Raw genomic sequence first — 54,800 nt, 5'->3', positions numbered from 1 at the left:
CCTAGAAGCGTCGGAAGTAGTCGTCGTAGCCGCTGGCGGTCGACCCGTCACCGGTCCCGGTGTGTGGGCGGAGGCGTTCGACGGGTTCGATCAGCTCGACGCCGTCGAGGGTGAGGTCGTCGAGGCTGGCGTCCTGGGCGGGTGCGGGACGCCACCGGCGCGGCTCTCGGACGCGCTCGTCATCGGGCTCGTCCAGCTCGACCGGCAGCCGCAGCCACCAGAGCGCGGCCGACGCCAGCAGCATCAGGCAGACGACGGGCATCGCCGCGCCGCCGACCAGCTGCTCGCTGGGGCTGGGGCCCGGGTTGAAGGTGGCGGCGTCCGCGGAGGGCACGGTGGGGTCACCCCGGACCAGCCCCACCACCGTGGTTGCCAGGAAGGCCAGGTTGAGCAGGGCGGCGGCGACCCAGATGGCGAACATCTCCCAGCGCAACAGGGCGGCGTGGCTGACGGGCCGCCCGAAGTGCAGGATCGCCGGGAGGGCCAGCAGCAGCAGGGACGCCGTCAGGGTCACGACCTGCGACGAGCTGAACCCGTAGCCGTAGACGGCGAACAGGAAGACCCGGTCGAGGAATGGCGTCCCGCCCAGGACCGGCTGCCCGGTGCTCCCGAAGCTCTGGCTCGTCGACTCGAAGACCAGCCAGGACTGGTATGCCGCCGACGCCACGGCGACCGCTGCCGCCACCTCGAGCAGTCGAGCCGTCACGAACCAGGTCCGTGGCAAGGTCCAGTCCACCCGAACCGACGTCAGCCGCATGGTGGTCCCCTTCCTCCCGGCGTCCAATGTAATCGAGGCGAACGCCGCCACAATGGCCCGATGCGCATCTTTGCGGCCGTCGTGCCGACCGAGACCGCCCTGGAGGACCTCGCCGAGTTCCTCGACCCGCGTCGGGACGCCGGCCCGGACCTGCGCTGGACCGACTCGAGCCTCTGGCACGTCACCACGGCCTTCATGGCCGATGTCAGCAGTGGTCTGGTGGACGACCTGGTGGACGGGATCGCGGAGGCAGTGGCCGACCGACGGCCCATGCAGCTGCGCCTCAAGGGGGGCGGCGCGTTCCCCAACCCGTACGAGGCGAGGGTCACGTGGATGGGCGTGGACGGCGATCCGCAGTCGCTGGACTCGCTCGCCGGGCTGGCCCGCGCGGTGCGCCGCGCCTGTAGCCATGTCGGCGCCAACCCCGAGGGTGGACCGTTCACGCCACACCTCACCGTGGCGCGCTCGCGCCACCCCTTCGAGGCCACCCGCTGGCTGCGGGTGCTCGACGCGTATGCCGGTCCGACCTGGACCGCGGACGAGGTCACCCTCTTCGCGTCCCACCGCGGCGAGGGACGTGGTCGACCCCACTACGAGCCGATCGCCGTCGTCGGCCTGACCGGCTGGGCGCCCCCGGCAGGACTCGAACCTGCGACCTAGAGATTAGAAGGCTCTTGCTCTATCCAGCTGAGCTACGGGGGCAATGGCGCAGAGTCTAGGACGACTGCGCACGGGGCCGAGCGCCACGCGGATGGAGACAGGCCGGGTCGAGGCAGGCCGGGAACGCTGGGACGTGTCGACACCGGCCCGGCACGCTAGTACGCCCCGAGGAGGTCCCTGCGACTCTCGGTGATGGTCTGGAGCAGCTCCCGCTCGGTCTCCAGGGCTCGCGCGTCCGCGGCGCTGTGGTGCATCCGGGCCCGCAGCAGGGCCAGCTCGCTGGCCGAGTCCTGGAACCGGCGCATCGAGCGCAACGTGGCGCGACCACCTGACGTCCTCGCCCAGACCCGGGCGGCCCTGCGCCCGCTCATGGTCGACAGCATGTGGACCTCGCTCGGCGCCAGCCACCCGGCGTCGGCGTAGGCACTGAGGTGTCGGCCGATGAGCCGCCCCTCACGGCGACGGGCCCAGACCACCAACGTGGCGAAGGCGATGAAGATCGGCACCTCGACCAGGAGGTAGACCGACAGCATCCCCGCCCCTCCGGTGATGGCGGCCAGGTTCCACACGGCGTGGGACAGCGCCGCCAGGAGGTAGCCCCCGACCGGGGCCAGGACCTTCAGACCGCCGTGGCGGGTCGTCGCTGCGATCCCGATCCCGATGCCGGTGAGCACGGTGAACATGGGGTGGGCGAAGGGAGTGAGGAGGCAGCGGGCCAGGAAGGTGCCGGTCAGGGACGACCCGCCACCGTGGGCGTAGGCCATGCCGAGGTACTGGATGTTCTCGGTGAACGCGAAGCCGGCCGCCACCACCCCGGCGTACACCATCCCGTCGATGATGCCGTCGAACTCGCGGCGCCGGAACCACCACACGAGCAGGACGAGCAGCCCCTTGCAGGCCTCCTCCACCAGCGGTGCCGAGAACACGGCAGTCGCCAGCATCGCGTCGTCCTGGCGACCGGTCGCCGCCTGGAACGCGACGTTCGCGCCGGTGTTGAAGATGCCTGCGGCGAGCGCCGCGACGAGCGCACCCCACAGGAACGCCGTCACGAGGTAGCGCCAGGGCTCGGCCTCGAACCGGTCGAGCCACAGGAAGGTCGGGATCACGATGCCGAGCGGGATGGCCGCGAGCACCACGGCCAGCAGGGTCGTCACCAGGCCCAGGGTCGCGCCGTAGTAGACAGACAGCACGATCGCGCCGAGCCCGAACCCCACCAGGATGACGCCCGAGAGCAACCAACCTCGCAACCGGCCACGACCGGTCGCGCCGGTGGCGGCAGGACCCGGGGGCACGGAGGCGGGGCCGCCCGCGGGCGCTGCGCCCGCGGCATACCCCTGGCCTGGTCCCCACGTCATGACGGGCAGGGTAGTCCAGGGCATCAAGGCGCCGCCCTGTCCCTGGGGGGCAATATGGTGGTCCGGTGACTGCCACCCCCACCGAACGCTCTGTCAACGACCGCATCGTCTGGATCGACTGCGAGATGACCGGGCTGTCCCTGGAGGCCGACGCCCTCATCGAGGTCGCGGCGCTCGTGACCGACTTCGAGCTCAACCAGCTCGGTGACGGCGTCGACGTCGTCATCACGCCACCCGATGAGGCCCTCGCGCAGATGGACGACTTCGTGCGCACCATGCACACCACCTCAGGCCTGCTCGAGGAGCTGGCCGGCGGCACGACGATGCAGGACGCGCAGGAGCACGTGCTCGCCTACATCCGCGAGTGGGTGCCCGAGCCCCGCAAGGCGCCGCTCGGCGGCAACACCGTGGGCACCGACCGCAACTTCCTCGCCCGCGACATGGCCGAGCTCGAAGCCCACCTGCACTACCGCATCATCGACGTGTCCTCCATCAAGGAGCTGTCGCGCCGCTGGTACCCCCGCGCCTACTTCGGTTCGCCCAAGAAGTCCGGCGGCCACCGCGCTCTCGCCGACATCCGCGAGTCGATCGCCGAGCTGCGCTACTACCGCGAGGCCGTCTTCGTCCCGCCGCCCGGGCCTGACAGCGACACGGCCAAGGGCATCGCCGCGCGCCACATCGTCAACCACGGCTGAGGTTCGAGCGTCACCCTGCGGTATGCCGCGGCTCACGGGTGGGCGCGCCCGTGGCCTTCTCGGGGTGGTCACGAGCACCGGTCCCGAGCAGGTACTATTGGCGTCGCTTCCGCGACCGGCACCGCCCGGTCGCGACGCATGGTGGGCGTAGCTCAGCTGGTAGAGCACCGCGTTGTGGTCGCGGGGGTCGCGGGTTCAAGCCCCGTCGCTCACCCCACACCGAAGGCCCCTGACCGAGACGGTCAGGGGCCTTCGTCACTCGCTGAGCAGGCGCCAGGGTGCGAGGGGTCGTGCGCGGAGCTCCGGACGGGGAGACTGTTGCCATGCCTGGCTGCTGCGACCCGCAGGGGTACGACGAGATCTTCGGGCCTCGCTTCGCCCGTCGGCAGGCTCGGCGCTACCGCAAGCGAGGGCTGGGGGCCACCGAGCGCGACATGGTCGCGTTCCTCGCAGCGCGTGGTGTGGCCGGTGCGAGCGTGCTGGAGATCGGTGGAGGTGTCGGCGAGCTGCAGCTCGAGCTGCTGCGGCGAGGGGCCGAGCGCGCCACGAACCTCGAGCTGGTGGCCGCCTACGACGGCCCCGCACGCGAGCTTGCCCGGGAAGCCGGCGTCGACGACCGGATCGAGCGCCGCCTGCACGACATCGTGGCGGCACCCGACGACGTCGACCGGGCCGACATCGTGGTGTTGCACCGGGTCGTCTGTTGCCATCCTGACTACGAGCGGCTCCTGGGGGTGGCCGCCGACCACGCGACGCGCCTGCTGGTCTTCAGCCACCCTCCTCGCAACCTCACCAGCCGCGCCTTCAACGCGACGCAGAACGCCGTCCTGCGGCTGACCGGTCACCGTTTCCAGACCTTCACCCACCCCCCTGACGGCATGCTGGCCGTGCTGCGCGACCACGGACTCACGCCGGTGCACACGAGGCGCGGCCTCGTCTGGCACGTCGTGGGCCTGGTGCGGGAGCCGGTGCGGATCTAGGGCCGCGGGCCACCCTCGGGGCCGGGTCGGGCAAGATGGCCGGGTGTTCATGGACTCGGGTGGCAAGCGCAGGACGATCCGGATCGGCGTCTGGGTGACGATCCTCGGACTGCTCCTCGGCGTGCTGAGCTCGATCATCATGGCGACCGAGGCCGACGCCCACACGGCGCTGAGATCCATCTCTCCGCAGGATGGTTCCTCGCTGGCCACCGCGCCGACGCAGGTCGTCCTGACCTTCGACGAGGCCGTCAGCACCAGCTTTGCGACGGTGACGGTCACGGGCGCCCAGGGTGTGGTGTCCGCGGGCAAGGCAGTCGTCGCCGGCGCCACCGTCACCCAGGCCCTGCTGCCGAACCTTCCCAATGGTCGTTACGCCGTGGCCTACCGCGTCGTGAGCGACGACGGGCACCCGGTCTCGGACAAGTCGACGTTCACGATCGCGGTGGCCACGTCACCGTCGCAGACTGCTGGCCCGTCGGCGACGCCGCTTCCGGCGACCCCGGGGTCGGCAGCCAGCACCGCGCCGACGCTCGCCAGCGGTTCCGATGGCACGAACGGCGGGCTCGGCCTGCGGGTCGGGCTGGCCGTCGGCGTCGCGGCCCTCGCCCTGGTCGGTGGCACTGCCCTGGTCGCCTCGAGCCGACGTCGATCCGGCGAATGAGTCGTGGCGTCAGCCGATTTCACGCCGCCCGCTTCGCCCTGCTAAGGTCTCTCCTCGCGCGCCATTAGCTCAATTGGCAGAGCAGCTGACTCTTAATCAGCGGGTTCGGGGTTCGAGTCCCTGATGGCGCACCATCGTCGCAGGTCAGGCAGATGCACCATCTGCCTGACCTCGACTTTTTTCCGGGAAACCCTCCGTCTTTGACACGGCTGGCCGTCATCGCGCGCGGCTTAGCCGGAGAGTTCGCCGAGGAGGTTTGCGGCGTTGCCCGGCACGCACGTCGATGAGGCCTCGATGCTGTACAGACCGGGCGATGTGCTGAAGGAGGCGCCCTTGAGTGGGCCGCCGGTTGCGTATGCGGTGGGATTCTGCGTCACGACGCGTACCGACATGCCGAGTGTCTTCCAGTAGTCCGCGATCCGGTTGGCGTCGCCGATATGGTCAGCGGTCGGTTCGGCCGATTCGGCGTCGGCGTAGGAGACGCCAGTCGAGCCGTCTGAAAGCGTGCACTCCTCCGGGTACGCGCCCAAGTCCACTCGCCACGGCCCGGCGGACAGCAGTTTTTGTGTCTCGTGCACAACCCGGATCGTCTGATCGCGGGATTCGTGTGGGGTCATGGTGGGCTCTTTCGGCGAGCATGCCGACAGCGCGGCGACTGCTGCCGCTGCGAGTATCACGATCGTCTTCGCGCGCGCGTCGCCGGCACGGGTGCGGCTCTGGTCAGCCATATGTCCCCCTGTTGGTTCGCTGTGGTGACCAAGAGCGCAGGGAGGCCGCCACCGCGCCCGAGGCACGGCCCCTTGTGGATCATCACCGGTTACGACGCTTATGGGCACGATCCGTGACGCGGCACCGGCGCACTGGCGCTGTTGCGGGCTAGTGCTGCGACGCGACGCGACGGATCTCGTCGGAGGTGAGATACAGGAAGGTGCCAGGCGACGTGGACTTGATCCCGAGGTTGGTCGTGACGTCATGGAGGTTGACTTCTGCGCTGATTTCGGGGTTGTTCTCGGAGAAGTCCGACGGCTTGCCCTGCACCACGTCCATCATCACCGGGTAGCCGTTGAGCGCGCTCTTGGACAGCTCCGACAGCGCCGAGCGGACGGCTGCCGTGACGGCGTCGGTCGAGCTATCGGCGACGTAGATGGTGATGCCAGTCTGGGAGTTCCACGGGGCACCGGGGTGTTCGACCTTCACGCGCGCGCCCTGGATGCCCGGGGCCGACGCGATCGCAGACTGCACGGCGGCTGGGTCCGGCGATCCACACCCTGCCAGAGCCACCACGGTCGCGAGCACCCCGACGATGGCGATGCCCTTGCCCCTGATCGCGCGCATATCTGGCCGTCGTGGCTGGCCTCTGTATGCGGTCACGGTGATGGGCTCGAGGATCGGGAGGCCCTCTTCGCGGGTTTCTTCACGGTGCCGTTCTGTGCGCCGAGCTTCTGGGCGACCGGACGGTTGGGCCATGAGCGCTCGTACGGCGTGCCGCGGTAGGCGGCGGGCATGATGGTGGGGTAGTTGCGGCGGTTGCGCCACACGAAGTACGCCAACACCGCGAACAGCAGGACGCTGACCGCGGTGCACACGACGGACGCTGCGCCCTGCGCGGGCCACAGCATCCAGCCCACGGTGAACACGTAGAAGATGCCCCACCAGAACCCGAGGACCCACAGCCTGACGTTGACCACCTGACCCTGTGCCGCGATGAGGGTGGCGATCTTCGTCCAGCGGGTAAGGCGCACGGGGATCAGCGAGAACGCCGTCCGGAACCCGAACATTGAGGCCGGCCCGGTTGCTTCCGCCCCCTGGCTGAAGGTGGTGAACGACAGCTTCTCGCGACGATAGGCGGGCAGCAGGCTCCGTCCCAGGTAGGTCGCGCTGCTGAGCGCTGAGCCGATCGACACGCACAGGAACGTCGCTGACACAGCACCGATGACCGGTCCGATGATCAGCCCGACCACGACGCCCCGCAAGGGGCTCCCCGCGAAGCCGGGCGAGGTGCCCATCGGCCCTGCTCCGTCCCCGGTGAGCCGCCACGGCAGAACGAGGACCGCGAGGGCCAGGCTGGCCACCGCCAGGACGACCCACACGACCGTGAGCGTCAGGTACCCCAGGGGGCGCCACACGACCGCCTTCCCGGATGTCCCGCGCGCCTCCGGGGCGAGCAGGTACACCGGCTCGCGGAGGTCGGCGAACTGGGCATCCTTCGCCGCACGACTCTTCCCTTGGGCCCTGGACGGCATCACGAGTCGCCTTCGGGGGACGCGGGCTCGGTCACGGGCAGGCGGATACTGCTGGCCTGGCCGTCGGTTGGCCTTGGACTAAGCGGCGCGGCACAGATCGCCTGGTGCAGCTCAAGCGTCAGCTTTTGGATCTGCCTGGTCAACTCAGTGTTGGTCTTCAGCTCCAGCTCTTGGTTGATGAAGTCGTGGTCGGCCTTGGCCTGCGAGAACGCAGCCTGACGGTTCTGGGCGATCATCACGAACGTCGACAGGAAGATCGCCTCCAACGACACCACCAACGTCAACGTCGGCCACGGATTCGGCTCCACGAACGCCATCCAGACGGCGAACAGGGCGATGTGGGCATACACGAACCACATGGAGCCAGCGAAGGCGGTGATGGCGTCGGCGGCTCTGTTCTGGATGGAGGCGGCGCGCGCTTCGGCTTCCTTGACGATTGCCGGGTGCTTGGCGGCGACGCTGGTCCTACTGATGGTCATGGCTGCTCCTCGCAGTCAGGGTCGGGAGGCGTTCTTCGCCGCCATCTTCACGGTGCGCTTCTTGGCGGCGGCCTTCTGTGCGATCGGACGGTTGGGCCAGGAGCGCTCATACGCCGTCCCCTCCAGCTGCGCGGGCATCACGCCCGGGTAGCGGTGCCGTCGCCTCCAGATCTCGAACAGCATCCAAGCGCCGAGCAGGCCTGTGACGACCTGGCAGATCGGCGCGGCCGTACCGGTAGCGGGCCACAGCGTCCAGGTGATCGTGAAGAAGTACACGAGGCCCCAGATGAATCCGATCGCGAACGTCGAGCCGTTCACGATCCAGCCGTTGAACTGGATGATCGTTGCGACCTTCGACAGCCGGGTCAGGCGCACCGGCACCAGGGACAGCCCGACCCCCGTCACCGCCGTGAGCGCTGGCCCGACGGCCTCCCCGTCGGACGACCGGATCGTCATCGACAGCTGCTCATGCCGATACGCCGGGTTCAGGCTTCGCAGGAAGAGCATCGCCGACGTGAGCACCATCCCGAACGTCGCCTGCACCAGGAAGACCGCCACGAAGCCGAAGAGCGGCACGAGCAGGGGAATGAAGATGATCGCGAGCCAGGAATCCGAGCGATGAAAGGCGTGAGATGCGGCGAGCCCGCCGTCGGAGGTCGCGCTGCCCGCTGCGCCCGGCAGGGCCGCGACCGTCGCGAACAGCGCGATCGCAAGAAGGACCAGCCACAGCACCGTCAGGCCTAGATAGGCGAAGACCCGTCCGACGAGCCGCGCACGACTCGGCGGGACCGCCGGCACGAGGAACACCGGCTCGCGGAGAGGGTCGACCGCCACGTCCGACACCGTCGGGCCCTTCGCCTTCGTGGGCCGAGATGACCGGGCTGTGCTCATCGTGACGCCTCCTCCCCGGGGATCGTCCAGCGCATGACTAGCGGAGAGTCCGCCACCGGGAGAGACGCATCACTGGGCTGATGGTGACGCCCGATCGAGATACGTGACGACCACCTCTTGGTCGTCATCGTCCGCGCGGCCCACCGCCGCGAGATCTACCGCTTGCCCCTCGGGCTGGGGTTAGGCGTCGCGGGCGCAGATCGTTTCGTGGAGCGCGACCGTCAGTTCGTGGATCTGCCTGGTCAACTCAGTGTTGGTCTTCAGCTCCTGCTCTTGGTTGATGAAGTCGTGGTCGGCCTTGGCCTGCGAGAACGCAGCCTGACGGTTCTGGGCGATCATCACGAATGTCGACAGGAAGATCGCCTCCAATGACACCACCAACGTCAACGTGGGCCACGGATTCGACTCGACGAACAACATCCAGACGGCGAACAGGGCGATGTGGGCATAGACGAACCACATGGAGCCAGCGAAGGCGGTGATGGAGTCGGCCGCTCTGTTCTGGATGGAGGCGGCCCGCGCTTCGGCTTCCTTGAGGAGTGCCGGGTGCTTGGCGGGGACAGTGGTCCTACTGATGGTCATGGCTACTCCTAGCAGTCAGAGGCGGTCGGTCGGGGTGCGCGCCCGCGGGCTGCGGGCGCGCACCCCTGACATGACGATCCAGGCCAGGCCGGCGCCCAGCAGCGCGCCAGTGGTGTTGGCGATCGTGTCGGTTGACGTGCAGTCGTGGGCGCCCCCGAAGGCCTGCGTGATCTCGATGCAAGCGGACAGGGCCACGGCACCCAGGACAACGATGATGGGTCGACGCCAAACGAGTGTGGCGAACAGCCCTAGTGGAGCAAAGAGGGCGATGTTGAGCAGCCCGCCAGGACTACGCAGTTCGGTCGGCAGAGACGCCCACTCGACCAGCAGGCGGCACTGGGACAGCGGATCCGGTCCAGGCCCCACACCCCCAGGCCCGCGCCAGGAGAAGAGCGTGACACCCAGGGTGAGGCTCAACGAGGCGACGAGGCAGGCTGGGGCAATCCACGACCGGCCAGATCGGGCGCGAAGGAGCCCAACCACGGCGGCCAGCACCAGTCCGACGGCGACACTGAACCGGACTTGAGGCTGGGTCCAAAGGATCCGAATGATGATGTCCACGTACGCCTCCATGTCTGACCCGCCGGGCCACGGCCAGATTAGGGGCGACGGATCCCGAGGTCGGTGAGGGACGTGGCGTGTTTGAGACGGCCCGGAGCGAAAAGGGCGCCACCTGGCGATCCGGACCCAACCGTCGGTTCTTCTACGACCCTGATCCACGGCCCGGATCTGGCGCTACCTGCGCCAGACGCGTCACTGGGCTAAAGGTGACGCCCGATCGAGTTCGTCTCCGGACGTCCCTGAGGGGCAGCTAGGTCCGCTCCCTCGAGAGCCGGTTGCGGCGGTCCTCCTCGCGCTTGGAGTACGCGGCCGCGGTGATGGCTTCGTCCGACTCCAGTCCGCTGCCCAGGGCGCCCCCCACGGTGGCCGCGGACGCGACGAACCAGGTCAGCACGAACAGGTCGGCGTAGCCCAACGACTTGCGGCTCTCGCTGCCCATCACGGCGGGATCGAGGACGAACAACGCCCACGCCAGATTGAGCACATAGAGGGCGGTGTAACAGATCAGGACCCCCGCGGTCAGGGTCAGCAGGGTGGAGGTGTTGTAGAGGTTGGACCTTTCCCGGGCCCGGGACGAGTCCTCCTCGGCGCGGTCCCACAGCTCCCCGTCGATCACCAGCCAGCCCACGACGAGCGCGATCGAGGCGACCATCGCCACCAGCAGGCGCCACCAGGACAACGACCCGGCCAGCACCCACACGGTGGAGTTGATGGTGGCGATGGCACCGGTCGTGAGTGCGGCGACCAGGGCCGACTTGAGCCCGGGAACCAGCCGCCAGGGCCGGTTGGCGGCCACCATCCCCCGGAGCAGCCGCCACCGGCCGCCGCGGCGTGGCAACAACACCCGGCAGTCCTTCTCCCCGGTGGGATCGGTCATCGAGCTGAGGAGCTGGCGCACTGCATGCCGGCTGCGGTGGTGCAGGCGAACGCCTCCCAGCGCAGGCAGGGAGAGCACGGCCGTGCGCTGCTGCGCGTCGGTCTCGATGAGGAGGTACCGACCTTCGGCGTCGCGAAGGGGGAGCTCGGTGATGCCGACGACCAGGTCCCAGCGGTGCTCTGCAGCTTGGTCCCTCAGTCGTTCCAGGGCGGTGTCCACGTCCTCCGACGCGGCCGTGAAGGGCGTGCTGACGACGTCGATCTCCCAGGCGAGCCCATCGTGGTGATCCGGCGCGTGGGCGTCGCGGATCCGGTGCGCGATCTCACTCGGCTTGGCCGGGTCGGCTACCAGGCCGACGCGAAGTCGTTCCATCACGACAACGTAGTCGCCCGGGGTGCCGGTCGCGGCCGACGTCGCATCAGGTCCCGGTCCGGTGCGATGCCAGTCGGGCGGCCAGGAACGGCGCAGTGGCGCTGTCGTCGACCCGGGCGACCTGGTCGGGCGTGCCCGTGGCCACCACCCGACCGCCTTCGTCCCCGCCGCGCGGCCCCAGGTCGATCACCCAGTCGGCGCTGATGACCGTGTCGAGATCGTGCTCGACCAGCACCACGGTGTTGCCGGCGTCCACCAACCGGTGCAGCTGGCGCAGCAGCAGGGCGATGTCGGCGGGGTGCAGCCCTGCCGTGGGCTCGTCGAGCAGGTACAGGGCGTGGCCGCGACGCGCGCGTTGCAGCTCGGTGGCCAGCTTGATCCGCTGGGCCTCCCCGCCGCTGAGCTCGGTGGCAGGCTGGCCCAGCCGGAGGTAACCCAGGCCGACCTCCCTCAGCGTGGTCAGGCTGCGCGCGGCGGCCGGAACGTCGGCCAGGAAGTCGGCGGCCTCGTCGACCGACAGGGCCAGCACCTCGGCGACGTTCTTCCCCCGGTACTCGATCTCGAGCGTCGTCTCGTTGTAGCGCGCCCCGTGGCAGGTCGGGCAGGGGGCGTAGGTGCCCGGCAGGAAGAGCAGCTCGACGGTCACGAAGCTCTCCCCCTGGCACGTCTCGCACCGTCCCTCCGCCACGTTGAACGAGAAGCGGCCTGGGCCGTAACCGCGCTCGCGTGCTGCCGGCGTCGCGGCATACACCTTGCGCACGGCGTCGAACAGGCTCGTGTAGGTGGCCAGGTTGGAGCGCGGGGTGCGCCCGATCGGGCGCTGGTCCACGCGCACCAGCCGATCGAAGGACTCCAGCCCTGTGACGCCGTCGACGTCGATCTCGAGCTCGTCGACCTCGGCGTCCTCGGCGTCCTCCGGCGCCTGTCCGAGGTGACGCCGGACCAGCTCGGCAAGCACCTGCGTGACCAGGGTCGACTTGCCCGACCCGGAGACGCCCGTCACCGCCGTCATCACGCAGAGCGGCACGTCGACCGTGAGGTCGACGAGGTTGTGCCGGCTGATCCCGCGCAGGTGGAGCCACCCCTGGGGAACCCGCTGGTGGCGTTCGGGGGCCGCCACCCGGCCGAACAGGTGCGCCCCCGTCACGGAAGCCGGCACCTGTTCGAGCCCGGCCACCGGACCGGAGTACAGGACCTGCCCGCCGTTCTCGCCGGCGCCCGGTCCCAGGTCGACGACCCAGTCGGCCCGACGGACGATGTCGAGGTCGTGCTCGACCACGAACAGCGAGTTGCCCGAACCCTTGAGCCGGTCCAGGACGTCGAGCAGCGGCGCCGCGTCGGCCGGGTGCAGCCCCGCCGACGGCTCGTCGAGCACGTAGACCACGCCGAACAGCCCCGAGCGCAGCTGCGTCGCGACGCGCAGGCGCTGCGCCTCCCCCGGTGACAGCGTCGTGGAGCTGCGCCCGAGCGAGAGGTAGCCCAGCCCGAGGTCGAGCAGGACCCGGACCCGGGCGACGAGGTCGGTGCACAGCCGCACCGCCACCTCGGTCGCCTCGCCCGAGTCGGCCGTCGCCGTCGCAGCGGCAGCCTCGGACAGGTCTGCCACCGGCCGGAGGAACTCGACGAGCTCGGTGAGCGACAGCGCGTTCACCGCGGCGATGGTGAGCCCGCGGAACGTCACCTTCAAGGCGTCCGGACGCAGCCCGGTCCCGCCGCACTCCGGGCACGGGACGCTGCGGATGAAGCGCATCGCCTTCTCGCGCATCGACGCGCTCTTGGAGGTGGCCAAGACGTGGTGGACGTGCGCGCGGGCGCTCCAGAACGTGCCGTGGTAGCCGTAGTCGACGCGGTCACGTTCCGGCTTGACCAACACCTTCGGCTGCTCGTCGGTGAACAGCAGCCACCGTCGGTCCTTGGCCTTGAGGGACCGCCAGGGCGCGTCGACGTCGATGCCGAGACCGGAGACGATGCTGCGCAGGTTGGCGCCTTGCCAGGCACCGGGCCACGCGGCGATCGCGCCCTCCCGGATGCTCAGGGAGGTGTCCGGGACCATCAGCTCCTCGCTGACGTCGTGCTCCACCCCGAGGCCGTGGCACCGCGGACAAGCGCCCGCAACGGTGTTGGGCGAGAACGCCTCCGCCGCCAGGCGGGGTGCGCCCCGAGGGTAGGTGCCGGCCCGGGAGTACAACATCCGCAGGAGGTTCGACAAGGTCGTGAGAGTGCCCACGGTGGACCGTGCGCTGGGCGCGCCACGGCGCTGCTGCAACGCCACCGCGGGGGGCAGCCCGGTGATCTCCTGGACGTGCGGGACACCCATCTGCTGCACCAACCGCCGGGCGTATGGCGCCACCGACTCGAAGTAGCGCCGCTGCGCCTCGGCGTAGAGGGTGCCGAACGCCAGCGATGACTTGCCGGAGCCGGACACCCCGGTGAAGGCCACCATCGCGTCACGCGGCACGTCGACATCGACGTTGCGGAGGTTGTGCTCAGTGGCGCCCCGGACGTGGACGAAGTGGTCGCTCGAGTCGTGGGGCACAACCCCCTGTCTAGACCCTCCAGGGACGTGAGGCACCTCGGTGTTCAGCTGCGCGGGAGCACCGTGAGCACCCGTTCGGTGTGGATGCGGAACTCCTGCATGAAGGCGGTCAGGAAGTCGCGGGTCGCCTCGTCAGTCACCTCACCGGACCCTGGGAAGACCTCCGGAGTGAACTGCACGTAGCACTCGGGCGCGGTCATCTGGCGCGCGTTGCAGAAGCTCAGCACACCCCGCAGGCTCTGTTGCGCGACCGCAGTCCCGATCTGACCGATCGAGGCTCCACAGACTGCGGCAGGCATGTGGTCGAAGGAGTTCTGACCCCAAGGGCGAGAAGCCCAGTCGATGGCGTTCTTGAGGGCGCCGGGAATGGAGCGGTTGTACTCGGGGGTCACGAACAGCACCGCCTCGGAGGCCGCGATGGCTTCCTTCAGCGCGACCGCCTCGGGTGGGTAGCTGCCGTCGTAGTCCGGGCTGTACAGGGGGAGGTCCCCGATGGGGATCTCGGTGAACTCCAGGCCCGAAGGCGCCAGGTTGATCAATGCCCTGCTGAGGGTCCGGTTGATGGAGGTGGACGAGAGGCTTCCGACGAAGTAGCCGACCCGGTAGGAGCTCATGACGTGTCCTTTCTTTTCATCGTCGACCACCCCTCACGAGGTGCTCGTAGACCAGGCGCACGGCAACCGCGCCCTCCCCCACGGCGGACGCCACCCGCTTCACCGAGCCGCTGCGCACGTCGCCGACCGCGAAGACGCCCGCGCTCGCCGTCGCGAACATGGCTGCCCCTTGCGCGCCAGCACCGGTGAGCACGAACCCCGAGTCGTCGAGCGTGACCACGTCATCGAGCCAGCGCGTGTTCGGCTCGGATCCGATCAGCACGAAGAGCGCCGTCGCACGGAGAGCCTCGCGCTCGTCCGTCCTCAGGTCGCGGACGATGACCTCCTCGAGGCCGAGGTCCCCCTGCAGCTCGCAGACCTCACGGTTGCGCCAGACCTGCACGCGGGCGGCGGACAGTATGCGGTCTGCCAGGTAGCGGGACATGTCGCGGTTCAGGTCGTCGTGGCGGATCACGAGGTTGACGTGGGCGGCGTTCCGGGACAGGAACAGTGCCGCCTGCCCGGCCGAGTTCCCGCCACCGACGACCACGACCGGGTCGCCACGGCAGAGCCGTGCCTCGAACTCGGTGGCGGCGTAGTAGACGCTCGGCCCCTCGAACCGGTCCATGCCGGGGACCTCGAGTCGGCGGTACCGCACGCCGGTCGCGAGCACCACGGTGTGCGCCTCCACCTGGGCCCCGTCCGCCAGGCTCACGACGAAGTGACCGTCGAGGCGATCGAGCGACCTGGCCTCACCGGGGATCGTGAAGGTGGCGCCGAACTTGCGGGCCTGGATCACCGCTCGATCAGCGAGCTCCGCGCCCGAGATGCCCGCCGGAAAGCCGAGGTAGTTCTCGATCTGGGACGACGTCCCCGCCTGCCCACCCGTCGCGATGGCGTCGAGCACGACCGTGGAGAGTCCTTCGGACGCTGCAGACACCGCAGCAGCCAGACCCGCGGGACCGGCGCCGACCACCAGCAGGTCGCAGGCGTCACGTGCCGCCGCGTCCTCCCGCAGACCGAGGAGCTCGGCCAGCTCCCTGATGCTCGGCCTGCGCAGGACGGTCTGCCCCTTCCAGATCACGACGGGGGTCTGCTCGGGTGGGATACCGAACGCCCGGAGGGTGGTCTCCGCCTCGGGATCCTCCTCGACGTCCTCCCAGCGGTACGGGACGCGGTTGCGGCTCGCGAAGTCCCTCAGCAGGCGGGTGTCCGCCGAGTAGCGGGAGCCGATGATCTGGAGGCCGGCGCCCAGGTCGGCGTGGATGTTGCGTCGCAGGATGAAGGCCCGCAGGATCAGGTCGCCCAGTGCCCGGTCCTGGGTGACCGCCTCCTTGAGCTGGTCGTACGGGATCTCCAGCACCTCGACATCCGTCTGGGCGATGCCGGTGACGTAGACGGCCTGGCCGGTCAGGATCGACAGGTCACCCACGAACCGACCCGGGCCGTGGACCGCGATGACGCGCGCACCTTCCCCAGGTCGGTCCTCCTGGACGACCTGGACCTTGCCCTCCAGCACGATGAACAGCCCGCAGTCGCGGTCCCCCTCACAGAACAACGTGGTGCCCTGGGGCAGACTCTTCCGCTCGCCGTACCGCGAGAGCATCATCAGCTGCTCGTCGGTGAGCCGGGGATAGGCACCGGTGGTGTCCGGGGTCTCCGGCAGGTCCGGGGGCTCGCGCTCAGACGTACTGCTCGTCGGCATAGCACCACCTCCAGCTCTCCCCCGGCTCGATTGAACGCACGATGACGTGGCCAGCCGTGGCGGCGTGGGCGCGAGCGTGGCGCATCGGAGAGGAGTCGCAACAGCACACCTGTCCGCAGGTGAGGCACTGCCGCAGGTGCACCCAGGGCGTCCCGAGAAGCAGGCATTCCTCACACCCCGGCGTCCGGGGTGGTCCCACCGGCCGGATCAGCGCCAGGTGCGGGTCAGGCAGGAGCTGCCCGGGGATCGCGCTCACTGCCGGGCGCCCTGGGTCGGTGGGTCGTCCCGGCCCGAGGGCTCGTCCCGGCTCGAGCGGTCGGGCTCGGGGTCTTCCTTGGGGAGGTGCTGCGTGAGCCACGACCGCAGAGCGGGTACGGGCGCGGCCCCGACCTGCTTGACCACGACTTGACCGCGGTTCATCAGGACCAGCGTCGGGATCGCCTGGACCTCGAAGCGGCGACTGACCTCCGGCGCCTCGTCCGCGTTGACCTTGACCAGCTTCAGCTTTCCCGCAAGCTCGGTCGCCAGCTGCTCCAGTGCCGGGCTGACCATCCGGCAGGGACCGCACCACGGCGCCCACACGTCGACGAGGACGGGGATGGTCGAGCGGTCCACCACGGCGGCGAAGTCCGCGTCTGACGTGTCGACCACCCAGGCAAGAGGGTTCCGGCACTTTCCGCAGCGGGGTGCCCCGCCTGCGACCGCGGGCACGCGGTTCTTCGTGCCGCAGTTCGCGCACACGACGATGGTGGTCGGGCCCTTCAGCGTCGTGTTCATGCCACTGCCTTCTCCGAGGTGTCGGGTGCTTTCGGGATGGCAGTGAGCTCCCCGTTGGCGACATCGACCACGATGGTCGAGTCCTCGGGCAGCTCACCGCGCAGGAGCGCGCGGGCCACGCGGGTCTCCACCTCACGCGAGATGAACCGCCGCAGGGGTCGGGCGCCGTATGCCGGGTCGAAGCCCTGCTCCGCCATGAACCGGCGGGCCTGGTCGGTGGCCTCGAGCGTGATCCGCTGCTCCGCCAGCCGCTCGCGCAGCTCGCCCAGCTGCAGGTCGGCGATGCGCTCGATCTGCGTGAAGGTCAGCGGCTTGAACAGCACGATCTCGTCGACCCTGTTCAGGAACTCCGGCCGGAAGTGGGACCGCAGGGAGCTCATCACCATGGCGCGGGCCTCCGGCTTGATCTCACCGTCTGGCGTGACGCCCTCGAGCAGGTGCTCCGACCCGAGGTTGGAGGTCATGATGATGACGGTGTTGCGGAAGTCGACCGTGCGTCCATGAGAGTCCGTGAGGCGCCCGTCGTCGAGGACCTGGAGCAGGGTGTTGAAGACGTCCACATGGGCCTTCTCGATCTCGTCGAGCAGGATGACCGAGTAGTGCTTGCGCCGGACCGCCTCGGTCAGCTGGCCGCCTTCCTCGAACCCGACGTAGCCGGGTGGGGCCCCCACGAGCCGGCTCACCGTGTGACGCTCCTGGTACTCGCTCATGTCGATGCGGATGATGTTCTCCTCGCTGTCGAAGAGGGCCTCCGCGAGGGCCTTGGCTAGCTCGGTCTTGCCCACGCCGGTCGGGCCGAGGAAGACGAAGGAGCCGATCGGACGGGTCGGGTTCTTGATGCCGGAGCGCGCCCGCACGACGGCGTCGCTCACCAGCTGCACCGCCTCGTCCTGGCCGATCACCCGCTCATGGAGCACCTCGTCGAGGCGAAGGATCTTCTGCCGCTCGCCCTCCTGGAGGCGGTCCAACGGGATGCCCGTCCACCGCGCCACGATGGCGGCGATCTCGTCGGCCGTGACGACCTCGCGCAGCAGGCGTCTGCCGGCTTGCTTGGCCGCGAGCCGCTCCTCCGCCGCCGTGAGCCTTCGCTCGAGCTCGGGCAGCTTGCCATGGCGCAGGGTCGCGGCCCGGTTCAGGTCGTACTCCCGCTCGGCACGTTCGCTCTCGACGCGCACCTGCTCGATCTCCTGCCGCAGCGCCTGGACCTCGTGGAGCGCTTGGCGCTCCGCCTCCCACTGGGCGCGCATGGCATCGGCCTCTGCCTTGAGGTCGGCCAGCTCCCTGCGCAGGTCCTCCAGGCGGCGCTTGCTGGCTGGATCCGTCTCCTGGGCGATCGCGGCCTCCTCGATCTCGGAGCGCGTCACCCGGCGGGTGAGCTCGTCGAGCTCGGTGGGCATGGAGTCGATCTCGGTGCGCAACATCGCGCAGGCCTCGTCGACCAGGTCGATGGCCTTGTCGGGCAGGAAGCGCTCGGAGATGTAGCGGTCGCTCAACGTGACCGCGGCGACCAGCGCGCCGTCGTGGATCTTGACGCCGTGGAAGACCTCGAACCGCTCGCGCAGTCCCCGCAGGATCGACAGGGCGTCCTCGACGCTCGGTTCGTCGACCAGAACCGGTTGGAACCGGCGCTCGAGGGCCGCGTCCTTCTCGATGTGGGTCCGGTACTCGTCGAGCGTGGTGGCACCGATCATGTGCAGCTCGCCGCGGGCCAGCATGGGCTTCAGCATCTGGCCCGCGTCCATCGCACCTTCCGACGCGCCGGCACCGACCACGGTGTGCAGCTCGTCGACGAACAACAGGATCTTGCCCTCAGCGGCCAGGACCTCGTTGAGGACGGCCTTGAGGCGTTCCTCGAACTCGCCGCGGTACTTCGCACCGGCGACGAGGGAACCCATGTCGAGGGCGAAGACGGTCTTGTCGCGCAGCCCCTCAGGCACGTCGCCGTGGTGGATCCGCTGCGCCAGACCCTCGACGATGGCGGTCTTCCCGACCCCGGGCTCCCCGATCAGCACCGGGTTGTTCTTGCTCTTGCGCGACAGGATCTGGACGGCTCGACGGATCTCCGAGTCCCGGCCGATCACTGGCTCCAGGCGTCCGGCGGCCGCGTCCGCGACGAGGTCGCGACCGTACTTGGCGAGGGCCTCATACGTCCCCTCGGGCGTGGCGGAGGTGACCCGCTGGGAACCCCGCACCGCTGTCAGCGTCTGCAGGAACGAGTCCCGCGTCACGCCGTGCTGCGCGAGGACCCGACCCGCTGCCGAACCGGAGCCCTCGTCGAGCAGCGCGACCACCAGGTGCTCCACCGAGACGTACTCGTCCTTCAGCCTGCGGGCCTCCTTCTCGGCTCCCTCGAGGACGCGGTTCAACCTCTGGGTGACGTACACCTTCCCGGGCTCGGCGCCGGAGCCCGTGACGCGCGGACGCTTCTCGAGCTCGGCCTCCACGTCTTCCCGAAGCCGCACCACGTCCGCCCCCGCCCGGGCCAGGAGCGGCGGGACCAACCCGTCACCCTGCTCGAGCAGCGCCAGCAGCAGGTGCTCGCCGTCCACCTCCTGGTGACCGAACCGGAGCGCCTTGGTCTGGGCGTCGTGCAGTGCTTCCTGCGACTTCTGTGTGAGCCGGTTCAGGTCCATCGAACTCCCCTATCTCCTGGCGAGCGCCGGGGGGATCTCTCGAGCTCGGAGATCCGGTTGAGCAGGTCCATCACCAGGCCGAGCGACGAGTAGCTGAGGTTCAGCCGCAGGTGCAGTCGCTGGATGGTGGCCATCTCCCGCACCTGGGACGGGTCGAACCAGAGGTTGCCCTCAGCGTCCCGGGTGATGTCGAGCAGTCCGAGCGTGACCAGTCGGCGCACCAGCTCGGGGTGCACCCCGGTGATGCGGGCGTAGCTGTCCAGGCTCAGGCGGTAGGGGCGGGCCAGCGCCCACCTCGTCCCGGTCGGTGCCCCGGTGGTCGGCTGTGTCATCGCGGATGCCTCGTCATCGTGTCCCCCGGGGGTCGAAGCTCGAGACCTTGCCGAGTCGCTCGAGCAGCTCGCGTTCCTCCGCCGACGGTGACGTGGGGACCTTGATCTGCGCCTCGGCATACAGGTCACCCGGCTTGCCCCGCTTGTTCGGCAGCCCGCGGCCCTTGAGCCGCAGGCGGCGATGACTGGAGGTGCCCGCCGGCACGGTGACGGTGGCCGGGCCGCCGGGGGTGTCGATGTCCACCGACGAGCCGAGGGCGGCCTCCCACGGGGCCAAGGGCATCAGCAGGTGCAGGTCCCGGCCCTCGAGCCGGTAGCGAGGGTGGGGCGCGATGCGCACGACGAGGTACAGGTCGCCCGCCTCGCCTCCGCCGGATCCCTGACCGCCCTGGCCGCGCAGCCGGATCCGCTGGCCGTCCACCACGCCTGCGGGGACGGTCACGTCGAGGGTGCGCGGACCGTCAGGACCACTGATCGACAGGGTGCGCTGGGTCCCGTGGTACGCCTCCTCGATGCTCACCTCCACCTCGGTCTCGTGGTCGGAGCCGGCGAGCGGTCCCCAGCCACCGCGGCCGCGGCCGCGACCGCCGAAGATGCCGCCGAGCAGGTCCTCCAGGTCGACGTCGTCGCCGGAGCCGGAGTACCGGAAGCCCCCGGTCGAGGGACCTCCCCCGCCCCAGCCGCTCGACCGCCCGCCGCCGGCACCGGCCCCCGCATAGGCGCGCGCGCGGCGGTAGGCATCGGGGTCCACGTCGGCACCGACGCGCCGGAAGTCCGCCCCGAACGCGTCGTACCTCGTGCGCTGGTCGGGGTCGGAGAGCACGTCGTAGGCCTCGGAGAGCTCCTTGAACCGTTCCTCCGCGGCGGGATCCTTGTTGACATCCGGGTGGAGTGTGCGGGCAAGCCTGCGGTAGGCCCGCTGGATCTCCGACTGTTCGGCATCGCGGGAAAGCCCCAGGACCTCGTAGAAGTCCCGGGCCATCACTCGCTCCTGGTCGCCACTACGACAGACGCCGGCCGGAGGATCTCGGCGTCGGGCCCGTATCCGGGCCTGACGACGTGCGCGACCGTCCCGGGCACGAGGTCCGCGGCTGCAACGGTGCCGACGGCTTCGTGGCGGGCGGGGTCGAAAGGCTTGCCGGTCTCGTCGTCGCGCCGGGGGTAGCCCAGGTCCGCGAGGATCGCGACTCCCTGCTGGTGCACGGCGCGGACGCCCTCGACGATCTGGTCCGGGTTCGAGGAGGCGTGCTCGAGCGCACGCTCGAGGTTGTCGAGGACCGGCAGCCAGCGCGCGGCCACCAAGGCCCGCTCCTGCTCGCGGGCCCGGACGAGGTCCCTGGCGCAGCGCTTGCGGAAGTTGTCCAGCTCGGCGGCGGTGCGGCGCCACGAGTCCTCGAGCTCGGCGATCTGCTTCTCGGTCTCGGCGGTGCTGTCGACGACGTCCGCGTCGACAGGCCTCTGCTCGGGTGTCTCCTGCTCGGGTGTCTCTTGCTCGGACATGACGGTTTCGCTCAGTGCGCCGTGAACTCGGCGTCGATCACGTCGTCCGAGTCATCGCTGGGCCCCACCTGGCCGGACCCGGCCGACTCCCCGGCGTACCCGGTGCCGGCCTGGCTCTGGGCAGACGTGCTGAGGGCCTGGGCCATCTGGTGGAGCTCGCCGGTGAGGGACCGCAGGCGGTCGATCGGCGCCTGCTCGTCGAGGGCCGCCCGCGCGTCGTTGACCAACATCTCCGCCCGGGCGCGCTCGTGCTCGGGAATCGCGCTGCCGCCCTGCTCCAGCCGGCGCTGCACCTGGTAGGTCACGGAGTCGAGCTCGTTGCGGGCGTCGACCAGCTCACGGAGCTGGGCATCCTCGCTGCGGTGCGCCTCGGCGTCCGAGACCATGCGTTCGACCTCCTCCTGGCTCAGGGTCGAGGTCTCGCTGATGGTGACCTGTTGCTCGGCGCCAGTGTCCTTGTCCTTGGCGGAGACGTGCAGGATGCCGTTGGCGTCGATGTCGAAGGTGACCTCGATCTGCGGCTCCCCTCGAGGTGCGGGCCGGATGTTCTCCAGCCGGAACCGGGCCAGGGCCCGGTTGTCGCTGGCCCGCTCACGCTCGCCCTGGAGCACGACCACGTCCACTGCCCCCTGGTTGTCCTCGGCGGTGCTGAAGACCTCGGTGCGCCGCGCCGGGATCGTGGTGTTGCGCTCGATGACCTTGGTCATCACCCCGCCCTGCGTCTCCAACCCCAGTGAGAGGGGGGTGACGTCCAGGAGCAGGACGTCCTTCACGTCGCCCTTGATGATCGCCGCCTGCACGGCCGCGCCGAGTGCGACGACCTCGTCCGGGTTGACGGTCATGTTGGGTTCCTTGCCACCGGTCATCCGGCGCACCAGGTCCTGCACCGCAGGGATGCGCGTGGAGCCGCCGACGAGGATCACCTCGTCGATGTCGTCCGCGGTGACCTTCGCGTCACCCATGGCCTGCTTGACCGGGCCCATGCAGCGTTCGACCAGGTCCGCGGTGAGCTGGTCGAACGTGGAGCGCATCAGGTTGATGTTGAGGTGCTTGGGGCCGGAGGCGTCCGCCGTCACGAACGGGAGGTTCACTGCCGTCTGGGTGACGGAGGACAGCTCGACCTTGGCCTTCTCGGCCGCCTCGAACAGGCGCTGCAGGGCTTGCGGGTCCTGCCGAAGGTCGATGCCGTTCTCCTTCTTGAACTCGTCCGCGAGGTAGTCCACGACCCGCCGGTCGAAGTCGTCCCCGCCGAGGTGGGTGTCGCCTGCCGTGGACCGCACTTCGACGACGCCTTCACCGACCGTCAGGATGCTGACGTCGAAGGTGCCGCCGCCGAGGTCGAAGACCAGGATGGTCTCGTTCTCGAGCTTGTCCATGCCGTATGCGAGCGCCGCAGCAGTGGGCTCGTTGATGATCCGGAGCACCTCGAGGCCGGCGATCTTGCCCGCGTCCTTGGTGGCCTGCCGCTGCGCGTCGTTGAAGTGGGCGGGCACGGTGATGACCGCTTCGGTGACCCGCTCACCGAGCGTCTTGCCGGCGTTGTCCGCCAGCTTGCGCAGGACCTGCGCGGAGATCTCCTCCGGCGCATAGAGCTTGCCGTGGACGGAGAAGCGCACCGCCCCGTCCGGTCCGGAGACGACATCGTAGGAGACGGCGTCGAGCTCGCTCTGCACCTCGTCGTGCTTGCGGCCCACGAAGCGCTTGGCCGAGTAGATCGTGCCCTTGGGGTTGAGGATCGCCTGTCGCCGGGCCATCTGGCCCACGAGTCGTTCACCGCTCTCGAGGAACGCGACGACGGAGGGCGTGGTCCGGTTTCCTTCGGCGTTGGGGATGACCGTCGGCTGGCCACCCTCCATCGCCGCGATCACCGAGTTCGTCGTTCCCAGATCGATACCTACGGCCCTACCCATGACGCACCCCGTTCGCTCGACATCGGACCAAGCCATGCTGTCGCCGGGGGTGATGAGGGGGCATCCCGTGAACGCGTACAAATCGCGTCAACATTCACAACGCGAACAGGGACACCTGAACCTGGAGCGTGAACCGGAACAACGCTGGGACGCCCGCTGCCCTGCTTCGGCGTCAGGCGCCGGAGGACCCGTGCTGGAGCGCCAGGACGGCGAGCTCGACCCGCGAGTGGATGCCGAGCTTCGCGTACATGTGCTTGAGGTGCGCGTCCACGGTGTGGGGCGACACGACCAGCTCCTGCGCCGTGGCGCGGTTCGTCATGCCGCACGCCACGAGCTCGGCGACCCGGACCTCGGCCCCGGTGAGGGTCAGCCACCGGTCACCGCCGTCCTCGCGGCCGTTGGGAAGCCTGGCCAACGGGAACCGCGGGACTGGGTCGGGTGCGGGCTTCGGATAGGCGGTCGGTGCTTGGCTGTGAGGGTTGTGGAGCACGACGCCGGCGAGCAGCACCGCGGAGTGGATCCTCAGGACCTCGACGAGCGTGCCCACCTCGAAACGCTGCAGGTCGTACATGCACAGGAACAAGGCGGGCAGGTCGGCGAGGATCTGGGTGACGGCCAGCTCGTAGTCGGACAGCTCCTCCGCGCCGGGCTCCTGCGCGCCAGGCTCCTGCGGCACCCAGGACATCTCCCCGGCGCCACGCAGCACGGAGAGCTGGCCGTCGGTGGACGGCGTCGGGTAGACGACGCGGAGCGAGATCATCCGCTCCCAGGCCCCGGGCCGGAGATAGGCGTCCGCGAGCGGGTACCTGCTGAGGTGCCATCGGCGCTCGTCCGCGGGACCTGCCGGTCCGTAGGCCCCCGGCGGCATGCTCGCCGGCTCGGGGTCGTCGCCGAGGCACACACACTGGTCGCCATGGCGCACCCCCTCCAGCATGAACGAGGTCAGCAGCCGCTCTCGCTCAGCCGGTCCGGAGTACAGCGCGCAGAGATGCGTCCCGGGATGGATCTCACCCACCCCCGGGATGCCCAGGCTCAGGTCGTTCACGGGGTGTCGCGATTGTGTGACGCCACCCCGCTGATGCTACGCGCCGTGCTGGACAAGACCGCCGCCACTCGTGGACAGGACTCGTCAGCGGAAGCCGAAGAACTCCAGGGCGGCCCAGGTCGGTGGCCCGATCTGGCGCCCCGCGGCGCTGACGCCGGCCCCCGACACGCCGGCTCGGCGCTGGAACTCGGCGATCACCTTCGAGGTCTCCGGCCCGTAGATCTTCGACACGACCTCGAGGTGGGAGTACAGGGGGAAGGTGCGGTTCATGAACTTCTGGACCGCGAGCACCAACGGGCCCGAGTCGTTCTCCTTGAGCAAGGGTCGCGCGATGGGTGGCGCGACCGAGGGCGAGCCGTTCAGTCGCTCCCGCCAGACCCGCAGCTTGTTCATCGCGTCGGTCGCGTACTTGTCGGCCGCAGGCCCCGTCCCGTTGAAGGCGCGGAAGCCCTTCTGCACGCCCAGGGCGGTGATGTTGCCTGACAGGATCTCGAAGCCCACGAGGGCGTTGACCCGCCAGTCGAAACACCCGCCTCGCGCGTCGGCCCTGTCCTGGAAGCCGGGAAAGGTCAGCTGGCAGGGGCCGACTCCCTGCGCCCCCAGGGTGGCACGGTGCTTCTTGTACAGCGTGTAGTTCGCCTTGGTGACGGGTCCGCCCATGAAGTAGAAGCCGCCGGTCTGCACGGGGTCGTGGCCGTACACGTTGTCCCCCCCGCCGGACTCCTTCTCGAGGAGCGTCGCCGCCGCGGCGAGCTCGAGTCCGGCCAGGGCCGCGAGCTCCACTACCTCCGTCGCACGCTTGGTACCGAACTTCGTCAGGATGTCTGCTGCAGCCATGGCCCTTCTCCACCGCGTGTCGAAGCGGCGCAGACGGCCCGTCCTCATGGCCGGTCACAACGTCTGGCGCCGCGAACCCCTGCCGAGTTGCTCTCCTCCTGAGAGCGCCAGTTCACGTCCATGGTGGCCGACCTGGGTGCGATGGGCCTCGATCATTTGCACTAGCCCTGACTGGTCCACGCTGGTGCCGTCGGTGACGAACGTGCCTGGCGCCATGGCACAGCGTCCGGGTGTCGAGACGGCCCCGGCTGGACGTGGACGGCGCCGCGGCCGTCGTGCTCCACTGGGGGCATGTCTTCGACCACCGCGACGCACCGCATGCACATGGGTTCCATGTGTGGCGGCGTCATGCGGTGTTGCTGCTGCGCCTGACCCCAGTCCGCACCAGCCCCGGCGCCCCCTCTGCGCGCGCGCCGCCCGATCGGAAGACGACACCATGGCCACACCCCGTTCCAGCCACGCGGCATACCACCGCATCCACCTCGACCTGCACCTGACGCAGGGGTCCCTCTGTCGCCGAATGCGTTGCCACACAACGCATTCCGACCGTTCGACCCCTTCCCACGACCAGGAGCAGGACCATGACCGCCATCACCACCGCCGGCACCCCCGGCGTCAACCGCTTCACCCGTAACCAGCTGCTGCGCACCGCCCGGCTGTTCGCCACCGATCCCGACCTCGAGCGCGAGCTCGACCTCGGTGCGACCCAGCGCAGCTGGCGCCGGCTCGATGCCACCGCCCACCTCGAGATCTGGCTGATCCACTGGCCGCTCGGGGCGTCCACCGGCTGGCACGACCACCTCCAGTCGGAGGGCGCCTTCCTCACCGTCAAGGGCGAGCTCACCGAGCAGTTCTGGTCCGGGAACCAAGTGCACGACCGGTACCTCTGGGAGGGCGAGGGCCGGACGTTCGGGCCGCGCCACATCCACACCGTGACCAACCTCGGTGACCGGCCTGCGCTCTCGGTGCACGTCTACTCCCCGGCGCTGCGCGGCATGACCAGGTATGCGTTGCTGGACAACACGTTGCGCGAGACCGGCATCGAGCGGGCGGGTGAGCAGTGGTGAGCGCCGCGACCATCCACTGGGAGACCCGCCTGTTCAGCGCCCCGCCCACCACGCCGACCCCGACGGCCCCGGCGACGACCCGGACGTCAGCCGGTCGCGGCTGGGGCGCACCGGTCTACCGCGGCATCGACGACCAGCTCGAAGACGCGCGCAGCCGCCTGGACCGGGTCAGCGCCCGCGGCGCATACCAGGAGCTGTTGCACGGTCGGGCGGTGCTCGTCGACATCCGGCCGGCGGCGCAGCGCGCCGTGGAGGGCGAGGTGGCGGCCCACCTCGGACCACTCGTGGTCGAGCGCAACGTGCTCGAGTGGAGGTTCGACCCCCGACACGAGGCGCGACTCGACGTCGCCCGCTTCGACACCCGAGTGCTCGTGCTGTGCCAGGAGGGCTTCACCTCGTCGTTGGCCGCGGATGCGTTGCTGCGCCTGGGAATCCGTCGGGCGACGGACGTCGTCGGCGGGTTCCGGGCGTGGCGGGAGGCAGGCCTGCCGATCACCACCTGAGGCGGGCTGCACCGCAGGCGGGCTGCACCGCCGACGCCGCGGCTCACCTGGGGTGAGCGGCGGGTCAGCGGTGTCGGCGGCGCGCCACTGCCAGGCCGAGCAGGGCCACTGCGGCGGCGGCGACGGCTGCGATGCGCTCGGCGCGCAGGTCGCCGGACTCGGTGTGTGTCGCCGCGGTGAGCTTCGTCCTCAGCGACTCGACCTGCCGCCGGGCGATCTCCTGCGGGGCGGTGCGCGTGTGGAGCTCGTCGACGGTGCCCGCGAGGCGGACGCGCGCGGCCGTGATGTCGGCCTCGATCTGGTCGACCGACTGCTTGCTCGGGTTCTCGCTCATGCGGGCTCCTTGGTGGCTCGGGCGGGGAGGACGGACAGGGGAGAACGGGTCAGGCCAGACCAAGGTCGCGGCGCAGCTTGGCGACGTGACCAGTGGCCTTGACGTTGTACCAGGCGTGGGACACGGTGCCGGTCTCGTCGACGACGACGGTGCTGCGGATGACTCCCTCGACGGTCTTGCCGTAGAGCTTCTTCTCGCCGAAGGCTCCGTAGGCGTTCATCACGGACCTGTCCGGATCGGAGAGCAACCGGATGGTGAGCCCGTCGCGCTCGCGGAACGTGGCCAGCTTCTCGGGCTTGTCGGGCGAGATCCCCAACACCTCGTAGCCCTCGCCGCGCAGGGTGTTGATGTTGTCGCTGAAGTCGCAGGCCTGGGTGGTGCACCCCGGGGTCATGGCCGCCGGGTAGAAGTAGACGACGACCTTGGTGCCGCGCAGGTCGGACAGGGCCACCTGGTCGCCCTTGTCGTCGGTCAGCGTGAAGTCGGGGGCGGTGTCGCCCGGGCTCAGTCGCTCGCTCACGGTGGTCGGTCTCCTCACCTGCGGGGTGCCTATTGCAAATGATTTGCAATAGAGTGGCCATCGGTCCTGCGGCAAACCTATCCCAGCAGCAGGCCCGGCACCCGAGCAGGCAGGAGCACCTCGTGCACGTCCCCGACGGATTCCTCGACGCACCGACGTCGGTCGGTACCGCCGTCGTCGCGGTCACCGGCGTGGGGCTCGCGCTGCGCGGCGCGCGGCGCGAGCTCGACGACCGGACCGCACCGCTGGCGGGACTCGTGGCGCTGTTCATCTTCGCGACCCAGATGGTCAACTTCCCCATCGGCGCGGGCACGTCGGGCCACCTCCTCGGGGGCGCGCTCGCGGCGGTCCTCGTCGGTCCCTACACCGCCACCCTGGCCATCACCGTCGTGCTCATCGTCCAGGGCACCCTGATGGCCGACGGCGGCCTCACCGCGCTCGGCACCAACATCACCCTGATGGGCCTCGTGGGCGTGTGGGTCGGCTGGCTCGTCTTCGTCGGCGTGAGGGCCCTGTTGCCGCAGCGGCCTGCGTCGGTCGTGCCCGCGGCCGCGGTCGCGGCCCTGGTGTCCGTGCCGACGGCGGCGTTCGGGTTCTCGGTGCTGTTCGGCATCGGGGGCACCGCCGACGTGCCCTTCTCCACCGTCGCCGCCGCCATGGTGGGAGTGCACAGCATCATCGGGATCGGCGAGGCAGCCATCACGGCCCTGGCCGTGTCGAGCATCCTCGCCGTGCGCCCGGACCTGGTCTACGGCGCGCGTCCCAGCCTTCGACGACGCACCCTGACGATCCGAGAGGAGGCGCGGGCATGAGCGACCCCAGCCCCACCACGACCTCGACGGCGCCCTCGAGCACGCCCCCGACCACGCCCTCGACGACCACCACCGCCACGGCTCGCCCACAGGTGAGCACTCGTCGCCTCCTCGTCCTCGGCATCCTCGTGTCGTTCTTCATCGCCGGCGTCGTGTCGTTCTACGCCTCCAAGCACCCCGACGGACTGGTCTTCGTGGCCGGCGAGAAGGGCTTCCTCCACTCGGCCCCGGCCCACCCCACCCATGGGTCGCCCTTCGCCGGCTACGCCACCCGCGGCATCGAGAACCGCAGGCTGTCGGGCGGGGTCGCGGGTGTCGTCGGAGCCACCTTGGTGTTCCTGCTCGCCGGTGGGCTGTTCCTCGTGGTCCGGCGGCGAGGCGGCTCCGACGCGGCAGGCGAGACCTCCCCCGCCGGCTCGGGCGAAGGCTGACGTGGGCGCAGGACACGGGCACCACCTGCATTTCCACGGGCACTCGGTCGTCCACCGCCTCCCCGCGCACGTCAAGCTCGTGGCGCTGCTGGGGTTCGTGGTCACGGTCGTCCTCACGCCACGGACCGCTTTCCCCGCGTATGCCGTCTACCTCGCCCTCGTCCTCGTCGCCCAGCGCAGCTCCCGGGTGCCGTTCGCCTACTACGCCAAGCGGATGGTCGTCGAGACGCCGTTCGTGGTGTTCGCCCTGCTGATGCCGTTCGTGGCGAGCGGGCCGCGGGTCCAGCTGGGTCCTCTGCGGCTGTCCGAGGCAGGCCTGCTCGGTGCGTGGGCCCTGCTGGCCAAGGGCACGCTGGGCGTCATGGCCTCGCTCGTCCTCGCGACCACCACCGAGCCTCGGCACGTCGTGGCCGGGATGGAGCGCCTGCGCCTGCCCCACCAGCTCGTGCAGATCATGGGGTTCATGGTGCGCTACCTCGAGGTGGTCACCGGGGAGATGGCGCGGATGCGGGTGGCCCGGGAGTCGCGCGGGTTCCGATCCCGCGACCTGCGGTCCTGGCCGGTCCTCGCCACGACCGCCGGGGCGTTGTTCATCCGCTCCTACGAGCGCGGCGAGCGGGTGCACCTCGCCATGCTGTCGCGCGGCTACACGGGGCAACTGCCGGTCACCCACCCCCTGACCGCCACCGGCGAGCAGTGGCGGCGAGCCGGCATACTCCCCGCTGCCGCGCTGGCCACCCTGGTCGTGGCGGTGGCACTGTGACCACTCCCGTCCTCGAGGTCCAGGGTCTCGCCTACGCCTATCCGGACGGCCACCAGGCCCTGTTCGGCGTGAACCTCCATGTGCACCAAGGCGAACGCGTCGCCCTGCTCGGCCCCAACGGCGCCGGCAAGACGACCCTGGTGCTGCACCTCAACGGCATCCTGACGGCCGGCGCGGGCTCGGTGGCCGTGTCGGGCATGCCGGTGGGCAAGGACACCCTGATGGAGATCCGACGCCGCGTGGGTGTGGTGTTCCAGGACCCCGACGACCAGCTGTTCATGCCTTCGGTGCGCGCCGATGTCGAGTTCGGCCCCGCCAACCTCGGGCTTCGGGGTGCGGCCCTCGAGGCGCGGGTCCTTGCAGCCCTCGACCGCGTCGGGATGGTCGACTTCATCGACCGTCCGCCACACCACCTGTCCTTCGGGCAGCGTCGGCGCGTGGCGGTCGCGACGGTCCTGGCGATGGAGCCGGAGATCCTCGTGCTCGACGAGCCGTCGTCCAACCTCGACCCCGCGTCACGACGCGAGCTCGCCGACATCATCCGCTCACTCGACGTCACGGTGCTCATGGTCACCCACGACCTCCCGTACGCCTACGAGCTGTGTCCGCGATCGGTCGTGCTGTCCGACGGGGTCGTCGTCGCGGACGGGTCCACCCGGGGCGTCCTCACCGACGACCCGCTCATGGCCGCCCACCGGCTGGAGCTGCCGTTCGGGTTCGACCCCCGGACGATCCCGGCTCCCTAGCCGCGCGGGTCCCAGACAGCGGCGTCGCTCCCCCAGCGGCGCCCCACCCAGGCGAACCGCCGCGGAGCGTCGTCGTGCTCGAACGCCGGACGCGACGCGGCGACCCGTCCGTAGGCCGTATCGGACTCCACGAGCCAGGGCCGCGGGTCGTCGATCGTCTCGGGCGGTCCGTCGAGGGCTTCGGTCTGGAGCAGCCAGTGGGCGGTGCGGGCCAGGTGTGCCTCGACGCGCCAGGTGCCCCCGTCGGTGGCGCGTCGCCGCAGCGCCGTCAGCACTCCGGCGGCCAGGAGGTAGCCCGTCGCGTGGTCGAGCGCCTGGGCAGGCAGGGCGCCGGGCATCGACCCGTCCCGCGACTCGATGAGCGCGATTCCGGTGGCTGCCTGCACGATGCTGTCGAACCCGCGACGCCTCCCCCAGGGGCCGCTGGTGGTCCAGGCCGTGAGCGTCGCGCAGACGAGGTGAGGGTGCCGCTGCGCAAGGTCGTCGGGGTCCAGCCCGTATGCCGCGAGGGCGCCCGGGCGGTAGCCGGTCACCAGCACGTCGGCCTCGGCCAGGAGCTCGTGCAGACGGTGGCGCGCGTGCTCGTCGTGCAGGTCGACCAGGGTGGAGCGCTTCCCCGAATCCGTGTCCAGGTGCAGGCCGTCCAGCTCGGGCAGGTGCGGGCTGTCGACCCGCAGGACGTCACAGCCCAGCAGCGCCAGGGTCCGGGTCGCCACCGGACCGGCGAGCACCCGGGTGAGGTCGAGGACCCGCGGGCGAGGGGCGACGGCCACGGCAGCCGCCGAGGCGGTGGTGGAGTCGACTGCTTCCACCGAGAGCAGGTCGTGCGAGGCCACCGCGTGGGCCGCCTCCGAGGCCATCCACTCGTGCACCGACCGCACCCGCACGGCGATGCCGTGGTCGGCCGTCACGAGGTCCTCGACGTCCTGCGCCGTCCGCTCGGCGATGGCGGCTGCCACCCCCTCCCGACCCGCCTCATCCGGCAGACCGAAAGCCCTGAGCAGTCGGGCCCGGTGGTGCCGGTAGTTGGCATGGGTGCGCACCCAGCCGTCACTCGCCTCGAAAAACCCTGACAGCGCGGCGAATCCGGGCTGGTGCGCCCCATCCACCGTCTGCAGCTGGTCATTCCTGAAGGACACCGACACCTGGCGCGGGTCGACCTTCACGCGTTGCGAGCCGAGCAACGCAGCACCGGCCAGGCCGGCGGCAGCGACCGAGCCGCAGGCGAGGGTGTTCACCGGCAACGCGCTGGGCAGGGCGCTGCCGGCGGCGAGGTCGAGGTGGGCCGCGGCATACCCCTGGTCGAGGCCCAGGGCCGGGAGGACCTCGCGCAGCAGGTGGTTCACAGGTCGACTCTAGGACCCGGACCAAGCGCTCCGGCGGGTCAGTACCCCTCGGGCAGCAGCTCGCCCACCGGGGTGCGCGCCTCGAGCCGGTTGGCGGCGGGGGCGAGGGGGCACACCCACCGGTAGTCGTAGACGCAGGACGGGTTGTAGGCGAAGTTGAGGTCGACCACCCAGCGACCCTGCTCGTCCCGACCGAGGTCGGTGCCCTTGACCGTGTCGAGTAGGTAGCGCCCGGCCCCATACGTCTCGCTGCCCGCCGACCCGTCACGCACGGGCAGGAACACGCCGCCGCCGTAGGAGTTCAGCCACCAGACGTCGAGGGTCCCGAGCCCGTCGAGGGTGACGCGACCGGCACCGGTGAAGGGCACGATCCCGTCGGTCGCCGACCGGAACTCCCACGGCTCCTGGGCGTCGCCGACCCCTTCGACCTCGACGACGAACCGGTATGCCGGGTCGTACGGCGCGTGCCTCAGCTCCTGTCCCTCGCGACGAGGGGACGCGGGGTGTTCCTGGAACAGCCGGGAGCGCGTGTCGACCCAGAGCGCGTGGGCGGTGGCCGGGTCCGGCTCGGCCCGCACCGCGGCATACAACGCATGCACCTCGCGACGCCACGAGGCGACGTCGAGCGCAGGCGGGTAGGTGAAGTCTTCGTCGGTCTCGGACACGGGGTCAGTCCTCCAGGGCGTGGTCGTGGATGAGCCGCTCGGCCCGGCGGTCGGGCACGAGCCAGGTGATGGCGACGGCGACGTAGGCCAGCACCCCGATCCATGGAGCGGCGACCGAGCCGAGGATGCCGAGCACGTAGACGACCGGGCTCAGCTTGCCCTTGAGGTCGCGTCCCAACGCCTGGCGCAGCAGGCCGTCCGACCCGTCGCGACGGAAGACCGCCAGCTGCAGCACGTAGTAGGCCACAGCCGCGGCCAGCAGGTTGACGCCGTAGACGACGACGGGCAGGCGCGCGAACCGGGTGTCGTCCATCCAGGCCGTCGTGAACGGCACCAGCGAGAGCATGAAGAGCAACGCGAGGTTGGCCCACAGGATCGCCCCGCTCACGTGCCGGACCAGCCGGAACATGTGGTGGTGGTTGTTCCAGTAGATGCCGATGTAGACGAAGCTCAGCAGGTAGGTCAGCAACCCGACGAGGGAGGGCCTCAGGTCGTCGAAGGTCGGGCCGGTGGGGACCTTGAGCTCCAGCACCATGATGGTGATGAGGATGGCCAGGACACCGTCGCTGAACGCCTCGAGCCGCCCGGTCCGCATGCTGGGAGTCTAGGCACGTCCAACGACCTACGGTTCTGTCGCAAGGATCCCTGCCCAGGAGCGGGTGCTGCCCCTGCTTCCCCTCCACCGTCAGTGCGTGGTCCTAGGTTTCGTGGATGGGGACGAAACATCGCAAGTACACCCCCGAGCTGCTTCAGGAGGCAGTCGATGCCTCCGACTCCGTGATGGGCGTCCTACGCTTCTTGGGGATGCCTCAAGCAGGCGGAACGCACGCGCATGTGAGCCGCAAGATCAAGGAGTTCGGCATCCCGACCCACCATTTCGTCCGGTACAAGGGATCCGGACAACACCTTCGTCGGAGCGCGGCGGACATCCTGCAGGTTCTGCCGTTCGGGAGCCAGCGGACTAAGCCCGAGTTCTTGAGGCGAGCACTGCTCGAGTCCGGCGTCCCCCATTGCTGTGCAGGGTGCCAGATCGACGGAACCTGGCAGGGAGCTCCGCTCACGCTGCACGTCGACCACAGGAACGGAGACTTCCACGACAACCGGCTGGAGAACCTTCGGTTCCTGTGTCCGAACTGCCATGCGCAGACACCGAACTTCGCCGGGCGCGGGAAGCGCGGATACCCATCCGGAGGCGGGGCGGACGGCTTGCCCACCAACGGCTCTGCGTAGACTGACCGCGCTCGCCGGAGTGGTGGAACTGGTAGACACGCGGCACTTAGGATGCCGTGCCATAGGCGTGGGGGTTCGAGTCCCCCCTCTGGCACCAAGGCTCTCGACGCGCGCAGGTCAGCCGAGGAGCTCCCGCAGGTGCGGGACCATCGCGCGGAAAGCCTTGCCGCGGTGCGAGATCGCATTCTTCTCCGCGGGGCTGAGCTCCGCGGCATGACGCGTGTCGCCCTCGACGACCAGGATGGGGTCGTAGCCGAAACCGTTGGCGCCCTTGGGCTCTCGGGCCAGGGCACCCGGCATACGTCCTTCGGTGGCGCGGATCGTGCCGTCGGGCAGGGCCAGCACGGCCGCGCAGACGAACGCCGCGGCGCGGTGCTCGTCCTTGACGTCGGCGACCTGCGCGAGCAGCAGCTCGAGGTTGGCCCGGTCGTCGCCGTGGCGGCCCGACCAGCGCGCCGAGAAGATGCCGGGGGCCCCACCGAGCACGTCCACGGCCAGGCCCGAGTCGTCAGCCAGTGACGGGAGCCCGGTGTGGGCGGCCAGTGCCACGGCCTTGAGCCGGGCGTTCCCCTCGAACGTGACCTCGTCCTCGACGACGTCGGGTGCACCCTCGAACTCCGTCGCCCCGACGATCTCGAGACCGAGCTCCTCGCACACGTCGGCCAGGATGGCGCGCAGCTCGCCGACCTTGTGGTCGTTGCGGGTGGCGAGGACGATCCGGGTCACAGGCTGCGTTGACATCACAGGCTGCGTTGACATCACAGGCTGCGTTGACATCAAAGGACCCGCTTGCGCGGCGTGGCGGCGAGGGCCTCCTGCTGGAGGCGGGTCAGCTCGGCGCACCCGACGGTGGCCTTGTCGAGCAGCCGGTTGAGCATGTCGCGGTCAAACGCGCCGTCCTCGGCGGTGCCCTGGATCTCCACGAAACGGCCGTCGCCGGTCATCACGACGTTCATGTCTGTCTCTGCCGTCGAGTCCTCGGGGTAGTCGAGGTCGATGACCGCCTCGCCCTTGACGATGCCCACGGACACGGCCGCGATCGAGCCGGTGAGCGGCTGGGCGTCCTTGCGGATCAGGCCCTTCGCCCGGGCATCCTCGATGGCGTCCACGAGCGCGACGTACGCCCCCGTGATCGAGGCCGTACGGGTCCCGCCGTCAGCCTGGAGGACGTCGCAGTCCAGGACGATGGTGTTCTCACCGAGCGCCTTGGTGTCGATGATGGCGCGCAGGCTCCGGCCGATCAGCCGGCTGATCTCGTGGGTGCGCCCGCCGACCTTGCCCTTGCGCGACTCGCGGTCCGAGCGGGTGTTGGTCGAGCGCGGCAGCATCTCGTACTCCGACGTCACCCAGCCGGTGCCCTTGCCCTTGAGCCAGCGCGGCACGCCCTCGGTGAAGGACGCCGCGACGAGCACGCGGGTCCGCCCGAACTCGACGAGCACGCTGCCCTCGGCGTGGTCCAGCCAGTTGCGCGTGATGCGCACCTCGCGGGTCTGGTCGGGGGTGCGTCCGTCGTGGCGAGTCATGTCGGCAAGGCTAACCGGACCGTGCCGGGCGTCGGTGGCCCGGCCTAGGCTGGGCCCATGGCTGACACCACCTCCCTGCCCCGGCGGATCGGCGCCCACGTCGACTCGTCCGACCCGGTCGCCGCGGCCCGGGACCGCGGCGCGGGCCTCAGCCAGTTCTTCCTCGGCAACCCGCAGGGCTACAAGGGTCCCGAGTACGAGTACGAGGGTGGGCCCGAGGCGCTGCGTGCCGCGGCGCAGGCAGCAGACGTCGACCTGTACGTCCATGCGCCGTACCTCATCAACGTGGCGACGACCAACAACCGGATCCGCATCCCGAGCCGCAAGCTGCTCCAGCAGTTCATCGACGCCGGCGCCGCGATCGGGGCCAAGGGCCTGATCGTGCACGGTGGCCACGTCGACAAGGCCGAGGAGGTCGACAAGGGGTTCGACAACTGGCGCAAGGCGATCGAGGCCACCGACCTCAAGATCCCCCTGCTCCTGGAGAACACCGCCGGCGGCGACAACGCCATGGCCCGCACCCTCGATCGCATCGCGAGGGTCTGGGACGCCATCGGCAGCGCCGAGGGGTCCGACCAGGTCGGCTTCTGCCTCGACACCTGTCACGCGCACGCCGGTGGCATCGCGCTGGCCACCGCCGTCGACCGGATCAAGGCCATCACCGGGCGGATCGACCTCGTGCACTGCAACGACAGCCGCGACGAGTTCGACTCGGGGGCGGATCGCCACACCAACCTCGGCGAGGGCCTCATCGATCCCGACGAGCTCGCGGGGGCCGTGCGGGCCGCCGGGGCGCCGGTGGTCATCGAGACGCGAGGCGGCCTGGAGGGTCAGCGGGCAGACCTCGACTGGTTGCGCGAGCGCCTCTGAACCCCGCCCCGCGGCGTCAGTCCACCAGCGGGTGCGTGGTGAGGAACCGGCGGATGTGCTCGCGCGGCTGGTCGGCCAGGTGCGGACCATGCGTGAACGCCGCCGTCGTGTAGTCGAGCTCGGCGAGCCGGTGCGCGGTCTTCTGGGTCATCGCGAAGTTCGTGCAGAACGACTTGATCGGCCACCGCAGCCCGCGGATGTTGAAGATCGAGTCGCCCGTGATGAGCACGCCCGACTCGCGGTGCAGGTATGCCACGTGGCCGGGTGAGTGCCCAGGCGTGTGCACCACCTCCAGACCGCCTGCGACATCGAGCACCTGGCCGTCGACGAGCCGCTCCCCCACCGTCACCGCGGGAAAGGCGTTGGTGCCCATGAGCCTGGTCATGATCCGGGCCATGAGAAACGACTGGTCCCGCCCGGCGGTGTGACCGGTCTCCGCGTACGGGGCATCGGCCTCGTGGATGCCGACGTCGCGTCCCGTCTGCTCGGCGACGTGCGCGGCCCCGCCCGCGTGGTCGGGGTGGGCGTGCGTCAGGAGCAGCCGGGTGACGTCGGAGGGGCCCGAGCCGATCGAGGCGAGTGCTGCCATCACCTTGGGGCCGGACTGCTTGATGCCCATGTCGACCAAGGTGACCTGGCCGTCGTCGTCGCGCAGGATGAAGCCGTTGACGAAGTCCCCGAGCAACGGGATCCGCCAGACACCGGGCGCGACCGGAACTGCCGCCTGCTTGGCCATGTCCGGAGCCTATGCCGGGTCGGCCCCTCCGGCGCTACCCCTGGAGCTCGTACGCCTTGCCCTGGACCGCGAGGTCCAGCGGACCCGACCAGACGGCGGCGGCCTGGTTGCGGCATACCTCCGGATCGTTCCAGGGTGGGATGTGGGTGAGCATCAGTCGCTGGACCCCACCGGCCGCCACAGCGGCCGCGGCCGCGCGGGCACCGGAGAGGTGGACGCCCTGGGTGTCGTCGCGGCCGTCGACGAACGCGCTGTCGGCCAGGGCCAGGTCGGCCCCCGTGAGCAAGGGCGTGAGCGCATCGCAGGAGTCGGTGTCGCCGGTGTAGGCGAGGACGGCTCCGTCCGCCTCGACGCGGAAGCCGTAGGCCTCCACGGGATGGTTCACCCGGTATGCCGTGACGGTGAACGGGCCGACGTGCGTCACCTGCGCGTCGGCCAGCTCGTGCACCGCGAACTCGGTGCTCATCCCGGCGTGCTCGAGGCCGTGGTACATCAGCGCGAAGCGCTCCTCGGCCCCGGGCGGGGCGTGCACCGGCAGCTGTCCCTCGACCCGGCCGCCGGGGCGGTACTTGCGGGTGACATAGAGACCGCACATGTCGACGCAGTGGTCGGGGTGCAGGTGGCTGATGAAGACCGCGTCGATCTCGGCCAGGTCGACGAACCGCTGCATCGGTCCGAGTGCACCGTTGCCCAGGTCGAGGACCACAGACCACGTGCGGCCGGCGTGCTCGGCCTGGACCAGGTAGGAGGAGGCGGGCGAGTCGGGGCCGGCGAACGAGCCCGAGCAGCCGACGACGGTGAGCCTCATCGCGACCCTGCCGCGCCGGCGCGCGCCGGGACGCACCGGACGACGGCGCCACCGAAGACGGCGTCGCTGTCGGCGCCCACCTCGGGACCGAGGAACCGTCGCGCCAGCCGGGTGAACTCGGCCGCGTCGCCGGTGGTCGTGAAGCCGTGGCTCGGCGGCGGGAGGTGGGCAGGGCGCAGGGCGTCGGAGTCGGCCAGCACCCGGTAGACGTCCTTGGCCGTCTCGTCCGCGGAGGACACCAGGGTCACGCCGTCGCCCATGACGTAGGCGATCGCCCCGGTCAGCAGCGGGTAGTGGGTGCAGCCGAGCACCAGGGTGTCGACGTCAGCGTCCACGAGGGGGGCGAGGTAGCCGCGGGCCACCTCGATCACCTCCGGCCCGCTCGTGACGCCGGACTCGACGAACTCCACGAACCGCGGGCACGGGACGCTGGTCACGTCGAGGTGCGGGGCGGCCGCGAACGCGTCGACGTAGGCGCCCGACTGGTGGGTGCCCTGGGTGGAGATGACCCCGACGCGGTGGTTGCGCGTGGCTCGGGCGGCCCGTCGCACGGCCGGGCGGATGACCTCGACCACCGGCACGTCGTAGCGCTCGCGGGCGTCGTGCAGGACGGCCGCGCTCGCGGTGTTGCAGGCGATGACGAGGGCCTTGACACCGTGGTCGACGAGGCGGTCGAGACACTCGAGGGCGAACTCGCGGGACTGCGCGATCGGGCGCGGACCGTACGGCGCCCGGGCGGTGTCCCCGAAGTAGGCGATCGACTCGTGCGGGAGCTGGTCGAGCACGGCACGGGCGACGGTCAGCCCGCCGTAGCCCGAGTCGAAGATCCCGATGGGTGCATCCGCCACGGGTCAAGGCTAGGTGCCGACCTCCCCGCGAACCCCATCGAGGTCACGTCTGGTGTGTCACATCCGTCGCCAGATCCTTCACCACACCGGGAGTCAGGGGGTGAGGGCGTGGGCCAGCGTCTCCTGCAACCAGGTGAGGAAGTCGTAGACGGCCAGGGCATACACCGCCGGATCGTCCGGGGGCAGTCCCGAGACCTGCTCCTCGAGCAGGTCGAAGTCGTCGTCGCGCTGGAGCCCCAGCCGCTCCCCCAGCACCAGGCGCACGTCGGTGAGCGCGATGAGCAACGCCAGGGCCTGCGGCTGCTCGAGCGAGACCTTCTGGTCCTCGATGCCGGACAGCGCCTGGATGGCCGTGGTGAGGTTGCCCGACTTGCGGGCCCGCAGGCCGTCTTCGGTCAGCCGCCGGAACTCGGCAGCGATCTGGTCGTCCTGCCGGTTGGCCGTCGGGAAGATCCGCTCCAGCGCCGGGTCGCGTTCGCGCGGCACCGAGCCGGACAGCTCGGGCACCTGGTCGGCCGCCGACAGCGACACCCCCATGCCGATGCCCCCGAGCCCAGCCACGATCTCGTCGAACTCGTCGCCGCCGTCGCCGCCCTCGCCGCCCGGCTGGACCTGGCGAGCTCCGGCATCGTCCGGCTCGATGAGCTCGAGCACCTGCTCCATCAGCCCGACGACCAGGCCGCGCTCCACCGCGTCGAGCTTCGCGACATAGCGTCCGTCGCGTCGTTTGAACCCCCGGGCCACGTCAGCTGTCCTTCTGGAAGGTGGCCCACAGCCCGTAGCCCTGGAGTGCCTCGGTGTCGGTTTCCATGCGCTCGCGGGCGCCGGTCGAGACGACGGCGCGACCCTTGGTGTGCACGTCCAGCATCAGCCTCTCCGCCTTCGACTTCGAGTACCCGAAGTAGCTCTGGAAGACGAAGGTGACGTACGACATCAGGTTGACCGGGTCGTTCCACACCAACGTGATCCAGGGGACGTCGACCTCGGCCAGCTCGTCGGTGGAGGCACTCTCCTGCTCGACGGGCGCGAGGGACATCTCCGGGGGGACAGCGGTTGGCACGGCCACCACCTTAGGCTGCCGACGTGACCTCCCGTTCACCGCGCACGGCCCTGCTGACCGACCACTACGAGCTCACCATGCTCGAAGCCGCCCTCCGCAGCGGTGCCGCGTCCCGCCGCTGCGTGTTCGAGGTGTTCGCCCGGCGGCTGCCGGAGGGACGCCGTTACGGCGTGGTGGCCGGGACGGGCCGCCTGCTCCCGGCCATCGAGCAGTTCCGCTTCGGGGATGCCGAGCTCGAGGCGCTGCGCGCCGTGGTCGACGAGCCGACGCTGGCCTTCCTCGCGGACTACCGCTTCGACGGCGACATCGTCGGGTATGCCGAGGGCGAGTGCTACTTCCCCGGCTCACCCGTGCTGGTGGTCGAGGCGGACTTCGCCCACGGGGTGGTCCTGGAGACGTTGGTGCTCTCCATCCTCAACCACGACAGCGCCATCGCGTCGGCCGCCTCGCGGATGACCTCGGCAGCCGGCGACCGGCCGTGCATCGAGATGGGGTCCCGCCGCACGCACGAGGAAGCCGCCGTGGCTGCCGCCCGCGCGGCATACATCGCGGGGTTCGCGACCACCTCGAACCTGGAGGCCGGTCGGCGCTTCGGCGTCCCCACCGCCGGCACCGCAGCGCACGCCTTCACCCTGCTGCACGACGACGAACGCGAGGCGTTCACCGCCCAGATCGCGGCGCTGGGCAAGGGCACCACGCTGCTCGTCGACACCTACGACGTGCCGACGGCCGTTGCCCTCGCCGTGGAGCTGGCCGGGCCCGAGCTCGGCGGCGTGCGGCTCGACTCGGGCGACCTGCTCGTCCAGGCCCGGGAGGTGCGCGACCAGCTGGACAGGCTCGGCGCCAGAGACACCCAGATCATCGTGACCAGCGACCTCGACGAGCACGCCATCGCGGCGCTGGCCGCCGGGCCCGTGGACCGTTACGGCGTCGGCACGTCGCTGGTCACGGGCTCGGGCGCCCCGACCGCCGGGATGGTCTACAAGCTGGTGTCCCGCGAGGACGCCTCGGGCACGATGGTCGGCGTGGCCAAGAGGAGCAAGGACAAGGCCTCCGTCGCCGGCCGCAAGTACGCGCTGCGACGGCGCAGTGCGCGCGGGACCGCCGAGGCCGAGGTGGTCGGGATCGGCCAGCCACCACTCGACGACGGCGACGACCGCGAGCTGCTCAGCCCCCTGATGGTGGCCGGGCGCACGGTCTCGACCTCGACCCTCGAGGACGCGCGGGAGCGCCACGCGGCCTCGCTGGCGGAGCTTCCCGTGGCTGCCCTGCGGCTGCAGCGCGGCGAGCCCGCCATCCCGACGACCTATCTCGACCCGCTGTAGCGTCGGGACATGAGCCGGGACATGAGCCGGGCGCTGGTCATCGTCGACGTGCAGAACGACTTCTGCGAGGGCGGTTCGCTCGCCGTGCCGGGGGGCGCCGAGGTCGCGCGACGGATCAGCGAGCACGTGGTCGCCCACCACGAGGAGTATGCCGCGATCGTCGCCACCGCCGACTGGCACGACGACCCGGGGGCCCACTTCAGTGCCACCCCTGACTTCGTGGAGAGCTGGCCGGTGCACTGTCGGGTCGGCAGCGACGGTGCGCTGTTCCACCCGGCGGCGGAACCGGCGTTCGAGTTCGTGGAGGCGATCTTCCGCAAGGGCCACTACAGCGCCGCCTACAGCGGGTTCGAGGGTCACACGGTAGAGGCGGACGCGGTGGTCGGCCTGGCTGACTGGCTGCGCGACCGGGCCATCGAGGAGGTGCACGTCGTCGGGATCGCCACGGACTACTGCGTGCGCGCCACCGCCCTCGACTCCGCCGACGAAGGCTTCGACACGACGGTGCTGCTCGACCTGACGGCCGGGGTCGCGCCGGAGAGCACGACGCGCGCGCTGGCCGATCTCGCCGAGGCGGAGGTCGCGACCCGCGGCGAGGTGGTGCGCGGGTAGCCGAGCGCCCGCGTCAGTGCCGACCGCCCTCCGCGGCGCCCTCGACGACCACCGGCTGACCGTTGGCGACGAGCTTCCAGTCGTACGTCGTGAAGGTCGTCGGGTCGATCGGCTCGTGGTTGGCGCCCTTGGCGACGGTCCAGTCGATCAGGAGCTGGCGGATCTCTGCCTGGGCGTTGTAGACCACCGGCGCGGTCCTGACTCCCGGGAAGCCGCCCCCACCGGACTGCCGGTAGTTGTTGATGGCGACGACGAACTGCGCGGCGGGGTCGATCGGCTTGGCGTCGTAGGTGAGGTTGGTGATCCGCTGGCCGACGGGCTGGGCGATGTCGATGTCGTAGGCCAGCGAGGCGTCGAGGCCGCCCATGATGTCGTAGTTGTAGTCCGGGATGGCGGTCCCCGTCGTCGGGCTGAGGGCGCCGGTCACGTCGTCCGGAGCGTACGGCCCGGTGCCCGTGACGGTCTTGAAGTAGACGGCTGAAAACTCGAGGTAGGCCTTGACCTGCGCGCCGGTGAAGCGGATCCCCAAGAGCGTGTTGTCGTAGATGTAGAGGCCGGCGATGTCGCGGATCGTGACGTTTCCCGCGGGGATGGCGGCGTCCCGGTTGAAGGGGGCCGCAATGGACAGCACCGGCGCCCCTTCGTCCGGCGTGCCCACGAGCGCGGCCTTGACGGCCTCGCCCTGGACACGGTTGATGAAGTCCATCGCGGCGGTGTCCTCGAAGCGCGCGGTGGCCGCGGACATGGCGAGGGTGCAGCTGCCGATCACCGAGTTGACGTAGGTGCGCACGACCGCGTGGTCGTCCCGGATGAGCGCAGCCACCGCAGGGTCCTCCGGGACGGTGGCGGCGTTGAGAACGTGCGAGTGCGCCGCGACCAGCTGCCACCGGCCCTTGACCATCTCGAGGTCGAGGTCCATCACCGACAGGCGCATGCCCCACTTGAGCGGCTCGGTCAGCAGCACCTTCTTGCCCGGGGTGACCTTGCTGGCGACGAGGTTCTCGACGATCTCGACGTGGGCGTGGCCGACGAGCACGGCATCCACCCCGGCCACCTCCTCGGCGAGCTGGCGGGAGGCGTTCTCCGGGAACGGCAGGGCGTCACCGTACGAGGATCCGGGCGTCGCGCCCGAGTGGCAGGCCACGATGACCAGGTCGCAGCCGGCAGCCTTGAGGCGCGGGACCATGACCTTGGCCTGCTCCACGATCCCGGGAAAGCGGACCTCGCCGTCGACGTTCGCCTTGTCCCAGATGGCCACCCCCGGTGTGACCAGGCCGAGGATGCCCACCTTGACGTCCTTCCCGCCGCGGGCCTTGAAGCTGCGGATCAGGTAAGGCGTGAAGATGGGGGCACCCGTGTTCCAGTCCACCGAGTTGGCGCTGAGCAGCGGGAAGTCGCACTGCGACTCGAAGGTGCGCAGGGTGTCGAGGCCGTAGTTGTACTCGTGGTTGCCCAGCGCCGCCGCGTCGTAACCCATGGCATTCATGGCGGTGGCCATCGGGTGCACCGAGCCACCGGTGATCGGGTCGACCTTGGCGTAGTAGTACGACAGGGGCGTGCCCTGGATGGTGTCGCCGGCGTCGATCAGCAGGGTGCTGGCCGCGCCGCGCTCGGCACGCATGGCCGTCACGAGGGTCGAGATCTTGGCCAGGCCGACGTCGTTGTGGGCCCCGTCGTCGTACTCGGCGTCCTTGAAGTAATCCCAGTTGAGGACGTTGCCGTGGGTGTCCGTGGTCCCCAGCACGGTCAGCCGGAACCGTCCGGGCGCACCGGCGGGGGTAGGGCCCGCATCGGCCGCCGCGTCCGCCTTCGTCGCACTCCCGAACAACGCAGTTCCTGCTCCCCCGACGACAGCCAGCGCCAGCAGCTCGCGGCGGCTGCGCTCCTGCTGGGCAAGCTCCTGAACGGCGGTGCGTGCGGACGTCACGATTGCCTCCAGCGACAGGTGGCCGGGAGCTCAACGGAGTGCCCGGTGCGCGGGCCACGGCTGCGTCGACGTGGCAGGTTTCTCAAGCCTAACCGGTGCCCCGAGCGGCGACCACGTCGTCCGGCAGAAACGACCTCACCCGATGCTGTAGTCCGATCCGTCGCCGCCACGGGCCGGGCCGCCGGCCGCGGCACCTGCCCGGCTCCACGACCACGCGTACTTTCCGTCGTCGACGGCGCGGCCGCCCTCACCGAGCTCGAGGGGGCGGAAGGTGTCGACCATGACGGCCAGCTCGTCGAAGTACTCGACGCCGATCGAGGCTTCGGACGCACCGGGCTGGGGCCCGTGTGCGTGCCCGCCGGGGTGTACCGAGACGGACCCCTTGCCGATACCGGACCCCTTGCGTGCCTCGTAGTCACCATCGACGTAGAACATGATCTCGTCGCTGTCGACGTTGGAGTGGTAGTAGGGCACCGGGATCGACAGGGGGTGGTAGTCGACCTTGCGCGGCACGAAGTTGCAGATGACGAAGTTCCAGCCCTCGAAGACCTGGTGCACCGGCGGCGGCTGGTGCACCCGCCCGGTGATCGGCTCGAAGTCGCGCACGTTGAAGGCGTAGGGGTACAGGTAGCCGTCCCAGCCGACCACGTCGAGCGGGTGGAACGGCAGCGTGTGGACGGTCCCGACGATCCCGCCGCTGCTCGAGGGACCGTTGCCGCGGTGCTTGATGAACACCTCGGTCTCGTCGTTCGCCGCGGCGCCGACGTCCTCGGCCAGGAGCGGACCGGCTGGCCCGCGCAGGTCGCGCTCACAGTACGGGGCGTGCTCCAGGAGCTGGCCGTACTTGCTCAGGTAGCGCTTGGGGGGCGTGATGTGTGAGTTGGCCTCGATGCAGTAGGCCCGCAGCGGCTCCTTGCTGGACCGTCGCGGGATCCACCGGTGCGTGGTGGCGCGCGGGATCACGAGGTAGTCGCCCTCCGCCACGTCGAACGCCCCGAAGACCGTCTCGACGCGCGCCCGGCCGCGCTCGACGTACACGCACTCGTCGCCGATCCCGTTGCGGTACCAGGGACTTGGCGCGCCGGCCACGGCATACGAGATGCGCACGTCGCCGTTGCCGAGGACGAGGCGACGCCCGGTCACGACGTCGGTGGTCTTCACGTCCTTGGCCTCGAAGAGGTCGTGCAGCTTGAGGTGACGGGGCATGAGCGGGTGGTTCGGCGCGGTCGACAGGTCACCGATGACCCACTCGCGGGCGGCGGCGATGGTGGAGGGGATGTTGCGGTGGTAGAGCAGCGAGGAGTCGGAGGAGAAGCCCTCCTCCCCCATCAGCTCCTCGTAGTAGAGCTCGCCCTTGGTCCCGCGGCCGGCCGGCCGGCGGTGCTGGGTGTGCCGCTTGGGCGGGATGTTGCCCTGGTGCTGGTAGAACGCCATCGTCCACTCTCTCGTCCGGGGGTGCCGAGCCCATTCCAGGCCGAGCATTTCATGTCGAGGCGCCAGCGGGACACCGCGCCGACACGCCACGCCATCACACGCGATCCGGATCAAACCGTCCTCGCGGCGGTCTACGACAGGTGGACGAGGCCATCCGGCCGTTTCGTCGGGACACTGGTCGTGCCCCCAGAAAACCGCCGACGAACGTCCGGCGGGTCGACTCGGAGGAGGGCTTCACGATGGGTGCTGAGGAATGGGTGGCGGCGACGTCACGTCCGTACAGCTCGTTGATCTGGGATCTGGACTGGTGGGGGACGCTCTTCAAGTCCAGACAGCTGAACTTCACGATGCAACCGCAGACCCAGTCCAACTGGTGCTGGGCCGCGACGTCGACCTCGGTGTCGCACTACTACTGGTTCTGGAGCAGCTGGACCCAGTGCAGCGTCGCCGGCGCCGAGCTCTCCCGGACCGACTGCTGCAACTCGCCGGTGCCCGGGCCGTGCAACGTGCCCTGGTACCTCGACAAGGCCCTGACCCGGACCAACAACTTCGTGAGCATCACCGGTCCGGCGTCGTTCTCGTCGGTCCGCGCCGAGATCGACGCGGGTCGGCCGGTCGGCGCCCGGATCGGCTGGAGCGGCGGCGGCGGCCACTTCATGTGCATCTACGGCTACACGACGTTCCTCGGGCTTGAGTACTTTGACATCGACGACCCGATCTACGGGAAGTCGCACCTGAGCGTCAACGACTTCTCGACCAACTACCAGGGCAGTGGCAGCTGGACCCACACGTACTACACGAAGAGGTACTTCAGATTGCCCATCGTCCCGATCCTCATCGAGGAAGCCGTGCTCCGGCGGATCTGGGAGGTCCGCCCCCTGCTCAAGCTGAAGCAGGAGGTCAACCCCGAGGCAGCCCGCCAGTCCGCGTCCGACACCACGGCCTCGCTGGGCCTGGCGCAACGCGTCTACACCGTCGGGCTCGACGCCCTCTCGCGCAAGAAGGACGCCTCGGGGGTGCCGTCTGGCATCCGGGTCTACGAGACGGTCGACGGCGTGCCACGGGCCTACTACGACGTGGACGACGACCAGGAGGGGACCATCCGCCAGATGTCGGCCTCGGCCACCCACCTCGAACCGTTCGCCAGGGCCCTCGAAGGGGCGGTCAGGCAGGTCGAAGGCCAGGAGCAGGCGTGCGAGCTGCGGCTCTACCGCGTGCCCGCCCTGAACTTCGAGGCCCTGTGGCTGAGCTACGAGGGTGGCAAGGACGACCAGCTGATCCCGCTGACGGCCGTCGGGCCACTGCCCACGGGCGAGCCGGTGCCCTTCGCAGAGGCCCTGACGGCGCTGCGTGAGGCCGCCCGGCCGCTGGCCGACATGGACGACACGATGGGTGCGTGACCCTGCGTCCCTGAGCTGTCCTCGATTCCGTCAGGGGGCTGGTCGGCCTGTGCCGCCCGGCCCCCTGGCCGCTAGTAGCCTCACCGCCATGACCTCGCTGTCTGACGCCTTGGCTGACCGCCTGGCCGAACCAGCCCTGTTCGCAGGCCTCGTCGACGATGCCGCCGTCTTCCCGCCGGGCAACGCCCCCCTGCCGGAGGCCGTGCGCCGCCACCGCGTCCACCGCGCCAGCGGGTATGCCGCGTGCGTGGGTCCGCTGCTCGTCCCCGCCTCCGCCGCCGGTGACCTCGGTCCCCTCGTCGACGGCGAGCCCCTGTCGGTGGTGGTCATCGGACGGCCCGGCACCCCGGGCTCCGACGTGGCCTCGGCCGTGCAGCGACTCCGCTCGACGGCCGCCGTGGAGGTGAGGGGCGCCGAGCTCGGCTGGACGCCGGACTGGCGGGCCACGGTCTTCGACGGCCTGCCCCTCAGCCTCGAGGTGCCACGCGGCGCGGACCAGCTCGTCGCGATCGCGGACCTCGCCGTGGACGCGTCGGATTCCGTGGCGCTGCAGGCGAAGTTCCGCACCGGGGCCACCGAGACCTGGGCCTGGCCGCACGAGCGAGAGCTCGCGACCTTCATCCGGACGGTCATCGACCACGACCTCGGCTTCAAGCTCACCGGAGGCCTGCACCACGCAGTCCGGGGCACCCATGACGGCCAGGAGCAGCACGGGCTGCTCAACGTGCTGCTGGCCGTCCGCTGGGCCCTCAACGGCGAGGAGGTCGACGACCTCGTGTCGCTTCTGGCCGAACGGGATCCAGCCGTCCTCGTCCCCCAGGTGACCCGGATGAGCGCCGCCGACGCGGCGATCGTGAGGGCCTTCTTCACGGCATACGGCTGCTGCGAGGTCACCGACCCGCTCGGCGAGCTGACCACCCTCGGCCTCATCCAAGGAGCCTGACCATGACCTCGCCCATGACCTCCCCTCCGGCCCCCCGCAGCTGGCTGGACCTGCCGCCCGACCACCCGTTCGGGATCACGCACCTGCCCTATGGCGTCTTCTCGACCGCGGGCTCGTCACCGCGGGTCGGGGTGCGGATCGGCGACCAGGTGCTTGACGTCAGCGAGGTGGCGCGCATCGGCCGCGACACGGTCGGCGTCGGCGACGGTCCGGACCTCACGGCGGCGTGGGAACGACCCAGCCTCAACGCGTTCCTGGACCTGGGTCACGAGGACTGGGCCGTCGCGCGTGCCTGGCTCGTGGAGATCCTCACCGACGACGTGCACGAGGCAGGCGTCAAGCCACACCTCGTGCCCGTCGAGGACGTCACCCTGCACCTGCCGATCGCGGTCGCGGACTACGTCGACTTCTACGCCAGCGAGCACCACGCGACGAACGTCGGGCGGATCTTCCGGCCGGACTCCGAGCCACTCACCCCGAACTGGAAGCACCTGCCCATCGGCTACCACGGGCGGGCGGGCACGGTCGTGGTGTCGGGCACCGACGTGGTCCGCCCGCAGGGGCAGCGCAAGGCAGCGACCGACCCCGCGCCGTCGTTCGGCCCGAGCCGCAAGCTCGACATCGAGGCCGAGCTGGGGTTCGTCGTGGGTGGGGGCACCGCGCTGGGCGAGCCGGTCGCGGTCGCCCTGGCCGCCGAGCGGCACCTCTTCGGAGTCGTCCTGCTCAACGACTGGAGCGCCCGGGACATCCAGGCCTGGGAGTACGTCCCGCTCGGCCCGTTCCTCGGCAAGTCCTTCGGGACCTCGGTCAGCGCCTGGGTCACCCCGATGGCCGCGCTGGCGGCGGCCCGCGTCCCGCTCCCCACCCAGGACCCGCAGCCCCTGCCCTACCTGAACGGTGCGCCGGATGCTGTGTTCGGCCTCGACCTCCACCTCGAGGTGGAGTGGAACGGCACCGTCGTGTCCCGTCCCGAGTACCGCGACATGTACTGGTCGCCCGCGCAGATGCTCGCCCACCTCACCGTCAACGGCGCGTCGATCCGCAGTGGGGACCTGTTCGGCTCGGGCACCATCTCCGGTGCCGCCAAGGACACCCGCGGCAGCTTCCTCGAGCTGTCGTGGAACGGCACGGAGCCCGTCGCGCTCGGCGACGGCGCGGAGCGCACCTTCCTCGAGGACGGCGACACCGTCGTCCTGAGGGCGACCGCCGCGGGAGCGGGCGGCACCCGGATCGGGCTCGGCGAGGTCAGCGGACGGATCGTGCCCGCACGCGAGGCGTAAGGGCCCCGCAAGGTCGGAGCGCCCTGACGGGACCGCAGCCGCTGGCAGGGTGGGTCCATGAGAGTCGTCGTCACCGGTGGTGCAGGGTTCATCGGCACCGCGGTCGTGCGCGCGCTCGCGCCGACGGTCGACGACGTCGTCGTGCTGGACTCCCTGCGTCCCGACGTCCACCGGGACGCAGGCACGGCGGCCCGCGACCGGATGTCCGCGCTCGGGGCACAGCTCGTGGAGGCGGACGTGCGCGACCTGCCCACCGTACGGGCGCACCTGCGTGGGGCTGACGCCGTGGTCCACCTCGCGGCCAAGGTCGGCCTCGGCGTGGACCTGGACGACATGGACGACTACGTGTCGAGCAACTCCCTGGGCACCGCGACCGTCCTGCGCGCCTGCCACAGCGCCGGGGTCCGGCACGTCGTCCAGGCCAGCTCGATGGTGGTGTACGGCGAGGGCGCCTACACCTGCGATACGCACGGGCCCGTGTCCCCCGCGCTCCGCACGACGGACCGGCTCGACCGCGGCGACTTCGACCCCGGGTGCCCGGTCTGCGGCGCCGACCTCAGCCCGGCGCTGGTCGGCGAGGACACGGCGCCCGATCCCCGCAACACCTACGCCGCCACCAAGGTCGCCCAGGAGCAGCTCGCGGCGGTGTGGGCGCGCGAGACCGGTGGCGCCGCCACCTCCCTGCGGCTGCACAACGTCTACGGACCGGGTATGCCGCGGGCGACCCCGTACTCGGGAGTCGCCGCCATCTTCTGGACGGCTGCCGCGCAGGGACTGTCGCCCCAGGTCTATGAGGACGGTGGTCAGCGCCGGGACTTCGTCCACGTCGACGACGTGGCCGCCGCCTTCGTCGCGGCACTGCTGCGCGACGTACCCGGGCACACGGCATACAACGTGGGTTCTGGCGTGGTGCACACCATCGGTGACCTGGCCGCCAAGCTGTCCTTGCTGGCCGGGGCCCCGCACCCCGTCGTGACCGGGCGCTACCGGCTCGGGGACGTCCGGCACATCACGGCGTCGAGCGAACGCGCCGCCCGCGAGCTCGGCTGGCGGGCCACCGTGCCGCTCCGCGCGGGGCTCGACGGCCTCTCGTTCAGCTGATCCCCGCGGCGGGTAGCGCCACGTCGAACCGGCACCCGCCGTCGACGTTCGCGACCGAGATCGACCCCGCGTGCGACTCGGCGATCCCCTTGGCGATCGCCAGGCCGAGCCCGGCGCCGGCGTCCCTCCCACTGCGCCCGGCATCGGCCCGCCAGCCCGCCTCGAACACCCGCGGCAGGTCCGGCTCGGCGATGCCACCGCACTCGTCCACCACGGACACCTGGGTGCGGCCGTCCTCGCACCGGTGCGCCCGGACCACGACCGACCCACCCTCGGCGGTGTGCCGGACGGCATTGCCGACCAGGTTGCCGAGGAGCCGGGTCAGCTCGTCGCCGTTGCCCGTCACGGCCAGCCTGTCGTCGTCACCGGCGACCTGCAGGTGCAGGCCGACGTGTCGCTGCTGGGCGTGCTGCTGCAGCTCCGCGACCACGTCGTGGGCCACCTCGACGAGGCTGACCAGGGCGGCGTCCTCGCGGGGCTGGGCATCGGGGGCGCTGACGCGTGACAGCTCGAAGAGGTCGCCCACCAGCCCGTCGAGGCGCCCCACCGTCTGGCGCATCTGGCGCAGGGCGGGCTCGGGTTCGATGACCCCGTCCTCGAGACCCTCGGCGAGGGCCCGCAGACCCGCCAGGGGGGTCCGCAGGTCGTGCGACATGAACGCCACCAGCTCACGGCGGGACGACTCCAGGGCACGCTCGCGGCGTTCGGATGCCTCAAGGCGACGGCGGGTGCTGTCGAGCTCACGACCCAGCGCCGACAGCTCGGCGGAGACGGGGTTCTCCCGCACGCTCGCTGCGTTGGTGCTGTCGCCCCATGACCGCAGGGACCGCGTGAGCGCAGTGGCTTCCACCGCCACCTGACGGCCCAGGACGAGGGACAGCAGCACGCCGATGAGGCCGGCGCAACCGAGCGCCACGAGGACGACGGTGGAGTCATGGGTGGAGATGAACATCCGCTGGACGTTGACGAAGACCGCCAGGGTCACCGCGGCCAGCGGGACCAGCGACGCGACGACGACCAGCACCGCGGTCGACCGCCCTCGCAGGCGGGAGAGGACGACGCCCCCGACCAGCCCCGCGGCCAGGCAGACGGCCGTGGTGATGAAGGCGATCTGCTGCATGTCGCTCACGGCAGCTCCTCGGCGTCCCCGGCGGCCTCGACTGGCCCCTCCGGCATGTCGGGCCCGGCGGCCTCGTCGCCGAACCGGTAGCCGGCCCCCCGCACGGTGACGATCCGCATCGGGTCCGACGGGTCGTCCTCGATCTTCTCCCGCACCCGGCGGACGTGCACGGTCACCGTGGAGGTGTCGCCGAAGTCCCAGCCCCACACCCGGCGCATCAGCTGCTCCTTGGTGAAGGTCAGACCGGGGTGGGCGATGAGGTAGGCCAGGAGGTCGAACTCCCGCGTCGTCAGCTCGGTGGCGCGCCCGTCGACGGTCGCCGTGCGGGTGCCGGTGTCGACCCTCACCCCGAGCCGCTCGGCCACCCGCGGCAGCAGCGCGGTCGCGCCGAGCCGTTCGCCCCGGCGCAGCAGCGCCTCCACCCGGCCGAGCGCCTCGCGCGGGCTGAACGGCTTGACCATGTAGTCGTCGGCCCCCAGCTCGAGCCCGAGCAACCGGTCGTCCTCCTCACCCCGGGCGCTGAGGACGATGACCGCCGCGTGGTCGTCCTCGGCCCGACGGCGTCGCAGGACCTCGAGCCCGGACATCAGCGGGATCATCACGTCGAGGATGACCACGTCGGGACGCCGCTCGCGCCAGGCCTGCAGGGCGGAGACCCCGTCGGCGGCGAGCAGGGACTCGAAGCCCGCCTTGAGCAGGTACGCCGAAAGGACGCTGGAGACGGTGGGGTCGTCCTCGACGACCAGCACAGTTGCGACCACGTCAGCAGCGTATGCCGCCCAGCCCGGCGCCAGCGCGTGCTTCGGCGGGCGGCGTCCACCCGTAAGGGTTTCGTCATCGTCGGTGGGACCAGCGCCGAGCCCTTGGCCCCTAGCGTCGAGCCATGTCCGCGAACGTGGCAGTCGACGTCGTGCTCCCCTGCCTCGACGAGGCGCGCGCTCTCCCCTGGGTGCTGGACCGGATGCCGGCCTGGGCGCGCCCGATCGTGGCGGACAACGGTTCGAGCGACGACTCGGTCGGTATCGCCCGGGCCCGTGGGGTCGAGGTCGTCGAGGTGGTGCAGCGCGGTTACGGAGCGGCCTGTCACGCCGGCCTGCTGCGCGCCACGGCTCCCCTGGTGGCCTTCATGGACGCTGATGCGAGCCTCGACCCGAGATCGCTCGGGGACCTGATGGCGGTGCACGAGTCCGCCCCCGCGGCCCGACCCCACCTCGTGGTCGGCGCCCGCGAACCGGTCTCGCGCGAGGCGTGGCCGTTGCGGCTCAGGGTCGCGAACCGGGTCCTGGCTCGGCGCGTGCGTCGCTCCACCGGCACCGAGCTGGTCGACATCGGCCCGCTGCGGCTCGCCGACACGATCCCGTTGCAGCGGTTGGCGATCCAGGACCGTCGCTCGGGCTATCCGGTCGAGACGGTCCTGCGCGCGGCGCGGGCCGGCTGGACCATCACCGGCGTACCTGTTCCGTACCTCGCCAGGGCCGGACGGTCCAAGGTGACGGGCACGTGGCTCGGGGCCGCCAGGGCGGTGCACGACACGCAGCGGGTGCTCGGAGCGTGACCATCCTGACCCCGGCGCGCGACGCCCGGATGCTCCGGCCCGAACGGCAGCTGCACACCGTCATCATCCTGGCCAAGTCCCCCCAGCCGGGCCGGGTCAAGACCCGGCTCACCCCGACGTTCTCCCCCCGGGAGGCGGCCGCGCTCGCCGGCGCGGCGATCCGCGACACCCTCGACGCGGCCCGCTCGACCGGCGCCCGCACGCTCCTGTGCTGGGAAGGCGCCCCGGCCCCGTGGCTGCCCGCGGAGGTGCCGGTGCAGCGCCAGTCCGGCGGCGGTCTGGCCGACCGCCTCGACCGGGCCTTCCGGGACTGCCTTCCCACGACAGGAGACCGGCCCACCCTTCTCGTGGGGATGGACACCCCTCAGGTGGGTGCCACGGATCTCAGCGCCGACTGGGGCGGCGCCGACGCCGTGCTGGGCCTCAGTGACGACGGCGGCTACTGGGCCATCGGGCTACGCCGCTACCAGCCCGGTCTGTTCGCCGGCGTGCCGATGTCGACCCACCACACGGGCTCAGAGCAGCTCGATCGCCTTGTGTCTCAAGGGCTTTCGGTGCACCTGCTTCCGACGCACCGAGACGTCGACGAGGCCGCCGATGCGATCGCGGCCGCCCGCACGGCTCCGCACACCCGTTTCGCGCGCACCCTCCACCGGATCGTGGCCACACCGTGCGATCCCTCCCAGCTGTTCGACACCGCACTCGTGGGTGGGGAGGTCCACGTCGAGGACGAACAGGGCGGCCGCGGGACGCCGCTCGCCGTGGCGTCGTGGCGGCGCCTGTCCGCGGTCGACGAGATCATCGTGAGCCGGTGCTCAGGCCCGGTCCTGGACATCGGATGCGGGCCGGGGAGGTTTGTGGAGGCGCTGGCCCAGCGCGGGCTGCCCGCCCTGGGCATCGACGTGTCCGGCGGCTCGGTCGTCCACACCCGCGCGCGCGGCGCCAGCGCGTTGCGCCGCAACGTCTTCGAGCCGGTCCCTGGGGAGGGTCGTTGGCGCACCCTTCTGCTGGCCGACGGGAACGTCGGCATCGGCGGCGACCCGCGGGCACTGCTGAGCCGGTGTCGCGAGCTGCTCAGCCCCGAGGGTTGGGCGCTCGTCGAGGTCGACCCTGACGAGTCGGTCGACCTCCGCACGCGGGTGACCCTCACCGGCCCCCTGGGCCGCCGGTCCACCCCGTTCCCCTGGGCTGTGGTGGGCGCCACGGCCCTGGTCCGGTATGCCGCGGAGGCAGGCCTGCTCGCCGTGGAGGAGTGGCGCCTGGAGGAACGGGCCTTCGTGACCCTGCGCCAGGCGGCCTAGGGCTCGGGGGGTGCGGCTCGGGGGTGGGGCTCGGGGGTGAGGCTTGGGGTCCGGACTCAATGCCGAAGGCCGCCCGTGGCCAGCAGCGGCACCAGCAAGAGCACGACGGTCAGCGTCGCCAGACCGGCGATCCGGACGGCCGACCGCACAGGTGTCGGAGTCCGGCGTGCGACCAGCCAGCCCGACACGACGCCCAGCGGCGCGAGCAGCCCGTCGTGCACGACGACCCCGGCCACCAGCCAGACCAGCACCCGGACCCACCCCGACAGGGGGACGTGCGCCGCGAACTGCCACACCCCGACGAGTCCCAGCCCCACGCCGGCCACGCCCAGCAGGAGGCGACCGGAGCCGGCACCCCGTCCGGCGGCATACGCCTCCCTCACGACAGCACCTCCAGCTCGGCGACCCACTTGGTCTGGAGCACGCCAGGACGGTTCGGCGCGATCAGGCGCACCGGGTAGCCGTGGTCCCGGGTCAGTCGGGATCCGTTGAGCCGCAAGGCGAGCAGCGTGCTCGGGTGGTCCGCGTAGGCGCGCGGCAGCACGCTCGCGGCATACGTGCCGCGGCGCTCGGCCGACCGGACGCGGACGTCGCCGACAGCACCTCCGACGAGGGCGAGGACGTCGCGCACCCGCACCCCTTCCCAGGTCGCCTGGACACTCCAGCCCTCGACACACGCGATCGGCAGCGAGACGGTCCGCCACGGCAGCGAACGCAGCTGTGCCGACGTGACCGTCTGCGCTCCCCGGGGACCGCGGACGGTCACGCTCCAGTGGTCGTCGCCGCTCGCGGGGTCCAGTCCCCGGTCGATCCTCGCCTGGGCGGCAGTGCGGTTGACCGGGACACCGAGGGGGCTCGATCCGGGACGGCGCGAGCGCAGCACCGACACGGACTCCAGCCACGGCACGGCCGACCCGACGGTCAGGACCACGGCACCCGCGGCCACCCCCACGGCGCCCACGACGAACGCGCGGCGCCCCTGCTGCGCCACGATGTCCGCCCCGGCCGGTGACAGCGCGTCCCTGACCGCGGGCAGCTTCACCGCGATGTGCACGACCAGCGCGCCGATGGCGACCCACGCGAAGGCGTAGTGGACCCTGGTGAAGCCGAAGCCGAAGACGTACCAGCCGGCGACGTTCGCGACGCCGGTGGAGACCATCAGCAGCGACGAGCCCACGAGCACAGCGATCGAGGCCCGCTCGAGCATCACCACGGGCGACCCCAGGACCGGTCTGGTGAACAGCCTGGGATAGGCCGAGTAGAGCTTGGCCAGCAGCAACGGCACCGACGCGGTCCCGGACGCGACGTGCACCCCCTGCGTGACCCGGTAGCCCCACGACGGTCCGGTCGGGATCGGCAGCCACGTCACGGGGTGCTGGTGCAGGTGGCTGAGCAGCCCCGTGAGGAAGCAGACCGTGAACGCCGAGCCCAGCCACAGGCCCAACCGGGCAACCACCGTGCGGTCGTGCAGCGGGGAGGAGAAGTCCGCGGGGACCGGTGGCCCCGGCAGTCGGGTCGGTCGGGACAGTCGGCGCATGCCTGTCACGCTAGGCAGCACA

The 54,800-nt window shown here is 70.6% G+C and carries 59 protein-coding genes and 4 tRNA genes; 22 read left to right on the top strand and 41 right to left on the bottom strand.

Annotation, left to right across the window (positions count from 1 at the left end; all coding sequences use genetic code 11):
* Window position 1: 1 nt before the first annotated feature.
* Complete coding sequence (locus BJ986_RS12350) at window positions 2-757, bottom strand: hypothetical protein (protein ID WP_179422248.1); 756 nt, start codon at window positions 755-757, stop codon at window positions 2-4.
* Between the two features lie 60 nt (window positions 758-817).
* Here BJ986_RS12350 and thpR point away from each other — a divergent pair, with 60 nt between their 5' ends.
* The gene (gene thpR / locus BJ986_RS12345) at window positions 818-1,417 is read left to right on the top strand and encodes an RNA 2',3'-cyclic phosphodiesterase (protein WP_179422247.1); all 600 of its coding nucleotides are present in this window, start codon (window positions 818-820) and stop codon (window positions 1,415-1,417) included.
* Here the strand turns inward: thpR and BJ986_RS12340 are convergent.
* A tRNA-Arg gene (locus BJ986_RS12340) sits at window positions 1,386-1,459 on the bottom strand. The two genes, thpR and BJ986_RS12340, sit on opposite strands and share 32 nt — an antisense overlap.
* Window positions 1,460-1,572: 113 nt before the next feature.
* Window positions 1,573-2,772: a PrsW family intramembrane metalloprotease gene (locus tag BJ986_RS12335; RefSeq protein WP_179422246.1), complete on the bottom strand. Its 1,200-nt coding sequence runs from the start codon at window positions 2,770-2,772 to the stop codon at window positions 1,573-1,575.
* Between the two features lie 65 nt (window positions 2,773-2,837).
* On the opposite strand from BJ986_RS12335, the gene orn reads away from it, so the two are divergent.
* The 5 genes from orn to BJ986_RS12310 all read left to right on the top strand — a co-directional run bounded on the left by orn (window position 2,838) and on the right by BJ986_RS12310 (window position 5,242).
* Complete coding sequence (gene orn, locus BJ986_RS12330; protein ID WP_337795235.1) at window positions 2,838-3,467, top strand: oligoribonuclease; 630 nt, start codon at window positions 2,838-2,840, stop codon at window positions 3,465-3,467.
* A 141-nt stretch (window positions 3,468-3,608) separates the two neighbouring features.
* A tRNA-His gene (locus BJ986_RS12325) sits at window positions 3,609-3,684 on the top strand.
* A gap of 106 nt (window positions 3,685-3,790) precedes the next feature.
* Window positions 3,791-4,447 (top strand): class I SAM-dependent methyltransferase, encoded by a 657-nt coding sequence (locus BJ986_RS12320; protein ID WP_179422245.1) that lies wholly within the window; start codon window positions 3,791-3,793, stop codon window positions 4,445-4,447.
* 49 nt (window positions 4,448-4,496) lie between these two features.
* Complete coding sequence (locus BJ986_RS12315; RefSeq protein ID WP_238338421.1) at window positions 4,497-5,108, top strand: copper resistance CopC family protein; 612 nt, start codon at window positions 4,497-4,499, stop codon at window positions 5,106-5,108.
* A 58-nt stretch (window positions 5,109-5,166) separates the two neighbouring features.
* Window positions 5,167-5,242: transfer RNA gene (locus BJ986_RS12310), tRNA-Lys, on the top strand.
* Between the two features lie 96 nt (window positions 5,243-5,338).
* Here the strand turns inward: BJ986_RS12310 and BJ986_RS12305 are convergent.
* The 20 genes from BJ986_RS12305 to BJ986_RS12210 form a co-directional block, all read right to left on the bottom strand.
* Window positions 5,339-5,836: a hypothetical protein gene (locus tag BJ986_RS12305; RefSeq protein ID WP_179422243.1), complete on the bottom strand. Its 498-nt coding sequence runs from the start codon at window positions 5,834-5,836 to the stop codon at window positions 5,339-5,341.
* Window positions 5,837-5,984: 148 nt separating this feature from the next.
* Window positions 5,985-6,443, bottom strand: coding sequence for a hypothetical protein (locus BJ986_RS12300; RefSeq protein WP_179422242.1), 459 nt, complete (start codon window positions 6,441-6,443; stop codon window positions 5,985-5,987).
* 32 nt (window positions 6,444-6,475) lie between these two features.
* Window positions 6,476-7,351 (bottom strand): hypothetical protein, encoded by an 876-nt coding sequence (locus BJ986_RS12295; RefSeq protein WP_179422241.1) that lies wholly within the window; start codon window positions 7,349-7,351, stop codon window positions 6,476-6,478.
* Window positions 7,351-7,830, bottom strand: a complete 480-nt coding sequence (locus BJ986_RS12290; protein WP_179422240.1) for a DUF1003 domain-containing protein — start codon at window positions 7,828-7,830, stop codon at window positions 7,351-7,353. Before BJ986_RS12290 ends, BJ986_RS12295 begins: the two co-directional genes overlap by 1 nt.
* A gap of 15 nt (window positions 7,831-7,845) precedes the next feature.
* Window positions 7,846-8,721, bottom strand: coding sequence for a hypothetical protein (locus tag BJ986_RS12285; RefSeq protein WP_179422239.1), 876 nt, complete (start codon window positions 8,719-8,721; stop codon window positions 7,846-7,848).
* A gap of 180 nt (window positions 8,722-8,901) precedes the next feature.
* Window positions 8,902-9,303: a DUF1003 domain-containing protein gene (locus BJ986_RS12280; protein ID WP_179422238.1), complete on the bottom strand. Its 402-nt coding sequence runs from the start codon at window positions 9,301-9,303 to the stop codon at window positions 8,902-8,904.
* Between the two features lie 15 nt (window positions 9,304-9,318).
* Window positions 9,319-9,876 (bottom strand): VanZ family protein, encoded by a 558-nt coding sequence (locus tag BJ986_RS12275; protein WP_179422237.1) that lies wholly within the window; start codon window positions 9,874-9,876, stop codon window positions 9,319-9,321.
* A 238-nt stretch (window positions 9,877-10,114) separates the two neighbouring features.
* The gene (locus BJ986_RS12270; RefSeq protein ID WP_179422236.1) at window positions 10,115-11,113 is read right to left on the bottom strand and encodes a hypothetical protein; all 999 of its coding nucleotides are present in this window, start codon (window positions 11,111-11,113) and stop codon (window positions 10,115-10,117) included.
* Window positions 11,114-11,159: 46 nt separating this feature from the next.
* Window positions 11,160-13,649: an excinuclease ABC subunit UvrA gene (gene uvrA / locus BJ986_RS12265; protein ID WP_179422235.1), complete on the bottom strand. Its 2,490-nt coding sequence runs from the start codon at window positions 13,647-13,649 to the stop codon at window positions 11,160-11,162.
* Between the two features lie 44 nt (window positions 13,650-13,693).
* Window positions 13,694-14,263, bottom strand: a complete 570-nt coding sequence (locus tag BJ986_RS12260) for an NADPH-dependent FMN reductase (RefSeq protein ID WP_179422234.1) — start codon at window positions 14,261-14,263, stop codon at window positions 13,694-13,696.
* Window positions 14,264-14,279: 16 nt separating this feature from the next.
* Window positions 14,280-15,947: an FAD-dependent oxidoreductase gene (locus BJ986_RS12255; RefSeq protein WP_179422233.1), complete on the bottom strand. Its 1,668-nt coding sequence runs from the start codon at window positions 15,945-15,947 to the stop codon at window positions 14,280-14,282.
* Window positions 15,925-16,089, bottom strand: a complete 165-nt coding sequence (locus BJ986_RS12250) for a UBP-type zinc finger domain-containing protein (RefSeq protein WP_337795455.1) — start codon at window positions 16,087-16,089, stop codon at window positions 15,925-15,927. Before BJ986_RS12250 ends, BJ986_RS12255 begins: the two co-directional genes overlap by 23 nt.
* Window positions 16,090-16,199: 110 nt before the next feature.
* Entirely contained in the window at window positions 16,200-16,724 is a 525-nt protein-coding gene (gene trxA / locus BJ986_RS12245) for a thioredoxin (RefSeq protein WP_179422232.1), read from the bottom strand.
* A complete protein-coding gene (gene clpB / locus BJ986_RS12240) occupies window positions 16,721-19,357 on the bottom strand; it encodes an ATP-dependent chaperone ClpB (RefSeq protein ID WP_179422231.1) in 2,637 nt (878 codons plus the stop codon). Before clpB ends, trxA begins: the two co-directional genes overlap by 4 nt.
* The gene (locus BJ986_RS12235; protein ID WP_179422230.1) at window positions 19,348-19,689 is read right to left on the bottom strand and encodes a chaperone modulator CbpM; all 342 of its coding nucleotides are present in this window, start codon (window positions 19,687-19,689) and stop codon (window positions 19,348-19,350) included. Before BJ986_RS12235 ends, clpB begins: the two co-directional genes overlap by 10 nt.
* Before the next feature lie 13 nt (window positions 19,690-19,702).
* On the bottom strand, window positions 19,703-20,671 hold the full coding sequence (locus BJ986_RS12230; protein ID WP_179422229.1) for a DnaJ C-terminal domain-containing protein: 969 nt from the start codon (window positions 20,669-20,671) through the stop codon (window positions 19,703-19,705).
* Window positions 20,671-21,189: a nucleotide exchange factor GrpE gene (locus tag BJ986_RS12225; RefSeq protein ID WP_179422228.1), complete on the bottom strand. Its 519-nt coding sequence runs from the start codon at window positions 21,187-21,189 to the stop codon at window positions 20,671-20,673. The genes BJ986_RS12230 and BJ986_RS12225 overlap by 1 nt, the downstream gene beginning before the upstream one ends.
* An 11-nt stretch (window positions 21,190-21,200) precedes the next feature.
* Entirely contained in the window at window positions 21,201-23,099 is a 1,899-nt protein-coding gene (gene dnaK, locus BJ986_RS12220; RefSeq protein ID WP_179422227.1) for a molecular chaperone DnaK, read from the bottom strand.
* Window positions 23,100-23,271: 172 nt separating this feature from the next.
* A complete protein-coding gene (locus BJ986_RS16090) occupies window positions 23,272-24,144 on the bottom strand; it encodes an MEDS domain-containing protein (RefSeq protein WP_202881245.1) in 873 nt (290 codons plus the stop codon).
* Between the two features lie 84 nt (window positions 24,145-24,228).
* The gene (locus tag BJ986_RS12210) at window positions 24,229-24,981 is read right to left on the bottom strand and encodes a peptidoglycan-binding domain-containing protein (protein ID WP_179422226.1); all 753 of its coding nucleotides are present in this window, start codon (window positions 24,979-24,981) and stop codon (window positions 24,229-24,231) included.
* Window positions 24,982-25,562: 581 nt separating this feature from the next.
* Between BJ986_RS12210 and BJ986_RS12205 the strand changes: the two genes are divergently transcribed.
* Window positions 25,563-26,048 (top strand): cysteine dioxygenase, encoded by a 486-nt coding sequence (locus BJ986_RS12205; protein WP_179422225.1) that lies wholly within the window; start codon window positions 25,563-25,565, stop codon window positions 26,046-26,048.
* On the top strand, window positions 26,045-26,551 hold the full coding sequence (locus tag BJ986_RS12200; protein ID WP_337795232.1) for a rhodanese-like domain-containing protein: 507 nt from the start codon (window positions 26,045-26,047) through the stop codon (window positions 26,549-26,551). The genes BJ986_RS12205 and BJ986_RS12200 overlap by 4 nt, the downstream gene beginning before the upstream one ends.
* A gap of 64 nt (window positions 26,552-26,615) precedes the next feature.
* Here BJ986_RS12200 and BJ986_RS12195 read toward each other — a convergent pair whose 3' ends face one another.
* Both BJ986_RS12195 and bcp read right to left on the bottom strand, forming a co-directional pair.
* A complete protein-coding gene (locus BJ986_RS12195; RefSeq protein WP_179422224.1) occupies window positions 26,616-26,885 on the bottom strand; it encodes a DUF3618 domain-containing protein in 270 nt (89 codons plus the stop codon).
* A gap of 49 nt (window positions 26,886-26,934) precedes the next feature.
* Window positions 26,935-27,405, bottom strand: coding sequence for a thioredoxin-dependent thiol peroxidase (gene bcp, locus BJ986_RS12190; RefSeq protein WP_179422223.1), 471 nt, complete (start codon window positions 27,403-27,405; stop codon window positions 26,935-26,937).
* A 122-nt stretch (window positions 27,406-27,527) separates the two neighbouring features.
* Between bcp and BJ986_RS12185 the strand changes: the two genes are divergently transcribed.
* From BJ986_RS12185 to BJ986_RS12170, 4 genes are read left to right on the top strand one after another with little or no spacing between them, the layout of a single operon-like run.
* Window positions 27,528-28,217, top strand: a complete 690-nt coding sequence (locus tag BJ986_RS12185; protein WP_179422222.1) for an energy-coupling factor ABC transporter permease — start codon at window positions 27,528-27,530, stop codon at window positions 28,215-28,217.
* On the top strand, window positions 28,214-28,648 hold the full coding sequence (locus BJ986_RS12180; protein ID WP_179422221.1) for a PDGLE domain-containing protein: 435 nt from the start codon (window positions 28,214-28,216) through the stop codon (window positions 28,646-28,648). The genes BJ986_RS12185 and BJ986_RS12180 overlap by 4 nt, the downstream gene beginning before the upstream one ends.
* Window position 28,649: 1 nt before the next feature.
* A complete protein-coding gene (gene cbiQ / locus BJ986_RS12175) occupies window positions 28,650-29,411 on the top strand; it encodes a cobalt ECF transporter T component CbiQ (protein WP_179422220.1) in 762 nt (253 codons plus the stop codon).
* A complete protein-coding gene (locus BJ986_RS12170) occupies window positions 29,408-30,157 on the top strand; it encodes an ATP-binding cassette domain-containing protein (RefSeq protein WP_179422219.1) in 750 nt (249 codons plus the stop codon). The genes cbiQ and BJ986_RS12170 overlap by 4 nt, the downstream gene beginning before the upstream one ends.
* On the opposite strand, the gene BJ986_RS12165 is transcribed toward BJ986_RS12170, so the two are convergent.
* The 3 genes from BJ986_RS12165 to BJ986_RS12155 are packed head-to-tail and all read right to left on the bottom strand — an operon-like array spanning window position 30,154 to window position 32,763.
* On the bottom strand, window positions 30,154-31,503 hold the full coding sequence (locus BJ986_RS12165; protein ID WP_179422218.1) for a CoA transferase: 1,350 nt from the start codon (window positions 31,501-31,503) through the stop codon (window positions 30,154-30,156). The two genes, BJ986_RS12170 and BJ986_RS12165, sit on opposite strands and share 4 nt — an antisense overlap.
* A gap of 38 nt (window positions 31,504-31,541) precedes the next feature.
* Window positions 31,542-32,168, bottom strand: a complete 627-nt coding sequence (locus tag BJ986_RS12160) for a DUF1684 domain-containing protein (protein ID WP_179422217.1) — start codon at window positions 32,166-32,168, stop codon at window positions 31,542-31,544.
* 4 nt (window positions 32,169-32,172) lie between these two features.
* Complete coding sequence (locus BJ986_RS12155) at window positions 32,173-32,763, bottom strand: TMEM175 family protein (RefSeq protein ID WP_179422216.1); 591 nt, start codon at window positions 32,761-32,763, stop codon at window positions 32,173-32,175.
* Window positions 32,764-33,411: 648 nt separating this feature from the next.
* On the opposite strand from BJ986_RS12155, the gene BJ986_RS12145 reads away from it, so the two are divergent.
* A tRNA-Leu gene (locus BJ986_RS12145) sits at window positions 33,412-33,495 on the top strand.
* Between the two features lie 20 nt (window positions 33,496-33,515).
* Here BJ986_RS12145 and rdgB read toward each other — a convergent pair.
* Window positions 33,516-34,139, bottom strand: coding sequence for an RdgB/HAM1 family non-canonical purine NTP pyrophosphatase (gene rdgB, locus BJ986_RS12140; protein ID WP_238338091.1), 624 nt, complete (start codon window positions 34,137-34,139; stop codon window positions 33,516-33,518).
* Between the two features lie 35 nt (window positions 34,140-34,174).
* On the bottom strand, window positions 34,175-34,921 hold the full coding sequence (gene rph, locus BJ986_RS12135) for a ribonuclease PH (protein ID WP_179422213.1): 747 nt from the start codon (window positions 34,919-34,921) through the stop codon (window positions 34,175-34,177).
* A 57-nt stretch (window positions 34,922-34,978) separates the two neighbouring features.
* Here rph and BJ986_RS12130 point away from each other — a divergent pair, with 57 nt between their 5' ends.
* Window positions 34,979-35,791: a deoxyribonuclease IV gene (locus BJ986_RS12130; protein ID WP_179422212.1), complete on the top strand. Its 813-nt coding sequence runs from the start codon at window positions 34,979-34,981 to the stop codon at window positions 35,789-35,791.
* A 16-nt stretch (window positions 35,792-35,807) separates the two neighbouring features.
* On the opposite strand, the gene BJ986_RS12125 is transcribed toward BJ986_RS12130, so the two are convergent.
* The 5 genes from BJ986_RS12125 to clpS form a co-directional block, all read right to left on the bottom strand.
* Window positions 35,808-36,527, bottom strand: a complete 720-nt coding sequence (locus BJ986_RS12125; RefSeq protein WP_179422211.1) for an MBL fold metallo-hydrolase — start codon at window positions 36,525-36,527, stop codon at window positions 35,808-35,810.
* 34 nt (window positions 36,528-36,561) lie between these two features.
* Entirely contained in the window at window positions 36,562-37,335 is a 774-nt protein-coding gene (locus tag BJ986_RS12120) for an MBL fold metallo-hydrolase (protein WP_179422210.1), read from the bottom strand.
* Window positions 37,332-38,183, bottom strand: a complete 852-nt coding sequence (gene murI / locus BJ986_RS12115) for a glutamate racemase (protein WP_179422209.1) — start codon at window positions 38,181-38,183, stop codon at window positions 37,332-37,334. The genes BJ986_RS12120 and murI overlap by 4 nt, the downstream gene beginning before the upstream one ends.
* Window positions 38,184-38,276: 93 nt before the next feature.
* Entirely contained in the window at window positions 38,277-38,927 is a 651-nt protein-coding gene (locus BJ986_RS12110; protein WP_179422208.1) for a DUF2017 family protein, read from the bottom strand.
* A 1-nt stretch (window position 38,928) separates the two neighbouring features.
* Window positions 38,929-39,219: an ATP-dependent Clp protease adapter ClpS gene (gene clpS / locus BJ986_RS12105; protein WP_179423825.1), complete on the bottom strand. Its 291-nt coding sequence runs from the start codon at window positions 39,217-39,219 to the stop codon at window positions 38,929-38,931.
* A gap of 101 nt (window positions 39,220-39,320) precedes the next feature.
* Here clpS and BJ986_RS12100 point away from each other — a divergent pair, with 101 nt between their 5' ends.
* Complete coding sequence (locus tag BJ986_RS12100; protein ID WP_202881638.1) at window positions 39,321-40,568, top strand: nicotinate phosphoribosyltransferase; 1,248 nt, start codon at window positions 39,321-39,323, stop codon at window positions 40,566-40,568.
* 9 nt (window positions 40,569-40,577) lie between these two features.
* Window positions 40,578-41,180: an isochorismatase family protein gene (locus BJ986_RS12095; RefSeq protein ID WP_272955400.1), complete on the top strand. Its 603-nt coding sequence runs from the start codon at window positions 40,578-40,580 to the stop codon at window positions 41,178-41,180.
* A 13-nt stretch (window positions 41,181-41,193) separates the two neighbouring features.
* On the opposite strand, the gene BJ986_RS12090 is transcribed toward BJ986_RS12095, so the two are convergent.
* Together BJ986_RS12090 and BJ986_RS12085 are read right to left on the bottom strand one after the other, a co-directional pair.
* On the bottom strand, window positions 41,194-43,107 hold the full coding sequence (locus BJ986_RS12090) for a 5'-nucleotidase C-terminal domain-containing protein (RefSeq protein ID WP_179422206.1): 1,914 nt from the start codon (window positions 43,105-43,107) through the stop codon (window positions 41,194-41,196).
* 135 nt (window positions 43,108-43,242) lie between these two features.
* Entirely contained in the window at window positions 43,243-44,541 is a 1,299-nt protein-coding gene (locus BJ986_RS12085; protein ID WP_179422205.1) for a homogentisate 1,2-dioxygenase, read from the bottom strand.
* A 239-nt stretch (window positions 44,542-44,780) separates the two neighbouring features.
* On the opposite strand from BJ986_RS12085, the gene BJ986_RS12080 reads away from it, so the two are divergent.
* The 4 genes from BJ986_RS12080 to BJ986_RS12065 all read left to right on the top strand — a co-directional run bounded on the left by BJ986_RS12080 (window position 44,781) and on the right by BJ986_RS12065 (window position 49,265).
* Entirely contained in the window at window positions 44,781-45,941 is a 1,161-nt protein-coding gene (locus BJ986_RS12080; protein WP_179422204.1) for a papain-like cysteine protease family protein, read from the top strand.
* A gap of 88 nt (window positions 45,942-46,029) precedes the next feature.
* Window positions 46,030-46,884, top strand: a complete 855-nt coding sequence (locus tag BJ986_RS12075) for a hypothetical protein (RefSeq protein WP_179422203.1) — start codon at window positions 46,030-46,032, stop codon at window positions 46,882-46,884.
* A gap of 2 nt (window positions 46,885-46,886) precedes the next feature.
* Window positions 46,887-48,164, top strand: a complete 1,278-nt coding sequence (gene fahA / locus BJ986_RS12070; protein ID WP_337795225.1) for a fumarylacetoacetase — start codon at window positions 46,887-46,889, stop codon at window positions 48,162-48,164.
* A 57-nt stretch (window positions 48,165-48,221) separates the two neighbouring features.
* Window positions 48,222-49,265 carry an NAD-dependent epimerase/dehydratase family protein gene (locus BJ986_RS12065; protein ID WP_179422202.1) on the top strand — a complete coding sequence of 348 codons (1,044 nt, stop codon included), beginning with the start codon at window positions 48,222-48,224 and terminating at the stop codon, window positions 49,263-49,265.
* On the opposite strand, the gene BJ986_RS12060 is transcribed toward BJ986_RS12065, so the two are convergent.
* Together BJ986_RS12060 and BJ986_RS12055 are read right to left on the bottom strand one after the other, a co-directional pair.
* Window positions 49,258-50,385, bottom strand: a complete 1,128-nt coding sequence (locus tag BJ986_RS12060) for a sensor histidine kinase (RefSeq protein ID WP_179423819.1) — start codon at window positions 50,383-50,385, stop codon at window positions 49,258-49,260. The two genes, BJ986_RS12065 and BJ986_RS12060, sit on opposite strands and share 8 nt — an antisense overlap.
* A gap of 5 nt (window positions 50,386-50,390) precedes the next feature.
* The gene (locus BJ986_RS12055) at window positions 50,391-51,146 is read right to left on the bottom strand and encodes a winged helix-turn-helix domain-containing protein (RefSeq protein ID WP_179422201.1); all 756 of its coding nucleotides are present in this window, start codon (window positions 51,144-51,146) and stop codon (window positions 50,391-50,393) included.
* Between the two features lie 122 nt (window positions 51,147-51,268).
* Between BJ986_RS12055 and BJ986_RS12050 the strand changes: the two genes are divergently transcribed.
* Both BJ986_RS12050 and BJ986_RS16085 read left to right on the top strand, forming a co-directional pair.
* Window positions 51,269-51,940: a glycosyltransferase family 2 protein gene (locus BJ986_RS12050; RefSeq protein ID WP_179422200.1), complete on the top strand. Its 672-nt coding sequence runs from the start codon at window positions 51,269-51,271 to the stop codon at window positions 51,938-51,940.
* A complete protein-coding gene (locus BJ986_RS16085; RefSeq protein WP_202881241.1) occupies window positions 51,937-53,241 on the top strand; it encodes a DUF2064 domain-containing protein in 1,305 nt (434 codons plus the stop codon). Before BJ986_RS12050 ends, BJ986_RS16085 begins: the two co-directional genes overlap by 4 nt.
* A 56-nt stretch (window positions 53,242-53,297) precedes the next feature.
* Here BJ986_RS16085 and BJ986_RS12035 read toward each other — a convergent pair whose 3' ends face one another.
* Entirely contained in the window at window positions 53,298-53,624 is a 327-nt protein-coding gene (locus BJ986_RS12035; protein ID WP_179422199.1) for a hypothetical protein, read from the bottom strand.
* Entirely contained in the window at window positions 53,621-54,778 is a 1,158-nt protein-coding gene (locus BJ986_RS12030) for a molybdopterin-dependent oxidoreductase (RefSeq protein ID WP_179422198.1), read from the bottom strand. The genes BJ986_RS12035 and BJ986_RS12030 overlap by 4 nt, the downstream gene beginning before the upstream one ends.
* Window positions 54,779-54,800: the final 22 nt, after the last annotated feature.

This window comes from Pedococcus badiiscoriae, assembly GCF_013408925.1.
GTDB lineage: Bacteria > Actinomycetota > Actinomycetes > Actinomycetales > Dermatophilaceae > Pedococcus > Pedococcus badiiscoriae.
The sequence above is the reverse complement of the archived record's forward strand: the minus strand, read 5'-3'. Positions and strand labels throughout refer to the sequence as shown.

Bases quoted from the DNA above. Each gene is read 5' to 3' on its own strand.
- BJ986_RS12295 (WP_179422241.1), bottom strand. From the start codon at position 7,351: ATGCCGTCCAGGGCCCAAGGGAAGAGTCGTGCGGCGAAGGATGCCCAG.
- BJ986_RS12080 (WP_179422204.1), top strand. From the start codon at position 44,781: ATGGGTGCTGAGGAATGGGTGGCGGCGACGTCACGTCCGTACAGCTCG.
- BJ986_RS12030 (WP_179422198.1), bottom strand. From the start codon at position 54,778: ATGCGCCGACTGTCCCGACCGACCCGACTGCCGGGGCCACCGGTCCCC.
- BJ986_RS12300 (WP_179422242.1), bottom strand. From the start codon at position 6,443: ATGCGCGCGATCAGGGGCAAGGGCATCGCCATCGTCGGGGTGCTCGCG.
- BJ986_RS12210 (WP_179422226.1), bottom strand. From the start codon at position 24,981: ATGGCTGCAGCAGACATCCTGACGAAGTTCGGTACCAAGCGTGCGACG.
- dnaK (WP_179422227.1), bottom strand. From the start codon at position 23,099: ATGGGTAGGGCCGTAGGTATCGATCTGGGAACGACGAACTCGGTGATC.
- BJ986_RS12290 (WP_179422240.1), bottom strand. From the start codon at position 7,830: ATGACCATCAGTAGGACCAGCGTCGCCGCCAAGCACCCGGCAATCGTC.
- BJ986_RS12085 (WP_179422205.1), bottom strand. From the start codon at position 44,541: ATGGCGTTCTACCAGCACCAGGGCAACATCCCGCCCAAGCGGCACACC.
- BJ986_RS12275 (WP_179422237.1), bottom strand. From the start codon at position 9,876: ATGGAGGCGTACGTGGACATCATCATTCGGATCCTTTGGACCCAGCCT.
- BJ986_RS12280 (WP_179422238.1), bottom strand. From the start codon at position 9,303: ATGACCATCAGTAGGACCACTGTCCCCGCCAAGCACCCGGCACTCCTC.
- BJ986_RS12305 (WP_179422243.1), bottom strand. From the start codon at position 5,836: ATGGCTGACCAGAGCCGCACCCGTGCCGGCGACGCGCGCGCGAAGACG.
- BJ986_RS12285 (WP_179422239.1), bottom strand. From the start codon at position 8,721: ATGAGCACAGCCCGGTCATCTCGGCCCACGAAGGCGAAGGGCCCGACG.
- BJ986_RS12125 (WP_179422211.1), bottom strand. From the start codon at position 36,527: ATGGCCAAGCAGGCGGCAGTTCCGGTCGCGCCCGGTGTCTGGCGGATC.
- thpR (WP_179422247.1), top strand. From the start codon at position 818: ATGCGCATCTTTGCGGCCGTCGTGCCGACCGAGACCGCCCTGGAGGAC.
- BJ986_RS12060 (WP_179423819.1), bottom strand. From the start codon at position 50,385: ATGCAGCAGATCGCCTTCATCACCACGGCCGTCTGCCTGGCCGCGGGG.
- BJ986_RS12120 (WP_179422210.1), bottom strand. From the start codon at position 37,335: ATGAGGCTCACCGTCGTCGGCTGCTCGGGCTCGTTCGCCGGCCCCGAC.
- BJ986_RS12100 (WP_202881638.1), top strand. From the start codon at position 39,321: ATGCTCGAAGCCGCCCTCCGCAGCGGTGCCGCGTCCCGCCGCTGCGTG.
- fahA (WP_337795225.1), top strand. From the start codon at position 46,887: ATGACCTCGCCCATGACCTCCCCTCCGGCCCCCCGCAGCTGGCTGGAC.
- BJ986_RS12205 (WP_179422225.1), top strand. From the start codon at position 25,563: ATGACCGCCATCACCACCGCCGGCACCCCCGGCGTCAACCGCTTCACC.
- BJ986_RS12230 (WP_179422229.1), bottom strand. From the start codon at position 20,671: ATGGCCCGGGACTTCTACGAGGTCCTGGGGCTTTCCCGCGATGCCGAA.
- rdgB (WP_238338091.1), bottom strand. From the start codon at position 34,139: ATGTCAACGCAGCCTGTGACCCGGATCGTCCTCGCCACCCGCAACGAC.
- BJ986_RS12195 (WP_179422224.1), bottom strand. From the start codon at position 26,885: ATGAGCGAGAACCCGAGCAAGCAGTCGGTCGACCAGATCGAGGCCGAC.
- clpB (WP_179422231.1), bottom strand. From the start codon at position 19,357: ATGGACCTGAACCGGCTCACACAGAAGTCGCAGGAAGCACTGCACGAC.
- BJ986_RS12270 (WP_179422236.1), bottom strand. From the start codon at position 11,113: ATGGAACGACTTCGCGTCGGCCTGGTAGCCGACCCGGCCAAGCCGAGT.
- trxA (WP_179422232.1), bottom strand. From the start codon at position 16,724: ATGAACACGACGCTGAAGGGCCCGACCACCATCGTCGTGTGCGCGAAC.
- BJ986_RS12335 (WP_179422246.1), bottom strand. From the start codon at position 2,772: ATGACGTGGGGACCAGGCCAGGGGTATGCCGCGGGCGCAGCGCCCGCG.
- BJ986_RS12315 (WP_238338421.1), top strand. From the start codon at position 4,497: ATGGACTCGGGTGGCAAGCGCAGGACGATCCGGATCGGCGTCTGGGTG.
- BJ986_RS12155 (WP_179422216.1), bottom strand. From the start codon at position 32,763: ATGCGGACCGGGCGGCTCGAGGCGTTCAGCGACGGTGTCCTGGCCATC.
- BJ986_RS12095 (WP_272955400.1), top strand. From the start codon at position 40,578: ATGAGCCGGGACATGAGCCGGGCGCTGGTCATCGTCGACGTGCAGAAC.
- BJ986_RS12235 (WP_179422230.1), bottom strand. From the start codon at position 19,689: ATGACACAGCCGACCACCGGGGCACCGACCGGGACGAGGTGGGCGCTG.
- BJ986_RS12260 (WP_179422234.1), bottom strand. From the start codon at position 14,263: ATGAGCTCCTACCGGGTCGGCTACTTCGTCGGAAGCCTCTCGTCCACC.
- BJ986_RS12130 (WP_179422212.1), top strand. From the start codon at position 34,979: ATGGCTGACACCACCTCCCTGCCCCGGCGGATCGGCGCCCACGTCGAC.
- clpS (WP_179423825.1), bottom strand. From the start codon at position 39,219: ATGTCCCTCGCGCCCGTCGAGCAGGAGAGTGCCTCCACCGACGAGCTG.
- BJ986_RS12350 (WP_179422248.1), bottom strand. From the start codon at position 757: ATGCGGCTGACGTCGGTTCGGGTGGACTGGACCTTGCCACGGACCTGG.
- BJ986_RS12255 (WP_179422233.1), bottom strand. From the start codon at position 15,947: ATGCCGACGAGCAGTACGTCTGAGCGCGAGCCCCCGGACCTGCCGGAG.
- BJ986_RS12050 (WP_179422200.1), top strand. From the start codon at position 51,269: ATGTCCGCGAACGTGGCAGTCGACGTCGTGCTCCCCTGCCTCGACGAG.
- BJ986_RS12225 (WP_179422228.1), bottom strand. From the start codon at position 21,189: ATGTCCGAGCAAGAGACACCCGAGCAGGAGACACCCGAGCAGAGGCCT.
- BJ986_RS12075 (WP_179422203.1), top strand. From the start codon at position 46,030: ATGACCTCGCTGTCTGACGCCTTGGCTGACCGCCTGGCCGAACCAGCC.
- rph (WP_179422213.1), bottom strand. From the start codon at position 34,921: ATGACTCGCCACGACGGACGCACCCCCGACCAGACCCGCGAGGTGCGC.
- BJ986_RS12180 (WP_179422221.1), top strand. From the start codon at position 28,214: ATGAGCGACCCCAGCCCCACCACGACCTCGACGGCGCCCTCGAGCACG.
- BJ986_RS12065 (WP_179422202.1), top strand. From the start codon at position 48,222: ATGAGAGTCGTCGTCACCGGTGGTGCAGGGTTCATCGGCACCGCGGTC.
- BJ986_RS12320 (WP_179422245.1), top strand. From the start codon at position 3,791: ATGCCTGGCTGCTGCGACCCGCAGGGGTACGACGAGATCTTCGGGCCT.